Origin of the sequence: Microcystis sp. MC19, assembly GCF_003019735.1 — a bacterium.
Classification (GTDB): Bacteria; Cyanobacteriota; Cyanobacteriia; order Cyanobacteriales; family Microcystaceae; genus Microcystis.
Map to the genome: position 1 here is coordinate 806,107 of NZ_CP020664.1, position 57,671 is coordinate 863,777.

Consider the following 57,671-nt stretch of genomic DNA (forward strand, 5'->3'; position numbering starts at 1 on the left):
GGGCCTTTTTGAGTCTAATGGGAGCATTTTCTAATCTGTTTAATGCCCAAAATGTCCTTGATAAACAGAGTCTTTCTACTCCTGAATCTTTGGGAACACAAATCGCTGCTACTGCCTTAAATTTGTGTGATGATGCCCTCCATCCAGCTAATGTTGCCGCAGAAACTTTTGATAGTGAAGGCACTCCCACCCATCGTGTGGAATTAATAAAAGAGGGGATTTTGAGTAATTTTCTCCATAGCACGATTACCGCTAAACGGATGAATACGGAACCGACTGGCAACGGTAACATTGGGTCAAAAGTAACGGTTAGTCCCCATTTTTATCACGTTTTTGCTAGTGCCAATCAACCCAAAAGCTATTCTTTGGAAACAGCAAAAAATGTGGTTTTAATTGATAGTTTACAGGCACTTCATGCGGGAGTTAATTCTCTACAAGGTTCCTTCTCTTTGCCCTTTGACGGTTGGTTAGTGAACAAAAATGAGCGCGTTAGCATCGATTCCGCTACCGTAGCCGGGGATATTTTAACACTGCTGAAATCGATTGTTTATCTGGAACCGGAAGCAGTTATTACTCCCAGTGGTGTTTGTCCCTACGTTTGGGTAGAGGGTTTATCAATCACGGGAGAAGCTTAACACTATACCGAACCAAAAATAGGGGGTATTAACTAGGGAAATACCCCCAGCAAGATCAGGAGAATTACGGTCAGGAAATTCTAGCAAATATAATCTATCCCCGTCTATCAAGAAATATTACAAAAAACATGAGTAGATTAAGAAAGGTTAATGGGTGTATCCATTGATAGATAGGGGTTTTCGGCTATTGTAGTAGATATGTATGTGGGGAAGTTCAGACATATAGAAAAACTGGCGATTACGATTCACGACGGTTATAAGTACCTAGGCAAAATTAATTACATACTCGCCTCCAAAATTGTCCAGCACTTTTTTAACGTAAGCGAGGAGGCTCTTTCGGTCTTTATAGGCGCTAAATTCAATCCATTCATATTTTAAAAATCTCCATAATATTTCAATTAAATTTAAATGAGGTGAATAAGTGGGCAACCAAAATATTTTCAAATTTTTCTTTTCCCATTCCTCAAGTTTCTCCATAAATGCCTCGCTGGTATGAATGGAAGCTTGGTCAATTATTATGACAGTTTTTTTCTGTATATTTTGGGAATATTTATCCAGAAAATTAATAACTATCTCGCTAGTAACCGTTCCGACCTGTGTCTCATAAAATAATTGATTATCTCGTTTCATTATTCCTAAAATATTTAGTCTTTTACCTTCAATTGGTGGTAACTTTATCGTGGTTTTTTCTTCTTGCCAAGCGTAAGGAATACAAGGCTTTGAATCCCATCCCATTTCATCCAAATATCCTATCTCAATCTCTCCTCTTTTTTCCTGTTTTTTTAGTTCTTCTAAAATAGGTAGTTTGACCTCAAGCTCCCACTCATCAGGGGTTTTGGCGACCCCTCTTCTCACCCTTTTCCACCTCATGTTGATTTTTTTTATGAGTCTTTTTATCGTGTCTTTGCTTACGGTTAATTTCCATTCTTCTACAATTTTTATCTGGATTTTTTTTAAGCTTTTCGGTTCTTCTTTTACCCAGTCAATAACTTGTTGACCTTGTGCTTCTGTCAATTTAGGTTTTCTCCCTCTTCCTCGACGATTATAAAAACCAATTAGTTTTCTATCTTCCCAGGCCGTCAACCAATTATAGATGGTCTTTCTCGTAACTCCAAATATTCCGCTCAATTCTTCTATCGTGGTTCCCTGAAAACTTAAGAGTATACATTTCGCTCGCTCTCTTACTTGATGATGTTTACTAGCTCGATAAATTCTCTCTAGCATTTTCTGGCTCTCGGGGTTTAGGTCTCTAATCAATCTCATGGTATTTTCCTGCTGCTTCGTTTTTTTATTTATTATACTTCTTAATTTTTTATTTGGGTAATTAATTTTGCATGACTACTTAGTAATGTATAATGTAATGTATATAATTAAACTGGCTATGGTCAGCAAAATCCGCAAGCAAATTTATATCGAAGCCGAGCAGAATAATTTACTGAAAGAGAAGGCCCGACAGACGGGACTGAGCGAGGCCGAGATCATCCGACAGGCGATCGACCAACACATAATTTCCGTCAACGTTGACCCTGAGCGAAGCCGAAGGGTCAACTCTCCCACCCCGAACTTGAGCGCTTGGGAGCGAGAAAAGGCCTTTATCGCCGGTCTCGAAAACCGCCCATCACAACCGGGTAAAAGGGATTGGCAAAGGGACGATCTCTATAGCGAGGATTTTAATTCCGGGGCTACCATTGAGGGAATTCATTTCGTCAACCCCCTGAACGATGGCGGCAGACTTTCTTTTGGGTAAGATAGCTGTAGTTTCGCCAAGATTCCCAAAAAGGCGAGGGCGGCGGCTTCTTAACGAAGGCAGGAGGCGGTCGGCCGTTTTTGTAACGGGGATTTATGCCCCGCTCCCAAAACTTTTCGCCTTGTTGCTGTGCCAAATCCTTGACCCATAAACAATCATCCTCAAGATAACAAATCGATGGAAATTGTCGATGATAGCTGAGATTCTATCACTTGATGACCGAGATTAACCGGTCGAGCATTTCCCTCTACCGGCGCGCAATAACGGGGAATTGGGCTAGAAACGAGGCTAATATGACGGTCGCTCACCGCTAATCCATGGGTAGGATCATAGCCTTTCCAGCCGCCCCCCGGCAAATACACCTCTACCCAAGCGTGTAAATGTCTTTCTTCTTGGTCTAAATCTCCTTCTTGATAGCCACTGACAAAACGGGAAGCTAATCCCACACAGCGACACACATCCATAAATAAAACCACAAAATCGCGACAGGAACCCTGGTTATTTTTCCAAGTGTTTCCGGGTAGATAGGGTTCCCCGGTAAGACGAATAATTTGCTGACAATTTCGGTAAATTTTGTCATTAAGATTAAACAGGAAAGATAGCACCTGTCCCTCGGTTTCCTGCATAACTTCCTGGGCTAATGCTGCCACATCGGGGTCATTAGCTAACCCATAAAATTGTCTGTAGGGTTGTAATTGGCTGTGGAGGGAAATGGGATAATCAAAGGGTAAACAGGTCGCCCAAGGTTCCAATAAATACTGGAAAGGATTAACCCCATGGGTTTCCACTTCACTCACCACATCAATCAATAATTCTTCCGTCGGTTGATTAAACCAAATTTGTAAACAAGAATTGCCATCGAGGTCGATAATATTAGTTATCGTTAAAGGTTCTGGGTTAATTTTGAGCGTGAACTCTCGCAAAGTTTGCCCACCATCGGATTTTGGTCGCAAGCGCAGCAGATGGGGTGATAAAATCACGGGTTGATTATACAAATAATTAGTTTGATGCCGAATGTGATAACGCATTAAGTTGTTAATTGGGATTGATATTGAAAGTTATTTACTGCCAGAGGTGAGGCAAGTTCGGGATTGAAAACAAAGAAAGTTTCTGTCATTTTTGTTCCCACATCATTAACTCTTTTTTGAATATGGTCTAGGAATTCATGCAATCCCATTTCAATAACATCCTCGATGGTTAGATAACTCATTTCGGCACAAAGTCGCCCTAAACTTCTTTCTACCGAATTGCCCCAAGTTCCTACAGGAGTACCAGTAACTTGATGCAAACAGTGGTCTAATTCCCGCAGACAAAAGTGAATTGAACGAGGAAATTCTCGATTAAGAATTAAAAATTCGGCCACGTCACTAGGAGTAATCCGTCGTTGACATTTACGATACATTTCGTAGGCACTCACCGACCGCAGTAAAGCAATCCATTGAATTTGGTCTAGAGAAGTTCCTACCCATTGGGCGGAAGGTAAGAGATAATAGTATTTAACATCAAGAATTCTGGCGGTTTTATCGGCGCGTTCCTGTAATCTTCCCATAACGCCAAAATGCCAACCTTCATTATGAGTCATCGTCGCATCCATCACCCCCGCAAAACGGTGACTAGCCAATTTAACTTGGGTAAAAAAGTTCGGTAAAGTAGTTTGAGGATGGTAAGAGGAAGCATCTTTTACCATCAAGAAAAAACCATTAACCTGTTCCCACATTTCCGAAGAAATAATCTCGCGAACTGACCGAGCATTTTCTCGCGCCCAGCGCAAACAAGAGATAATTGAGTTACTATATTCCGTGTCAAATGTCAAGAAATTGATCACATTTTCTGCGGTGGCTGTGCCGTAACGTTCCTTGAATTGTTCTAAATCTCCCGTGGTTAAAACCAAAGGTTCCCACTGCTGCAAAACACTGGTGGGAATATCTAACATTAAATTAAGGTTAACATCCATAAACCGGGCGACATTTTCTGCCCGTTCAATATAGCGATTTAACCAATAAATTGAATCGGCAACTCTACTAAGCATAATTAACCAGGAAAAAGTGAAAAGGAAAAAGAAAAGGGTAGGGTGGGTTAGTAACCCACCAAAATTTTGATTATTGTCCTGATTACTTGGTTAAAACCCAAGTGTCTTTACTGCCACCACCTTGAGAAGAATTAACCACTAAAGAACCCTTTTTCAAAGCTACGCGAGTTAACCCCCCGGGATGCACATAAATTTCATCGCCACGATGGAGAATATAGGGACGTAAATCCACATGACGACCTTCAACTTCCGTGTCAATTAAAGTGGGAACCCGAGAAAGACTTAACACCGGTTGAGCGATATAATTGCGGGGATTAGCAGCAATGCGTGGGGCGAATTCTTCTCGTTCTTTCGAGGTAGCTTGGGAACCAACTAACATTCCATAACCTCCCGATTCATTGGCAGCTTTCACAACTAACTTATCGAGATTATTTAAGACATAATCTAAGTCCTTTTCTCGCCAACAAAGATAGGTAGGAACGTTATTTAAAATCGCTTCTTCTCCCAGATAATAACGAATCATATCGGGGACAAAAGCATAAATAACCTTATCATCGGCGACTCCCGTACCAGGGGCATTAGCTAAAGCGACGCGGCCTTCCTGAAAAACTTTTAATAATCCGGGTACACCTAACATCGAATCGGGACGAAAAACCGCCGGATCTAAAAAGTCATCATCGAGGCGACGATATACCACATCTACCCGTCTTAATCCCTTGGTGGTTTTCATTTGTAGATAACCATCAAAGACGACTAAATCACGCCCTTCCACCAATTCTACCCCCATTTGTTGGGCGATAAAAGAATGTTCAAAGTAGGCAGAATTATAGGTTCCGGGGGTTAAAACCACCACGGTGGGATTAGGTAATTGGGCTGGGGCTAAATTGAGGAGAGTTTCCAACAGATGGGAAGGATAATCATCCACCGGTTTAACATTCATTGTCTGGAAAATATCGGGGAAAGTGCTTTTCATTACCCGACGATTTTCGAGGACATAGGAAATACCAGAAGGAACCCGCAAATTATCCTCTAAAACATACCATTGACCATCTTTATCGCGGACTAAATCGGTTCCCGTGATGTGACACCAGATACCTCCGGCGGGTTTCAGTCCCACACAGGGTTTCAGAAATCCCGTCGCCGAGGCGATTAATTCGGGGGGAATAATGCCATCTTTAATGATTAATTGGTCATTGTAGATATCGGAGAGAAAAAGATTGAGAGCTTTGATGCGTTGTTTCAGTCCTCTTTCTAAATAATCCCAGTCCTCAGCCGAGACAATTCGGGGAATAATATCAAAAGGAAAGATTTTTTCCACCCCTTGATTGTCGCTATAGACATTGAAAGTCACCCCCAATTCAAACAGGGCCGACTGAGCGGTTTCCCGGTGTTGTTGAAGTTCTTGGGGCGGCAGATTCTGCAACCATTTGATTAAAGGGGACGAGTGGGGACGAGGTTGACCATCATCTAAGAATAGTTCGTCGTAGAAGCCTTCGGGATCGTAGGTATTTAATAGCACGCTGACCTCATTTCATACCTTACCTATTCCCAGTGTCGGACAATTGGCCTGATTTTTTGTAGTCTAGGAGACATTTTAAGGGAAATTTTAGGAAGTTACGTTTTACGTTGGGAGCATCTCACTTATGCAATGAGTATTAATACTTATAGCAGTCAAAAACTAGAAAATCTTCAACTTGATCACAAAGAGAAATGAGATTATAATAGTTATAACTTACAATTCAGAATAGCTCTCGATGGGAGGAATAATTCAATGTTATCAGAAAATGAAAAAAGAATTAAAGAGTTATGTCAAGAGTTAGGGCAATGTCTCTATGAGCAATCCCAAATTAAGAAATTTAATAACTTGGGAGAGATAGAGGAGACAGTCAGAGATTTAATGATTCATTATGTTAACCCAGAAATCGGTATTTTTTTGTCAAAACAAGCACAGAAGAAACTGCCGGTCGGACGAGAAAAGTGAAAAGTATTTTGGGGGAATTACCAATTACAGAAAAACAAGCGAAAAAATTAGAAATAAAGTCTCGGACTCAGATGAGTCCAATGTTAGAGAAGAACTGTTTGCTATTAAGTGGCGATGAATCCTACGAAAAATCGGCGCAGAAAATCAAATCATTGACAGGGATTGCTGTTTCTCACAGTACCCAACAACGCCTCGTACATCGATATGCTTTTGAAGAATTACCGTCTAACCCAGAAGTGGAAGTGGAAGAAATGAGCCTAGATGGCGGTAAGGTACGACTAAGAACTGCCAAGGGAAAAGCCTTAATTTGGCGTGATTATAAAGCAGTGAGTTTTCATCAACTGGGGGTAGCGGCTTTTTTTCAAGATAACTCAGCTTTATTAGATTTGGTTAATTCTCAAGTTTTGGCCAAGCCTTTAATTTGTTTAGGAGATGGACATGATGGTATCTGGAATTTATTTCGTGAGATCGGAGAGAAACAGGAAAGAATTGAAATATTGGATTGGTATCATTTAATCGAAAACCTCTATAAAGTTGGCGGGTCATTCCAGCGAATTGAGGAGGTAAAATGTTTTCTATGGAAGGGGGACGTGGACGCCGCTATCTCTTGTTGTGAAGGATGGTCAGAGCCGCAAGTTGAGAATTTTATTACTTATTTAAACAAGCATAAACATCGAATTGTCAATTATGGTTATTTGCAGGCAGAGGGGATTTCCATTGGCTCTGGCTCCGTCGAATCAAAAATTAAACAAATTGCTCATCGTCTTAAAATTACTGGTGCAAGTTGGCAATCTTGTAATGTACCGCAAGTCCTTCGTCATCGCTGTGCTTATCTAAATGGTTGCCTTTTTTAACTTTTTTATTGATCTCATTAAGCATTTCTACTTATTGCAAAGGTGAGATGCTCCCGTTACGTTTTTCGGGGCTGGCGATCGCCAATTGATCCCCACCGGTGGAGAAACCTGACCGGAGCGAGAATTAGCCCTGAAAACTGTGTTACATTTTTTAAAGGTCACACCTTAAATCTTTCATTTTTCTTACTGGTTACGCGATGTTTACCAAACAAGTAACGGATTCTAAAGCCTATCAATGGTTTGAGGAACGCTTAGAAATTCAAGGGATCGCTGATGATATCAGCACCAAATACGTTCCCCCCCACGTCAATATCTTCTACTGTCTGGGTGGTATCACCCTTGTGTGCTTCGTGATCCAGTTTGCCACTGGTTTCGCCATGACCTTCTACTACAAACCCACCGTAGCAGAGGCCCTCTCCTCGGTACAGTACATCATGAACGAAGTTAACTTTGGTTGGTTAATTCGTTCTATCCATCGCTGGTCTGCCAGTATGATGGTCTTAATGATGATCCTGCACGTTTTCCGCGTTTACCTGACCGGTGGCTTCAAAAAACCTCGGGAATTAACCTGGGTCACTGGGGTTGTCCTGGCCGTGATCACCGTTAGCTTCGGTGTCACCGGTTACTCCTTACCCTGGGATCAGGTGGGTTACTGGGCGGTTAAAATTGTTTCCGGTGTACCTGCTGCTATTCCCGTCGTCGGTGATCAACTCGTCACCCTGATGCGCGGTAGCGAAAGCGTCGGTCAAGCAACTTTAACCCGTTTCTACAGCTTACATACTTTTGTACTACCCTGGTCGATCGCGGTCTTCATGTTGCTACATTTCTTGATGATCCGTAAACAAGGCATTTCTGGGCCTCTATAATTCAGAAAAATATCTCTGTCGATCCGAAATCATTTTTAGGAGACATTATCCATGTCCACATTAAAAAAGCCCGATCTCAGCGATCCCGCTCTGCGCGCTAAGTTGGCTAAAGGGATGGGTCACAACTACTACGGTGAACCCGCTTGGCCTAACGATCTGCTCTATGTCTTCCCGGTGGTTATCTTCGGTACGATCGGACTCTGCACCGGTTTAGCGATTATGGATCCCACCATGATCGGTGAACCTGCCGATCCTTTCGCTACTCCCTTAGAAATTCTGCCAGAGTGGTATCTTTATCCCGTTTTCCAAATTCTCCGCATTCTTCCTAACAAACTCTTAGGTATCGCTTGCATGGCTGGCGTTCCCCTAGGCTTGATGTTAGTTCCTTTTATTGAAAGCGTCAATAAATTCCAAAATCCTTTCCGTCGTCCCGTCGCCACCGCTATCTTCCTATTCGGTACTGTGGTCACGATTTGGTTAGGTATTGGTGCTACTTTCCCCATCGATACATCTTTAACTCTCGGTTTGTTCTAAGTTACTGAACTTCACCGGTTTTTTGCCCACGCTTGTGATTCCTGACTTTGGAAGAGCGATCGTGGGCAATTTTAATTGTGATTTCCTCTAACGGGTAATTTGTTGTACCAAAGCGATAACATCGCTGCGGCTGAGTTTTTCCTTCCCTAAAGCTAGGACTTCGAGAGTGCCATGGGCTAAAGCGAGGGGAATCTTACAAAAATCAAGGGCTGGCCCTTTCGGCAGCGATTGAGTGTAATAATCGGCTAATTTCAGATTACGACGGGCATAATTATGAATATCAGTAATTGTCCAACCCTGGGGCAGAAAACTTACCCCCCGGCGCCGATCCTCCCCATGGTTGCGGGCAATATTAACCGCTTGTAAACCCCGGCCAAAACCGATGGCATAACTGCGATTAGTTTCGGTGCCATCGTACCAATTCCAGAGGTCAGACAGCAATAAACCCACGGCACCGGCCACACTAAAGGTATATTGATCTAATTCCACTTCTGTGCGAATATCCCAGTTATTCCCAGCCCAGTAGGCCATGCGATCGGCCATGGCCGCCGTGGCATCCCAGATCCGGGGGGCGATCGAATCCGGTGCTAACATAGCCCATTCGCCAATTCTCAGGGTTACTTCCGGCAAAATCTCCCGATGGACTAAGCCAAAAGCAAAGTTCTCTTCGGTAGAATTTTCGGTACCTGCTTGTAAATTCAGACTAATTTGTCTTAATATCTGAGATTTACTGAAGTTATCTAGGTCGGGATGGTCTTCTACTTCATCGATCGCCCTCATACAGAGATAAGCTGAGGCTACTGCCTCGAGCAGACGATCCGGTAAACGACTTATGGGAATATAAAAAGTTCGACTCGTTTCTTGCAGAATCGTTAAAGCATTATCGCGCAAATTCATTCAGTCCTCTCCTCACGCCAACTTAGGTAACTACGAGTTAAACCAATCAGACAGATCGGTTTAGGTTATGCCGATGTTCCTAAGACCAAGTTGCTGTCCATTGTAGTATGATTCTTCAAAATTTCGAGATTATTCCCGAAAAAATCAAACATTAGGGTATTCTTGACAATTTTTCTTTCTGGGATAGCTGAGGGACAATTACGGCAATTTTTCGAGATTACAGGCTTAAAAAGTGGTTTTTACCCGTTTTTAAACAGGATTTTGCGGCTTCATGGCAGGGATTGAAAGGAGGTCACTTGTAAAACCGGCCCGATCATGGCCATAGTCATCACATCTGAGCGAATTTGACCGATGACTGTCACTTTTGCCTTTGTTTGGGTTAATTCGGCGGGCGGTTCCATTAATTCGTAGGTTTGACCGTTATCGGCAATTAATGCCCAAGTTCCTGTGCCTATTTCGATTCTTTTTACCCGACCCGTTACACTAATACTCATGCTTTAATTTCCCCGATCAATGCGATCGCAATTTCTGCCCCTGTCACCAGCATTCTATCGATATCTTTCCTCGCCATTGATTGCCAATTTTGCCGGACTTTAACCCCATCAATCAGTTTTTTTTATCTAAAAAGCGATCACCATTGCCGCCACCATGGCCAAGAGGGATGCCACAATTGACCACGGCCCGACTGAGCGTTCGACAAAAGCTCACGCCGAAGCCTGCCCCCACGAAAAACTTTTTGCTGCAGACCCCAATTAAGCCTAACTGTTAATAGCGTAATGATAGGCGCTACCATTAGATTTCATAGGTGTCAACCACTGGCAGATAGTTTCTAGTTGTTGACGGATTTGATCGAGATGATCCTGCACGGGTTGCAGGAAGGTTTCATACTGTTGTACCTGAGTTTTTAAACGCAATAATGCCAGATTAGCATCGCGCCATTCTCGCTCCTGTTCTTCAAATTCACGAGTTTTTTGCGCTAAATCCGACCATTGACCCTCAATAATATCGCCGCTTTTTTGTAAATCCTCTTGTAGTTGCTTGATTTCTGCTGCTAAACGTTGACTTTCTTGGAGATTATTTTGATAATTATCGGCCAACAGCATTAATACTGGTTCAAAGCTACATTTTTGGGCATCTTCTGGGGATAAAATACCCTGTCTCCGCTGCAGAATTTTCAGATGTTGAGAGCGAATAGCTTGTCTTTCCTGGAGATTACGTCTTTGTCCGACCAAAGTGGCCGCCAGCATTGCTTTTTTTTCCTGTTCCTCGGCTAATTCTGCTTCTAAATTAGCTCGCTCGGATTCATCTATTGTGGCCATTCTTGCTTCTAATTCTTCCACGGTTTGGCATTGGAGAGTTAATTCTTCCTCTTGGTCGTTGACAAAAATTTCCCAGCGCTTGAGGTCTGTTTGTAAGTTCTTAACTAAGCTCTCCAATTCTTCTAAAGGCATTTTTTCAAGAGCTTCTAGATCGATTTTATCATCAAAATCTAGTTCTTCCCCTTGCAGGAGACGAAGGAGCATTTGTCGAGTAGAATCAGTGGTTTGTAGGGTGAGGTTAAGGCGCTCGAATAATTCCTGTTTGTGACTCAGAACGGTTTCTTGTATTTGTAATTGTATTTTAGCCGTTTCCAACCCACTGCGACTCGTCTGTAATTCCCTAGCTCTTTGTTCGAGATAATCGATCATTTCATCGTTGGCAACCTGACGATTTTCTACAGCTTTTTTCTGCTCCTCTAAACTCTGCCAACAACTATTTAAAATTGTCTGTTGTCCCTGCACGGATTCAAGAGTGGAATAGAGAATTTGTGAGGGAGAATTGCCCGGATCATGATTATTAGCTAAACGCTCCGCTAGAGAGCGAATAAATTGTTGTTGTTCCAGGGAAAGATTGGGGGAGAAGTTGTCATTTATTTGTCCTTCTTCCAGTTGTCGCTGTTGCTCGTTTAATTGTTGTTTTAGAGTTTCCAGTTCCTGTCTTTTGCGCTCTAAATACTCGAATTCTGCTTCTATTTGCTCAATTTGCTCGATTCTTGCCTCCATTTCCATTTTCTGGCGGTTGAGAATCTCGCTTTGATAGGTGAGGGATTGTTTCCACTGCTCGATTTTCTCTTGATCTTTCTTGCTACGCTCCATCAAACGGGAAATCTTTTGCAGTTGCCGCACCATCTCCGCTGCCGCTAATTCCGGGTTTCCTTGCAGTTGACGATTATTGCTCAAATTGACCAAGAGAAGCGCACCTTCAGCCAAGGGCTTAGTTTCGTCGTAGGTTAAGATATCTTCCTCCGGTATGGCGCTCCAAGTCTGATCCTTATGCTGACAGGCCAATAGTTTCAATTCGGTTTTGTAACCACCGATAAAACCTCTAGTCTGTTTTTTTACTTCTGCAAGGTATAGCACGAGTAGTCGTCCTCTATAATAAAAGTTTTTGTCATCAGTTTTAGAAAGAGTTGGCGATCGAGGGTAGGAGCGGCCTGTCTATGGTTTCAGTGTAACCATCCGATCCCAAAAATTTTTTCATTTCTATCATGGGAGTTTTTCTTTTTAATTCATACATTTGTTCTCAATTTTCCCTCTTCCCCACTGGAAAATTTTTGGAGATTTTTCAGAGCGAATTCACTGTGCTACTCTCAAAAAATTTGGCAGTCAATCTCATCAGCTGACCACACATCTAAATTATCGGTTAAGACGGCCTGAGAATGAGAAGCAAAGATAGAAAGCTAGACCTTTTGTACTAAAAATCTCCAGGGCTAGTTGAAATGCAGTCAAGCTTAGCGAAAAATATGTTACATAATTAGCTTATCAGATTTATTATTAGTGACAAGAGGAGGTAAGAGAGCGTTTCTGATCAAGAGGAAGTATGACGGCATTGGGCATCATCCCCAGACCACCAGCTACTGTTCCAGCCTTCCCCGGTTCCAGCCTTCCCCAAAACCCGAGACTTCCTACCTGACAATTAAGATAACTGCTTCTTCTAGACTAAAAGAAATAGGGTCTATTGGGGTAGATTCCGAGAAATTATGGAAGGAAGCTGCAATGAAATCGAGATTTGCAGTATTTTACTGGGGAATGTCCTCTAAAACCCTAAAACCTCACACCCAACCCCCAAACCCGAAAAAAAATCTCTTGGCTGGTCTTTTTTAACTTATTGTCAGCAGAATTCCCTCGCGCTTAGTGCCATGGCATGGGGCTTTTCAAGGGGCGAAGTAATTCGCGCCAGGGTTTCCCTCAGCGAAAATTTTGGGTCTGAAACCCCGTCGGAGAAGGACGGCTCGACTTTTTCAGTCTAACACTTCAGAGAAAAATGTGTTAAGATGTGAGCTATGGAAAAAGCCTATTCCTTTCGATTTTACCCCACCTCTCAACAAGAATCGCTCTGGCGACGCATCTTAGGCTGTGTAAGATTGGTTGACAACAAAGCTCTCCATGAAAGAACTCAAGGATGGTACGAACGACAAGAAAAAATCGGATATTCCCAAACTATTCAATGTTAAGCTGTTGGAAAAAGCCAGAAGATTTAGAGTTTTTAAATGAAGTTAGTTGCGTCCCTTTGTAACAAGGACTAAGACATTTACAAAACGCCTTTGCTAATTTTTTTCGCGGGTGGGGTCAACTATCCTAAATTCAAGCAAAAACATCAAGGAGGAAGTGCACAATTTACTAGGTCTGCTTTCCAATATAAAAATGGACAAATTTATTTAGCTAAATCTCAGAACCACTAGCAATTAGATGGTCACGGCAAATCCCAGAAGGTTGTGAACCAAGTACCGTAACAGTTAGGTTGCATCTATCGGGAAGATGGCATATCTCTAAAGGTAAGGAAGTAACAACCGTCAAAAAGCTAGAGGGAAAGTAGCTCAAGTTCACTCTAAAATCTCAAGAGGCCGTGAGGATTTTCTCCACAAGCGATCTCCTAAGATAGTTAACGAAAACCAAGTTATTGCTGTAGAAAACCTCAAGGTTAAAGCCATGGTACGCCATCATAATTTAGCTAAAGCCATTAGGGATTGTAGTTGGGGAATGTTTTGTCCAATGCTCAAATACAAGGCAGAATGGCAAGGAAAAACCTATAGGGAAGTTGATAGGTTTTTCCCTAGTTTTAAGACTTGTCATGTCTGTCTAAATCAAGTGGGTAGTTTGTCCCTTAATATTAGAACATGGACTTGTGTATATTGTCAGACAACTGATGACCGGGACATCAAAGGGGCGATAAATATCAGAAATGAAGCCTTACGGAGCTTGTCGTTAGGAAAAGCGCGATACTGCCTATAGAGGGGCTGTAAGACCAAAAACTGGGCGTAAGTCCGTCTTGAGGCAATCCCCTGTGAAAGAGGAAGCTTTCAACTCCGTTAAGAGTAGTTAGCCAGTGGAATGGGGAGCTATAGAGATGAAACCCGAAAGAGTCAATCAAGTCCTTGTTTAGGGGGAAAACCCCCAATAAATTTCAGATTACGTTGGAGGCAAAAATGGGAGCAATTTCGGAGCATCGGGTCAACGGGAGCTATTATCGGGCATCTTTTGCCATTGTTGTCCTTGGCAGCCTAGCTAGGTAGGGAGTTATGAGCGAAATATTGCTGGTAGAAGACAGCCAAACGCAACGGGAACTGATCTGTGGTCTGCTCCGTAATAGCGGCATTAAGGTCACGATCGCCACGGATGGGGTAGAAGCCCTCGAATATATCCAGAGAGGCAATCCCGATCTCGTCATTCTCGATATCGTCATGCCCCGCATGAATGGTTACGAGGTCTGTCGTCGTCTCAAGTCGGATGCAAAAACCCAAAATATCCCGGTGGTCATCTGTTCCTCAAAAGGGGAAGTCTTTGATCGCTATTGGGGTATGAAAATCGGAGCCGATGCCTACATTGTCAAACCCTTTGAACCGATTGAGTTCATTTATACGATTAAACAACTGCTGCGCCGATAAAATTGCCCTTTCCGGGGACAATCTAACTATGGCATAGGTCAAGACAGTTAAAAACGCCACCCGAACTATTAATTGCAAGAGAACGAAACTGATGCTTAACAACGCCGATTTTTTTACTGGTAACGCTGAAAATATCGCCCCCGACAATCAGGAATTAGAAACTCCCGTCGGTGAACTGTACTTGCGATTTTATCTACCCTCTCAGGACGAGTTTGCCCTGAGTGCCGTGGGCATTGGCGAGGTGATACAGCAACCACTCGATCGCATTACCCCCATTCCCAATGCTTCACCCTTGCTCCTCGGCACGATCAATCTCCGGGGTCAAGTGATCTGGGTGGCGGATCTAGGGCAATTTTTGGGGGATAGCAGCCCCTTAAACACCGATCGAGCCGAAATTCCCATAATTGCCATCGAAGAAGAGGAAACGATCCTCGGTTTAGGGGTGGAACGTTTGGGAGATATGGAATGGCTCGACCCAGAGCAACTAGGTAGTGCCGCCAGCATTCCCGCTCCGATCGCCCCCTATGTGCAGGGAGAGTGGATTCTAGAGCAAGAATCAAAAAAAACCTTAAGACTACTAGATTATCTGGCCATAATCCGTTCTGCCCGTTGGGCAGCTTAAAACCTGAAAAAAATAGCAGAATAAGATTTATAGCAATTCTTTCTTTAAGCTACTAACTACTTCACCACTTTAACTTTACTAGGGGAGGGGCAAATGCCGTCAGGGACAGAATACGCGAAACTCTATGGAAAGGCTAACACCGCCTATTGCCAGGGCAACCTTGAGGATGCCGCCCTCATCGTCAAAGAGATGAGCAGCAAGTATCCCGAGGATGCCAATGTCATCCTTTTACAGGGCCACATTCATCTAGGACTACAACAATACAGCTTGGCAGAGGAACGTTACGAAACGGTGCTGCGATTGGCTAAAAATTCAACCAGTCGCTCCGATCTGGTGGATTATGCCAGACGAGGTCTCGATCAGATTCGGCAATTGGGTTTTGAAGTCGAGGGGGGAGATTTTACGATCGCTGCTACGGAAAGCATTGCCTACAGCGAGGCAGCTTTCGATCCGGGTCAAGGTTTTAAGCATTCTCGGTCTGGAAAGTCGCAAGGGGCTGACCCCGATTGGCAAAATAAAGGGATGGATTGGAATAGTAGTCTTTTCAATGAGGAGGATCCCGGCGAGCCTACGGTCAGTAAAGTCCATTCCTATGACGATGATTTTGAAGAATCGGAGGAAACCGGCTTTAGTTCCCTTACCCTAACCAGTTTAGGTTCCTCCGATTCCCAAAGGTCTGACGATTCTGTGGGGGGGGAACCCCCTTTCTCCTTTTTAGAAGCGGCGGAGATTGACTCGCTGCCGGAAGAGTGGGACGGTGAGTTAGGGTCAACGGGAGAGGCCACTTTTATGGTTTCCTCTGACCTGGGGGAAAATCCCCTCACCGGTCGAGATCAGGGGTTATCCTATAGCGATACCCCAGAAGAAAGCGCTTTTGCCATCGACCGACAATCGACCCAGGGACAAGGGGCAAAAACTGGCCTTAATCAGGGCAGAGTCACTCAAAACAGATACCAAGAGGAAGACACTGGAGATTTTAGGGGACCTGAACTCAATGATGAGGATTTAGACAGTTTTTCCCCACTGGGTCTGACGGATAGGATGCAAGGACTGGGGGAATCGGAGCTATTTACCCGTTTGGGAGAGGAAGCTTTAAGTGTTGGTTTTGTCCCCGAACCCAGTGGGCTCCTTAATGCCAGTTCTGGTGTAGGAGAGCCTAGTTTTAATCCTTCTCGTCTAAAAATCCCCAATGACAAAAGAGATAGTCATCTTGCCCATGGTTCCGATCGCTTGCTCAAGCCAGTGGTGGAAGTCAATCCGGGCAAATTAGCCTTTTTTGTCAATGCTTCTTTGGGCAAAAAACAACTAATCCTAGCGGCTTTAGCGGGCATTACCCCTGTAATCTTAATTTTTGCCGTTAGTACCACCTCTTGGCTTTCTACGCTCTTGGCTGCCAAACCAGCCCCGAATAGCTGGGCAAAAACCGAAAAAGTTGCCCCCAAACCAGCCCCCGCCAGCCTTTCTCCTTTTAGTCAACCGGTACTAACCATGATGTTACTAACCGGACTGGGAACCCTGGCCGTGACTTGGCTAGGTTTACAGTTGCTCATTAGTCAGATTAAGCGCAGTCTCAACGATTTGCAAAGCCAATTCGATTATCTCTCGGAAGGTAATGTTAACACTCAAGCGACGATCTACTCGGAAGATGAATTCGGTCAACTGGCCAATCGTTTCAATCAGATGGCCCGGGTGGTGGTAACTACCACCACCGAGGCCCAACGTCGCGCTGCCGAAACGGAACGGGAACGGGAAGACCTACAACGGCAGGTGATTCGACTGCTCGATGATGTGGAAGGAGCGGCTCGGGGGGATCTAACCGTGGAGGCGGAGGTAAGCGCCGATGTTTTAGGGGCGGTGGCCGATGCTTTTAATTTGACTATCCAAAACCTGCGGGAAATTGTCCGACAGGTAAAAAAAGCGGCCAAACAGGTGAATCAAGGCAGTACCAATAGTGAATCTTTCGCCCGCAATCAGTCTAGCGATGCCCTGCGGATGGCGGAGGAATTGGCCGTCACCCTTAATTCGGTACAGATGATGACCGACTCAATTCAACGGGTGGCAGAAAACGCCAGAGAAGCCGAAGAAGTCGCCCGCACTTCTTCGATTACCGCCCTGAAGGGGGGCGATTCCGTGGAAAGAACCGTGGCGGGAATTCTGCAAATCCGCGACACCGTATCAGAAACGGCCCGAAAAGTCAAGCGTTTGGCGGAAGCTTCCCAGGAAATCTCGAAAATTGTCGCGGTAGTCTCTCAGATTGCCTCGCGCACTAATTTATTGGCTCTTAATGCCTCGATTCAAGCGGCGCGAGCAGGAGATGCGGGCCGCGGTTTTGCGGTGGTGGCCGATGAGGTGCGTCAGTTGGCCGATAGAGCCGCTAAATCTCTTAAGGAAATTGAACAGATCGTTTTACAGATTCAATCGGAAACGGGTTCGGTAATGATGGCAATGGAGGAGGGGATTCAACAGGTTATCGATGTCACCGAGCGCTCGGAACAGGCCAAGAAGTCCCTAGAAGATATTATCCAAGTTTCTAACCGCATCGATACGCTGGTGCGCTCGATTACCGCGGATACGGTCAAACAACGGGAAAATTCCCTCAATGTCGCCCAAGTTATGCAGTCGGTGGAGTTAACCGCTCAGGAAACTTCCCAAGAATCCCAACGGGTGGCCGGTTCTCTGCAAAAATTGGTTAGTATCTCCCGGGAGCTGCTTTCTTCAGTAGAACGGTTTAAGGTAGACTCGGAAGATGATCGATAATCGGTGAGCGGTAATCGGTGAGTTATCGATTGGCCGCTATCCCTCAAGATTGACCGCTAGGGTGAGTAAAGTTATGCCTAAACTTAGTCTCTGTATGATTGTCAAAAATGAAGCCGAAAATCTCCGGCGCTGTTTGGATAGCGTTAAAGAGGTGGTGGATGAGATGATCGTTATGGATACGGGTTCGACCGATGATACGATTGCTATTGCTCAAAGTTACGGTGCCATAGTTCCTAGCTACGATTGGCAGGGTAATTTTTCCGATGCCAGAAATGCGGCTTTAAAATATGTTACTGGCGATTGGATTTTAGTTCTTGATGCCGATGAAGAATTAAATCCCGCTATCGTGCCGAAAATGCGGCGGGCAATGGAAAAAGAGGAAAATTTAGTTATTAATTTAATCCGCCATGAAATCGGAGCCGTACAATCACCCTATTCTCTAATTTCTAGACTATTTCGCCGACATCCTCAAGTCACTTTTACCCGGCCCTATCACTCAATTATTGATGACAATGTGGCCATTTTATTAAAAAAAGAGCCAGATTGGAAAATAGTTGAACTGCCAGAAATTGCCATCTTTCACTACGGTTACACTGTTGATAAAATAGCCAGCTTAGATAAGTTTGAACGGGCAAGAAAGGCGATGGAGGGCTTTTATCAGCAACATCCCCACGATCCCTATGTGTGTAGTAAATTGGGAGGGTTATATCTGGAGATTGGCAGGGATAAAGAGGGTTTTAAGCTGCTCAAACATGGTTTAAAATGCCATGGCTCTAATCCGCATATTTTATACGAGTTATATTATCATCTCGCTAATTATTATTATTCAGTGGAGGAATTTAAGCAATCAGCCGATAATTTTATTAAGGCGATTAAGCAGCCAATTTTAGATAAATTAAAACTGGGTGCTTATAATAATTTCGGTGGGTTATTATACGAAGCAGAAAACTACGAAGCTGCCTTATCTGTCTTTGAGAAAACCGTAGAAATTGATCCTAGCTATGCCGATGGTTACTATAATTTAGGACTGGTTCTCAAACAACTGCATCGGCTACCAGAATCGATTAAAGCTTATAAAAAAGCTCTCAAGTTAAACCCCGATAATCCCGCTATTTACCAAAATCTAGGGGTGGCTTATATAACTTTCGGTAATTATAATGAGGCGATCAAGATTTGGCAAAAAGGCCTACAATTATTGAAAGATCAGGGTAATTTCTCTCGCGCTGAAATGCTACAAGAAACCCTAAAAGCTTTGGGAGCAAGTGTATTGAGGGATGAACAGTAACTGTTAACCGTTGTCGCGAAAATCAGGGTAAATAGCTCAAATATAAACTTAATAAAGTTTTAATAGACATTTAAGCCCTAATAGATTAATTTTACTTTTTTTCAAGCCGATATGCTGTCTCGCTAATCCTTGTCAAGCTTGAAAACTGGCTATTCTCTTGTGGGTTGGCCGTGAGAGAGGTCAATTTTCAAGGATAATTTGTAACAGAGTGTTGAAAATTCCTTTAATCTTAGTTATGAGCGATCGCCCACCAGAACTAACCCTAGCCGACCAGGCCCCTGCCAACTACGAATGTCGCTCCTGCGGCTACGTTTACGACCCCAGCAAGGGAGATAGTAAAACCAACACTCCCGCTGGAACCCCCTTCGAGGAATTGCCAGAAACGTGGCGCTGTCCCGTGTGTGGTGTGCGTCGTTCCCAATTTATCAACATCGGAGCTAAAGATGCTCCTTCGGGATTCCAAGAAAATCTTAGCTATGGTTTTGGAGTCAACCGTCTGACTCCCGCACAAAAAAATATTTTGATTTTCGGGGCTTTAGCGCTAGGATTTGTTTTCTTTATTAGTTTATATGGTTTAAACTAACTCAAGCACTCATTATCTTTAATCCAACGGCTCTTATGAGTCTGTTACCCATCGGGTACAAACCTTAATCCCTCCCGATTCCTTGACCAATACCTCTGAACCATTGATGAGAAAACTGAAACAATTCGTAATAGTTCTAGCTGTAGCCTTTTTCTGCTTTAGCTGTAGTAATGTGCCATCCCTGAGCAGTAGTCCTTGGCAAATCCTCACCCTCGACACTGACTCCACTTTTGCCGATATCGCCTTTACCGACGACTCGCAGCACGGTTGGTTAGTGGGGACCAAATCTACCCTCTTTGAAACCACCGATGGAGGGGACAGTTGGCAGCAAAAAGTCCTCAACCTTGGCGACGAAAAAGTTAGCTTTAGCGCCGTCAGTTTCCACGACCAAGAGGGTTGGATTGTCGGTAAACCCTCGATTCTTCTCCATAGCGAAGACGGGGGCAGCAGCTGGTCTCGTATCCCCTTAAGTGAAAAATTACCCGGTTCTCCCTACGGAATTATCGCTCTGAACGACAAAACCGCCGAAATGGTCACGGATTTAGGTGCTATCTACCGCACCAAAGACGGAGGCAAAACTTGGCAAGCTTTAGTGGAAGGTGCTGTGGGTGTGGCCCGGACAATTGTTCGTTCCCATGATGGTAAATATGTGGCCGTTTCCGCACGCGGTAACTTTTATTCCACCTGGGAACCGGGGTCAACAGAATGGCAACCCCACAATCGTCTTTCTTCCCGCCGTTTACAAAAAGTCGGTTATGGTGAAAAAGGGGAACTGTGGGCCCTGGCCCGGGGTGGTCAACTACAATTTACTAGCCCCAATGATCTCGATACATGGGAAGATAAGGTATTCCCCGAGTTTTCCACCAGTTGGGGACTTTTGGACCTCAACTACCGCACCCCCGAAGAAATTTGGGTCGCTGGTGGTAGCGGCAATCTCTTGGTCAGTGATGACGGCGGCCAGTCTTGGCAAAAAGATCGCGCGGTGGAAAGTGTCCCCTCCAATCTCTATCGAATTGTTTTTATCAATTCCGACAAGGGTTTTGTCTTGGGACAAGATGGGGTTTTACTGAAATATAATCCCCCTAGCGAACCGGCCTAAAACTTGTCTCAGGGTCAACAAAGTCTCTATTATAGAGATTGAATTTTTCAAGTCCTATCATTCCGAGGAGAACCGTCCATGTCAGGTAGTACCGGCGAACGTCCTTTTGGCGATATCGTTACCAGTATTCGTTACTGGATTATCCATAGCATCACCATCCCCATGCTCTTTATCGCGGGTTGGTTATTCGTGAGTACCGGTTTGGCTTACGATGTTTTTGGCACTCCCCGTCCCGATGAGTATTACACTCAAGAGCGTCAAGAATTACCGATCATTAATGATCGCTTTGAGGCCAAAAATCAAATCGATCAGTTTAATCAGTAGTTTACTTTAATTAAGGATAAAAACAATGGCTAGTGGTAATCCCAATCAACCCATTTCTTACCCCATTTTCACCGTTCGCTGGTTGGCAGTTCATACCTTAGCGGTCCCCACTGTCTTCTTTATCGGTGCAATTGCGGCAATGCAGTTTATTCAACGCTAGGAGAACAATTATGGAAAGAACACCTAATCCGAATCGGCAAGCCGTCGAGTTAAATCGTACTTCTCTTTATCTAGGTTTACTCCTAGTTGCTGTCTTGGGAATTTTATTTTCCAGCTATTTCTTTAACTAATTAGTCCCGATTCATTGTCATCGCAATTAGGAGGTGTTATTCATGTTCGCAGAAGGTCGTATTCCTTTGTGGTTAGTCGCCACCATCGCCGGTCTAGGCGTTATCGCCGTGCTTGGTCTTTTCTTCTACGGAGCTTACGCTGGTTTAGGTTCCTCTATGTAATTCCATTACGGGTAATTTCCCCCAGCAAAAAGCCGTTAGTTATTTCTATAACTAGCGGTTTTTTCAGTATTCGGTGAAAAGTAAAGCTCGATCGAACTTTATACTAATACTAAATCCGTTGAGTAACGCACAGAAAACGGGTTTCTCGGAGAAACCCGTTTTCTACTCATGCACTCATGCAAAAAGGGGAGAATAAATAATCAGTCTTTAATAACCAGATTTAGTATAAATCCGTTTTTAATAGTGTGATTAACAAAAAAAAGGAGTCAAAGACTTGACTCCTTTAGTTATATGGATGATTTAGCTAAAACTAAACTTCTTGTTTACGAGTGCTAAGATCACCCAATTTTTGGAATAAACCGAATTCCACTTGTTCTTCCAGATCTGGATCGACCCCGGCGAATACGTCGCGGTAGATGGTACGAGAACCGTGCCAGATGTGACCGAAGAAGAATAGTAAAGCAAAGACAGCATGACCGAAAGTAAACCAACCTCTCGGAGAAGTGCGGAATACCCCGTCAGACTTCAGGGTTTCGGTGTCAAACTCGAAAGCTTCACCGAGTTGCGCTCTACGGGCAAATTTCTTCACATCAGCAGGATCGCTGAACACCTGACCATCGAGAGAGCCACCGTAGAAAGAAACGGTAACACCACTTTGTTCGATACTCAGTTTCGATTCCGCACGACGGAAAGGAATATCAGCGCGAACGATACCTTCCGAGTCAGTCAGGACAACGGGGAAGGTTTCAAAGAAGTTAGGCATCCGACGCACGCTAAGGACGCGACCTTCGCCATCTTTGAAAACAGGGTGTCCTAACCAAGATTTAGCGATACCGTCACCGCTATCCATGGCACCAGTACGGAATAAACCACCTTTAGCGGGGCTATTACCGACATAATCATAGAAAGCCAGTTTTTCGGGGATTGCTTGGTAAGCTTCGGCGATGGTGGCCCCATTGGCGATGCTGGCCTCCACACGACGCTCAATTTCTTCTTGGAAATAGCCCTTATCCCATTGGTAACGGGTCGGGCCAAAGAGTTCGATCGGGGTGGTAGCATTACCGTACCACATGGTTCCAGCCACGACGAAAGCGGCAAAGAAAACGGCGGCGATACTGCTAGAAAGAACCGTTTCGATATTACCCATTCTCAAGGCTTTATAGAGTCTTTCGGGGGGACGAACGGTTAAATGGAATAAACCGGCGATAATCCCGACGATACCCGCAGCAATGTGGTGAGCTACCACACCCCCGGGGTTAAAGGGGTTAAAACCAGCCGGTCCCCATTCGGGAGCTACGGGCTGCACATGACCAGTTAAACCGTAGGCATCGGAAACCCACATCCCGGGACCCCAAAGGCCTGTTTGATGGAAAGCACCGAAACCAAAGCAAAGTAAACCGGATAAGAACAGGTGAATACCGAACATTTTCGGCAAATCGAGGGCAGATTCGCCCGTGCGGGGATCGACGAATAATTCTAAATCCCAGAAAACCCAGTGCCAAACCGCCGCTAGGAATAGCAGACCAGATAAGACGATATGAGCGGCAGCAACGCCTTCAAAAGACCAGAAACCGGGGTCAACACCAGTTTCGCCGGTGACGCTCCAGCCACCCCAAGAACCAGTGACACCTAAACGGGCCATGAAGGGCAGCACGAACATTCCTTGCCGCCACATCGGGTTTAATACGGGGTCACTGGGGTCGAAAATAGCAAGCTCATAGAGGGCCATGGAGCCAGCCCAACCCGCTACCAGTGCGGTGTGCATCAGGTGAACGGAAATTAAACGGCCCGGGTCGTTGAGAACGACTGTGTGTACTCGATACCAAGGTAGTCCCATTGACTACGCTCCTCCTATTGACAATTTAGTGTCCACTTAGACGCTTTTTATATTCAGGGTCAAAATATAAGCCCAACACTCTCGACTGTTAAGTGCAAGAGTTAGCCGACCTACATTATCCCTTGAAAAGTGTATCTATTCTAAAGAAGTGTAACTATTGTTAGAACAGATTTCAAGTCTTTGCGATCGATCTTCCGCCAGAATATTCCAGATAGGGGTGTGGGGTGTGGGGTGTGGGGTGTGGGGTGTGGGGTGTGGGGTGTAGGGTGTGGGGTGTGGGGTGTGGGGAGAATAAATAAAAATAATCTCCCGTCTCCTGAATCCTAACTCCTGAATCCTAACTCCTGAATCCTGACTCCTGACTCCTGATAACTGATCACTGATAACTGATCACTGATTACTTCCTCAGCAATTCTTCGGCATTTTGCAGGATTTCGAGGACTTGTTCGGCACTAATCAAGCGTTTTAGCACCACTTGCCCGATGGTGGGGACAGTATCGGCAATTTCGGCACTCTTGGGGGCAACTTCCACCATAATCACGGCTTCTTCCACCTTATAAAGCCATAAAACCTGTTCTCCCTCTAAAATACCGATATTTAATCGCTCTATCTGCGGTGGTCGTCGCCAACTACTCGCGTGATCCCACAAACCGCCAAATTCCCACACCCGTCCTATTGTCCAACCTGCCGTTAAGAAAAAATATTTCACTTTGTTACTCAATCTAGAATCAATCTCTAGCTTTCTGGCTTAATTAGTTTTCAGCCGTCAAATTTTATCAGCTTTTTAGCCCTCAGCCATCAGCCGGAATAGGCAATAGGCAATGGGCAATGGGCAATGGGCAATGGGCAATGGGCAATGGGCAATGGGCAATGGGCAATGGGCAATGGGCAATAGGCAAAAGTCAGCTTTGTTCTCCCTGCTCCCCGCTCGTCAATTCATAATTCATAATTCATAATTCATAATTCCCACTCCTGTCTCCTATGACGGCTAATAGCTAGTTAACGTCCCGTTAATTTCACCACCCCAATGCCCCCAAAGTATAGACCCAAGACCGCCCCTGCTAACAGGGATTGGGTGAGAGGATCTGTGGAAGGGGTTAAAATCGCGCCTAAAATCACCGCCCCTAAAACCACGAAACGCCAGCCCGATAACATCGTTTGCGAGGAAATAATGCCTAAAAAGCTCAAAATCAATTGAATAACGGGAATTTGAAAGGCGATGCCGGTACTAAACAGTAAAAGTAAGACAAATTCAAAATAGCGCTCGATCGACCAAGCTTGTTCGACCACTTCCGCCCCATAACTGACAAAAAAGTTTAAAGCGGCGGGAATCAGGGCAATATAGGCAAAAAATAAACCGGCAAAAAATAAAACACTCGATCCTAAGACTACTGGGACAATTAAACGCCGTTCGCGACGGGTTAACCCCGGCAGCACAAAGAGGATAATTTGCAAGAGAATGACCGGACTAGCCACCAGTATGCCGCTATATCCAGCTACTTTTAGGGAGACGAAAAAAAATTCTCCTGGGGCCAACTGCAAAAATTTTACCCCTTGGGCGGGGACTTCCAGCACTTGTACTAGGGGTTTAACGAAGATAAAACATCCCACCGCACCCACAGCCACGGCAATTAAACTATAAAAAATCCGCCGCCGCAACTCCTCCAAGTGGTCAAACAAGGACATTTCCACTTCTCCGGGTAACTCATCGAGATATTCGGGACTGTCTGGGGGCGGGGTTTTTACTTCTGTCGATGACATGGCTTTGGCTCGATCGTTCTCTACTCAAGCCTTTATCCTAGCATTGTTGACCCTTGACCTTGAATCAGTTATCAGTTATCAGTTACCAGTTATCAGATGTGAGTTTTTAGTGGACAGTCTTAATCGGGGGTCAGTATTCAGCTTTTATTTATTCTCCCTGCTCCCCATCTCCCCACTTCCCCACTCCCCTTAAAAAAAATTTGCTATGATATAGGGACTTGTTTAGTATTTGGTAAAAATAACCATAAGTGCCACCGTGTTCACAACTGTTCAACCCGCAAATCGATCGAGCTTACCTGATGACCTATTTACGGCAATTAAAGAGCTTAAACGACAATTAAACGCCGTTATTCTGGCTCACTACTATCAAAATTCTGACATACAGGATATAGCTGATTATATTGGTGATTCTCTAGGTTTATCCCAACAGGCTGCCCAAACGCCAGCAGATGTGATCGTATTTGCGGGGGTTCACTTCATGGCAGAAACAGCTAAAATCTTAAATCCAGATAAGTTGGTATTGCTGCCAGATTTAGATGCGGGATGTTCTTTAGCTGATAGTTGTCATCCTGAAGATTTTGCTCGTTTTAAAGCCCAATATCCCGATCATATCGTGATTTCCTATATTAATTGCAGTGCAGAAATTAAAGCCATGAGTGATATTATCTGCACCAGTTCCAATGCAGTCAAAATAGTTAACAAAATCCCTGCCCATCAACCGATTATCTTCGCTCCTGATCGCAATTTAGGCCGTTACGTTAGCCAGCAAACTGGTAGAGATTTAGTTCTCTGGCAGGGTAGTTGTATTGTCCATGAAACTTTTTCCGAACGCAAGATAATAGAATTAAAAGTCGCCCATCCAGAAGCAAAAATTATCGCCCATCCTGAGTGTGAATCATCGGTTTTACGCCATGCCGATTATATTGGTTCCACGACGGCACTATTAAATTATTCTCTAAAAAGTTCTGAAAAAACCTTTATTGTCGTCACAGAACCGGGGATTATTCACCAGATGCAAAAATCCGCGCCAGAGAAACTATTTATCCCCGCACCAGCTTTAAATAACTGTGCTTGTAATGAGTGTCCCTACATGAGACTGAACACTCTCGAAAAATTGTATCTCTGTATGGGAGATAAAACTCCAGAAATTACTATTTCTGAAGATTTAAGAATTAAGGCACTGTTGCCGATTCAAAGAATGTTAGAAATGTCTTAATCAGTTATCAGTGATCAGTTATCAGTTATCAGATGGCGCAATAATATTATTGTAGGGGCGAATTGCATTCGCCCTCTTTTAATAACTTCTGCTGCTCACCAATATGGGAGAGAAAGTTACCAATATGAGATGCAGCCTGTCAGTTTTCAGTTCATTAGACATATCCAAAAATCATCACTCAATCAGAGCTTGCTTTGATAATTTGTACTAATTAGTAGTTCGGCACTAAAATATATATCTGTCTTTGCTAATTCAATTTAACTGAAAAAATCTGGGGACATTAAAATCATTTTTATTTGGGTAAGTTGCTTGTCTAGACAAAATTTTAGTCTTGAGATAATATTAGGTAGAAGTCCACTGATTACTGAAATGCTGAAGATAAATTTTTTCATTGTGTTTGATGGATTGAAAAAAATCGACAATGGGACGAGGATAATTAACCCCTAAAATCACGGCATAACGCTTTTGTTCCTCTGGGAATAATTTATAGGGTTCGTGAATTTTATCGCCTTTTATTAGGGCTAATTCGGGCAACCAGTGACGTAAATAATCACCTTTGGGATCATAATCTCTCGACTGTTTAGGGATATTAAAATAACGAAATCCTCGCGCATCATTGCCGACACCAGCAGTGTAATTCCAATTACCCCAATTACTACAGACATCGTAATCAATTAATAATGACTCGAACCATTCTGCTCCTAGTCGCCAATCAATACCGAGATTTTTGGTCAGAAAACTAGCGACATTTTGCCGGCCACGATTTGACATAAATCCTGTAGCGCCTAATTCTCTCATATTAGCATCTACAAGGGGATAACCAGTTTTTCCCTCACACCAGAGATTAAATCTTTCCCAATCTTCTAACCAAGATAAATTAAGTTCTTGTAAACCAGATTGATAGAAGATTTTATTGCCGTGTTTACTGCAAATAAATCGGAAAAAATCTCGCCATAATAATTCAAAAATCAGCCAATAGGTAGAGTCATTTTTTACTCTTGTTTGCTCATATTTTTGTACTTCCTCATAGATATAACGGGGGGAAAGACAGCCACAACTTAACCAAGCTGAGAATTTTGAGGAATAATTAGTCCCTAACATTTCATTGCGGGTTTCCTTATAGGTTTTTAAGGAATCACTATCCCAAATATATTCTTTAACCCGTGATTTTCCTGCCATTTCACCCCCTTGAAACGACAAAACACCTCCCTGGTCTAAAATTGGTTCTGTTAAGCCCAAATCGTTTAAAATCGGAAGATTTCCCCAATCTATTTTAGGTAATTTTGTCAACTTTTTAGGGGTGGGATAAGTTGTTCTTATTTCCCAATGACGTTCTACTTGTTTACGAAAATTAGTAAATAATTCTGGCAGTTGATGAATGGTAAAAGGTAAGTCATCAGGATGATATAAAGTGGCTGTCCAAAAAGTTTTTATCTGCACGGGAAACCCAGATAAAGCCTTATTTACAGCTTTTTCTACCGCTAATTCCTCTGCTGTCACCTCTTGATGATAATAAACCCTGGCTATCTGCAATTCTTGAACTAATTGCGGGATAATTTCTTCTGGTTTTCCCCGTCGGATAATTAAATTACCGCCTAAACTTTCCAGAGATTGTCGCAAATCTGCTACGCTTTCTAATAAAAATTTAGCCCGGAACTTGCCAGTTTTTGGAAACCCGTAGGAAGTAAAACCAAATTGACGCTCATCAAAACAATAGAAGGGAATTATCTCGAATTGTTCTTGAACAGCTTGATAAATTGCCTCGTGATCGTGAACACGCAGATCATTGCGATACCAAATTAAAACCCGCATTTAACATCAATTAAAAGTTGATAAGTAGTTGGATAAAAGTAAAGTTAACTGTGGGGGTAAGGAGTCGGTCGTCAGGAGTCGGTCGTCAGTCCCGATGCAACAAGTTAGACCGTCAAGCATGAAAGTAGTACCTACTTCCCACTTCCCACTTCCCACTTTCCAGTCAGGAGTCAGTAAGAATTGCGACAATTTACATTTCTTAAGATAGACAACAGAATTTATGTCCGACTACTTAACTGATCAATAAGTAGTTAGGTGTTAAAAACCATCAGACACCCCCCTTATTAAGCTGTCCTTTAGTCACATCTTTCTTAACATTTCAAACCTTTGTAGCACAAGGCTTTCAAGACTCGGTTAACAATCTGTAATATTCCTTGTTGACACCCTTACTGACAAGGAAAAAACTGAAATCAAGTCAGGATAAGGGTTGGAGTGCTTACTGAAAAAATTGTTAAGAAAGATCCCTATAAAGGATAGCTTATTAAGGGGGGATCGAAGCCAAAATCTATCTTGAATTTAATTATCTTTTGCCGTAGTAATAGCCATAGTAACGATAATTGTGGTCTTTCCGACTAACATTATTAGCCACTAAACCTAACACGGAAATGTGGGATAATCTCAGATCTTCGAGCAGATTTTTCAGCGCAAAGCGATCGGTTTTGCCCAGTTTGGTGACGAGAATCAGTCCGGTGGCCATGGCGGCGAGAATTTTCGCATCGGCAAAAGCGGCGAGCGGTGGTACATCGTAGATAATTAGATCGAAGGCGTGGTCTTGCTGTAATTGGGAGATCATCTCCTGCATTCTCTGGGAAGAAAGCAAGCGGGTCGGATCCGGGGGAATTTGACCGGCGGTAAGAATCGATAAATTCTCGTAGCGGGGTGGGGATTGAATAGCCTCGTTCCAATCGAGACCCTCGGCGATGACATTACTAAGGCCGTGGTCGTTATCGAGATTAAGTCGCAGGTGAATCTGGGGTCGTCGCAGGTCGGCCTCCACCAGTAAGACCCTTTGTCCCATACTAGCGGCCGCTTTAGCGATATTTATTGATATGGTGGTTTTACCATCTCCCGGTGATACAGAACTAATCACGAGGGACTTGAGGGGGGAATCGGAACCGAGGAGGCGAATATTGGTGTTAAGAGTCCGGAAAGCTTCCGAGAAGGGGGAGAAATTATAGTAGGACGGGTTTTCGTTGGCTGATTTTAGGGTAGTATTAGGGATAGTAATTTTGCGATCGCCGACTGTTAACTGGGGTAGGGCGGCGGTGATCACTTTTTCGATCGTACCGAGGTCTTTTTGCCAAGGAATTGCACCTAAAAGGGGTAGTTTGCTATCTTCTTTTAGTTCATCTGCACTGTGATGAACGGGGTCTAATCTTTCGGCAAAAAAGGCCGCCCCTAGGCCTAGTAACAGACCACCGATAACCCCTAAAGCCAGATTTCGCACGGGTTTAGGGGAAACGAAGTTCTCCCCTACTTCTGGGGAGGAAATTAGTTGCCAAGGCACCACTTGTTGTGCCACCTGTAGCTGTAATTTTTGTTGTTGCTCCAGAAAACGGCCGAGACTGGTGGTGGCAATTTCCAATTCTCGCTGCAAATCCGTATAGCGACGGGCCAAAACCGCAAGATTTTTGACCGAGTCTTTCTGTTGTTTCAGGGCTTGGGCAAGGGATTCTACCTTAATTTCTAGGGTTTGGCGACTGTTAGCGGCTTCTACCAATTGTTGGGTTAATTCTACCCGCAAAGCGCTCTGAGATACCAAAGCCGGGGAATCACCCACTGTCTGGGGCAGTTTTTCCCCTAAAGTTCTCTGTGCCTCGTTTTGCAGTAGGGGCAGTAAATTAGCCCGTTTTTCCTCTAGGGTGGCGATTATCGGACTATCTTTCGCAAAAACTGCCGATTGTTTCGCCAGTTCCACCTCTACTTCCTGCAGCTGCTTGAGCAAATCTTGATAACCGGGAGATTCACTGAGATAAGTAGCGATAATTGCTTGATTAGGGGCCAATCCCACCTGTTGCTGTAAAGCTTGATAGCGAGAGTTAATTTCGTTAAGGGCAACTTGGGCTGCCCGATAATCTTGTTCAGTAGTGGTTAACTGTTGTGATAAACGAGTCGCCTCTTTATCGGGATCCAGGAAATTGTATTGCTGCCGGAATTGCTGCATTTGTTTTTGTAGAGAATTAACTCGTTCCCGCAGCACCGGCAATTGAGCGTTAACAAAATCTAACCCTTGATTAATTTCGGTCTTCCGTTCCTGAGAACTATAGTTTAGGTAATGACGGGCTAAATTATCTAAAACCAGCTTAATTTTTTCCGGTTCCTCATCTTGATAGGAAATTTCTAAAACTTTCGTCTCTTTTAATTGAGTAATTTTGAGATCAGATTTGCCAGTTTTACTAATTAAATCACTGTAGGTAAAGTCGGGATACTTAGGGGTTATTTTATTAAGGATGGGGTTAAGGAGTTGAGGACTTGTTAAAACGGCGATTTGGGTATCATAATCGATGTTCTCTCCACCTAACTGAGGTAGGATGTCTTGGGCTGCCAGTCTGGAAGAACTTTTATTTTCCTCAATGGGTTGACCGATGAGCAGCTGGAATTTACCTTGATAGATAGGGGTTTTTAAGAAAGTATAAGCAGCGATCGCAGTAGTCACCCCTACGGTGATGCCAGCGATTAACCACCAGCGATGCTTGATCACGGAAAGGACTTGGCGCAGGTTGAGTTCCTCTTCTTCTTGCGTCGGGGAGGGGATAAAAGCTGGTTGGGCAAAAACTGGCAGATTTGCTTGACTTTGGGTTTTTAAAGCCCCGTTTTGTTGGTTGTTCATCATTAATCAAATAGTCAAGGGATAACTATATTAAAAGATTTTCCGGTGGCAATCTGGCTCGATTTGTCACCGCTCAATCATAACACCGTGCTACAATGATAACCCTAATTTTTCCAGTAATTACCAAATAAGGTGCGTTTAACCTAGTCAGTGCCACTGGCCGCTTGACATACCCCCCCTGAACGGTTACAAATTGTGTGCTATCCTGCCAATGGCAATACTCATTTGCTCTTATAACAAGCTAAACCGCCATAACCACCATCACACGAGAGCCTAAATGACAATCCCATTAGCACCTCGCATCTCTGATACTTTACCCCCCATTACCTGGGAGAAATTGCCAGCGGATTTTGTCCTCCCTGATGAACCAGTGGAAAGCACCCTACAACCCCTCCTCGCGGCGGCTTTGCGAGAATCTTTAGAATTAGCCAGTTTAATTGTGGAAGCGAGTCTTATTGCTTCTAATTTTGGCATTTGCGCCACCGTTGGCGGTAAGACAGTAGTAAAAGCTCCCAATTGGGTTTATGTACCCGCAGTAGCACCTATCCGAGAAGGAGAAATTCGCCGCAGCTACACGCCTCATGGAATTCATCTCAGAAACGGAGGGAGGGAAGTATTCTATCAATCCTCACTATTTCTATGAGCGAATCTTACAAGTACCTGTCTATATTATTTTTCAACCACAAATCGGAGAATTAGAAGTGGGCCAATTCAAGTCTGAATTGCATCACTGTCTGATCTACCTTTATAGAATACCTCATTCGGGGTAAGATAGTCAAGACATTTTCGAGGACGATTGTTAATCAAGTTTACGGCTCTTTCCACCTCCTCTGGCTTAACGATTTTAAAATTCGTTCCCTTGGAGAAAAATTGTCTTAACAGTCCATTGGTATGCTCGTTTAATCCCCTCTCCCACGAATGATAAGGAGTAGCAAAATAAAAATCTGCTCCTAGTTTCTGACTCAACTCTTGATGTCCACAAAATTCTTTGCCGTTGTCACAAGTAAAGGTTTTTCTTTTGTCAGGGTCAATCTCTTGAAAAAGTTTTTCTGTGACTCTATTGATTTCCGATGCGGTTTTGTTTTTGGCTAATCCTGCTACTAAAAATTTCGAGGCTTTATCTACATGAGTAACGAGAACTCCTAGATGATTGCCTCCAATCATTGTGTCACTTTCCTGACAGGGGGACAAGCGAGCTAGAAAACTTGCTAACAAAGGCTTCTGGCTTCTCTCATTAGAAATAGATCTAGCGATTCTAGGCAAAAAGCTAACGAAAGAACTAGGGATAGGAGCGAGCTTACTAGGAATTATTATTAATAAGTGAGAGATGGTGCGGCAAACTTTTTCGAGCTAAAACCATGAAAAGCTTACGATATATGGATTTCAGCCTTCTTGTCCCCCTGTCAGGTCACTTTCCCAATGACCGATTTCAGTTTTCTGGTCAGCAATTACTGGTCGCTCGCTGATATCTACACGCCCTGGAATCCCTCCACGCTTACTTTTTGCTCCGCCTCGACTCTTTCTTTGACAAAGCCCCCGGCGTAAATATTTCTGGTACTCTCCACATCCGTGATAGTTCTGATAGATCATTTGATAGATGGTTTCGTGACTGAGAGATTCTTGACTGGCTCTTTTCAGACGACCTGCTATTTGTTCGGGACTATGATAATCTTTCAATCCTTCTTTGACCAACTCTAAGGCTGACTCGCTGACATTTTTAAAGGGTTGTTTGGCATTTTTTCGCCTTGTCTCGCTTTGAGCTTGTGCTGTGTCAGGTAGATAGCAGCCAAGGGAACTTTGATTCCTTTTTAATTCCCGTGATATTGTGCTTTGATGACATCCGAGCCAGACGGCCATTTGCCGTTGAGATAAATTTCCCTCCTGACTAAGTTGGTAGAGCAAGTTTCTTTGTTCTATGTTAAGATGTTGAGGGCTTCGTTTTGGGTCTGATTTGTTTTTGTTAATGATCAGACAGTACCTGATGAGCCTTTCTTTGTCAACTCTTGAGGTTGATGCGTTTCATTTTTGAATTGGCGGTGTATTGCCTAGTAGCAGGGAAGTATGAGTTACAGAAAGCTGATGAAAATTATTGTTACTGGCGGACAGAAATTGGTTTATTTCTAGGAGTATGGCAGGGAAAAAAGCGGAGATGATAGCTTATTGGTTGCGCTGGTGGGATGAATCGGGTAATTTACTATTGTGGGGGAGTGAACGGATTGAACAGGAGCGGAAAAGAGTCGAACAAGCCGAACGGAAGGTAGAGCGCATGGCGGCACAGCTGAAGGCCATAGGAATTGACTTGGAGGCTGAATGAGAAATCTATACAGCTTTACAATTTAGCTGATTGTGTGCTATGGTAGCAACCGTTATGCTTAGAGAGGAAATATGTTGGGAAATTGCTGGCGATTGCGTCGATAATAAATTGTAAGCAGTTATTAAAAAAGGAGAAAAGCCAGCCATGACCAGAAGCTCAGCCGGACACTCCAGATGGACAGATGAAATGCTAGATGAATTAGCAGACTCGCTTTCCGAAATTAAAGAATCAGTTTCGGAATTGAGAGAATCAGTAGAAGGAGTAAGATTGACGGCACAAGCTTTGCTACAAATCGCAGCACAGCAACAGCGTAATATGGATGAAATGAGACAAAGACAGGAAGAGTCAGACAAGCGTTTTGAGGTTTGGCTGTCAGAAGTTCGCTATTTGATTCGGCAAATTAAACCAGAAAATCAGTCATAAGCTTGAGGAAAATGGCGGCGATTGCGTCTCGACAATTTAACCTAACCTTTTGTGAAACTAATTGACAAAATAATTGATAGACTATCATGGAACAAAAACTATTGTTGGCTAAACTGTTAAAAGGTCTCTCGATTAGGATGTTTCGGCTATCGAAAAGAATCGAATATTTTGGATGTGACCCTATGATATTTCGGTATGTTGATTGTTTTGATACCATAGATGTATTGCTTAAATTCGTGCAACCAAAGTATCTCTGCGATATAGGGGCAAATGCCGGTCACTGGACTTATGTTTTAAGTCAAATGAGTCCCACTTTAGAACACGTGGTTTTTTTTGAACCCCAATCTCAGTATCAGGAGAAATTGCAATCTTTACCCTTACCTGGGGTTACTAAAGTTATGTACCAGTGTGGTTTAGGTGAAAGGGAGGATAAGTTATTAATTAAAGGAGGAACTGCTTCAGCATCTTTTGTTGATTCTGAAGAACAAAATAAATATTTTCCCAATAGTATTTCACAAAACCAGCAAGAGCAGGAGGAAGTAGAAATTAGAATTTTAGATGCAATATATGCCAGTGATGATCTACCAATCCCTGATGTAATTAAACTAGATGTTCAAGGTTTTGAGATTGAGGTTTTAAAGGGTAGTATAAATTTGCCAAAAAAATCTAAATACTTAGTGATTGAATTATCATTTCGTCAGTTTTATCGAGAGCAACCCTATCTATGGGAAATCATCAAACTACTAGAAGAGAATAAATATATTATGGTTGGCAAAGGATTTGAATGGCGATACAATGAAAATACTTCAGAAATACTGCAAATGGATGCTATATTTAAGAACACTGATGTTATGTAATTAGAGCGGGATCAAAAAGGAGCCTATTTAGTTGAGCAATCTACTTGCCAAAGCTGTTAATAATTCTAAGTGGACTGCCATCGGTTCTCTAATGACAGCCATCTTAGGATTTCTGTTTGCCGGGTTAACGATTCGCTGGTTGGGAGAAGCGGAGGCTGGATTTGCCATTGCCATTGCGACTATTGTTGGCATTAACAACACCTTTAGCGGTTTGGGACTGGGTGCGGCTGCAACCCGGTTGATTAGTCGCGCTCATGAAGAAAAGAATTATCAAGAAATTCAGAAAATAGCTGGTGTCTGTTTTACAACTTCTCTCGCTTTTGGATTGTTTGGGTTTTGTATTTTCGCTTTCGGTTCTGCTTGGATTGTTCAGTGGAGTAAATATCAAGGAAATGCTGATATAGGACGTTGGTACTGTATATTATTAGGATTAGCATTTTTGTTACAACAAATCACTGGTTATTTTAATATATTTCTCACTTCTCTTCAAAGATTTGACTGGCAAACAAAGCTCAACACTGCTTTTATGTTAGCCAATGGTATTTTGGGAATCACTTTTTTGAAAGCCTTTCCCAATATTTTAACCTTGGGAATAATTAGTTTAACTCTATCTTTATTAAATTGTTTATGTACGGGGTTTATAGTCACTAAAATCCTGGGATTTTTGACACTTCCTTCCTGGGATCAAGCGATGTTTATCGAGCTTTGGTCTTTTGGTAAATGGGTTTACATGACTCAGATACAAGTTATATTTTTTGATGGTGTTGATAAAATATTTTTAACTTCTGTATTTGGCAGCTCTTCCTTACCTTTTTACACCTTTGCTCAAAGAATTTATAAAACAGTTCACCAAATGTTAGCTGGGCAGTCTTCCTACTTATTTCCCATGCTCTCAGCTCAAGGAGATAAATTAGAAGTGGTAGCAGAACAAATAGAAGACCGCTTGCGCTGGTTTATTGGGTTAATTGCAGGTTTTGTCTATTCAGGACTAATTATTGCAGGTCCAGCCTTATTGACTATTATGGTCAATGCTGGATTTTCTAGCAAAGCTAGTTTTCAGTTGTTTATTTTTTGCTGGGTAGGCTATATTCATGCACAAGCTATAGTCACATTCTTTTTTAATTTAAGTAAAGGAAATGCAAAGCAAAACTGGATTTATGTTATAATTACTGGCCTATTCTATTTTCCCTTTTTCGTTTTTTTATCACTAAATTTTGGGTTTAAATATGCAGTTATCGGACAATTGATGATGATTGTAGGAGTCATTTACTTGTTGCGCCATGCTCATAATAATATGAATTGGTTGACTTTCAGCAAATGGACAATCCAACCCTTAATATCATCTATTATTTTAATGATTGTAGCTACTTTTATTCACCTTGTAAACAATTCAATCAAAGCTACATTGATCACACAATTTACCTCTTTAATAATTTTTTATTTTTCTGGAATCTTATTTGTTTATTATCTAGAAAACAAATGTTTTGGTAGTACGGGTAGAACAAAAACTTTAAGTAGAGCTATTTTGCTTTTTTGTGGTAAGCTGAATATGTCAAAAGAGCGTTAGTCAACCAATGTTAAACTGATTGATATGTTTATCTAAAAAGCTGTTTCTATATTTTCCAAGCAAATATACTCGTATATCTCATTTAAGATTGCTATAGAATATGCCCTGTCGGTAGAATATATTCTGTGGAACCTTTCATCTGCTACATAATCATTTACGAGCCGAGGTTGTCATTGAACAGTAGGTATGATACAATAGGATGGAAGTTTGGGAAGGTATTAGGAACAAGGCGGGTTTCAGACACGTTATCGCACTGCTGTGACTTTAGCCGCCCAGTTTTATAGGGGGAAGGCTAAAACCTTATTTACTCCCTAACCATCTAGACAGTAACCACGATTTCTAGGAAAAAAATTCAAGAATTTTTTTCCTAGAAAGCTTTTGAGTTACTAAAAAGCCCGTATATTCCGATAAACATAAACATAGGAACCTTAGAGGATTTAAGTCATGTTCAAAAATATTATTCAGGAGACTTTTAAATACCTGGGATACAAAATAGTTAAAAATAATGCTCCTGTTCTTTACTTTCACTCAAATGCTTATTTAAGGCATAATGCAAGACGACTTGAACATTTGGCCAGCCTTAACATACCCGTAAGAGGTATGTCAGTACTTGAAGTAGGAGCAGGGATAGGTGATCACTCTCACTACTATCTAGACAGAGAGTGCCAAATTACGATAACAGAAACAAGACAAGATAATCTTGATTATCTTGTCTTGCGTTACCCTGGAGTTAATATCTTGAGATTAGATTTGGATTCTCCTCAGCCAATTGAAAATAGTCCATTTGATGTAGTTCATTGCTATGGATTACTCTACCATTTGAAAAATCCTGATTTGGCCTTGGACTTTCTAAGTCAATCTTGTCAAAAAATTCTTTTTTTAGAAACTTGTGTTTCTTTTGGTGATAATGAACAGATAAATCCTGTCAAAGAAATACAAACTAACCCTACTCAGGCTTTTTCTGGTCTGGGATGTCGTCCGACACGACGATGGATATTTTCTCGTTTACAAAATCATTTTGATTATGTTTACATCCCTAGAACACAACCTAATCATGAGCAATTTCCTCTAGACTGGAGTCATCCAGAAAAACATCAAGGTTTGAGTCGTTCTATATTTATTGCTTCGAGGACTAAACTTGACAATGAAATGTTGACAGATGAACTTATACAACAGCAAGCAAGACATAACTGACATTGCATGAACAACCTAAAATTTTTTTCAAGAAGGGTAACAAGAGCGATCACCCGCAGATTAAGATTAGATCAAAATCTTTTTCGGCAAAATCAACTTAAATTAACTGAAAAAATAAGGAGTTGAACAAATTTAATAACATTGAAATACATCAGGCCGGTTTTGGAGAAAAAGATGAGATTGTAGAATTCAATTCAGGCGCACCAGGAATGGAAGTTTATCACTCATTGGGCGACATTATTCATTCTTCAGCGGATCCCGATAAATTTAAGACAATACCAGTTCAACTTTTTCAAGGCTCTACCTGGTTACAAAAGAATAATGTACAGCATATAGATTTAATGAAACTTGATGCTGAAGGTGGAGAATACCTTATACTCAAGAGAATGCTGGAAATGTTTCAATCCCCAAAAATCTCTCGACTGTTAATAGAAATTACGGATGAAATGTCAAAAGCGGCGTTGCTGAATCAAGGTATGAATAACAACCTTGCACCCATCCAAAAGTTAGTTTGGGTCTAGGTTTTAAAAATCCCACAAAAGAAAATTCATATCTCAAATCAGCAAAGCCAAAAATCGCTAAACCAGTCATAGCTTTTCCCGATTTTACCGATGAATCGCCCCCAGATTTAGATTGGCAGATAGTCAAAGATATTGCTGGGAGATTCATGGCCGCTGATCCTATCGGGTGTCATGGTAACGATTTACAGGGAGCATCTCACCTTTGTAACCTCTAAATCAGGTTTTATGTCAAGCTATTTTAAAAGCCTTGCTAGAAATCAGTTTTAGGGACAAGTATAATTACTCACTTGCATAAATGAGATGCTCCCGATTTACATGAAGATCGATCGACTTATGCTCGGTAATATGGCAAATGCTCAAGCAGTGGGAAACTATGCGGCGGCGGTCAGATTTTCAGAGATTTGGTATTTTATTGCTATAGCAATTTGTTCCTCGGCATTTCCAGCAATTATTCGAGCAAAGCAGCGGAGTAGAGAGGAATATTATGCTAGACTACAACAACTGTACGATCTCATGGCTTGGATAGCATTGGTGATCGCAGTTCCCATGACTTTTGTTTCAGTTCCTTATGTTGACAAATTTGTTCGGCAAGGAATATACTAAAGCTGGTCGAATTCTGGTATGGCACATCTGGTCGAGACCTATTGTCTTTGTAGGGATAGCGTTTAATCAGTGGATGATGGTGGAAAATATGACTCTGTTAACCTTTGCAAGAACCTCATTAGGTGCTATTGCCAATGTTGGATTAAATTTTCTTCTCATCCCTCATTATGGACGTCTTGGAGCAGCAATTGCAACAGTGATCTCTTATGGATTTGCGCTATATGGTCTATATCTGTTTTTCCCATTTTTATACAGGAGTGCATGGATGGTAACTAAAGCATTTTTAATTCATTTTCGCCTCAATCACAACTTAATCTATCTCTCCAACATAAAAAATAGAATACTACTATAAACCATAAAATTGACAAGAAATGAAAGATGTAATTTATTAAACATTAAAAGATTTAGAGCCATGAAAAATCTCTTTTGGAAGCTTCACAGAAAACTAAGAGGTCGTATTCATCGTTATTTCGGAGATGATCTGTTCAAGCAAACAATCATCCAAAATCTATTAGGTTTCAAGATAGATATAGATAATCAAAGAATTTTAGAGACAATTGATGGTCTTGAAATAGAGTATTGTTATTCATCAGTTATAGGTAAACAATTGTTTTTTCAAGGTAGCTTTGAAGAAAATGAAATTATCTTCTTGAGCAAGATACTATTAGAAGATAGCGCTCCTATTGTATTAGACATAGGAGCTAATATTGGTCTTCATTCTATGAAATTAGCAAGGTCTGGTAAAAACACTAAGATCTATGCTTTTGAACCATCTCCAGGAACTGCGAGTATTTTAAGGAAGAATATAATTAAAAATTCTCTGGCAAATAAAGTAATTGTGGTGCCTAAAGCTGTCTCGGATAAGATTTGTAGTATTACTTTCTTTGAATGTGAAGATAATGCTTATAGCTCTCTCAAGGATACTAAGCGAAAAAAAGTGGTTAATCGAGTTCAAGTACCGGTAACAACTATTGATGAATTTGTCAAGGAGAATGAAATTTCAAAAATTTCTTTAATAAAGATTGATGTAGAAGGTTTAGAAACAGAAGTTATCAAGGGTGCTGAGAATGTCTTAAACAATTTTAAACCAGATTTGTTTGTAGAAATTTATGGTGGAGAAAACTCAAATCTAAATCCAGAACAGACAATTGAATCAATCCTGTCTTATGGCTATAAAGCATTCGTTTTTAATTCTATTAAAGCCTCATTAGAACCATTTAAAAAGCATTCAGATGAGTATTATAATTACTACTTTATTCATGTAGATAGAGAATAAGTAGTCGTGCAAAATTAATTTCCTAGTGAAGATAGGCAAGAGGCAAAAAGCAGGAGGCAAGAGGTGGTTAGATATGTGTAATTAATTTTGCTTAGGTACTTACCATGATAGGAACTGTAAAACCTTAGTTGAGCCAATTGAACTAACTGAATAATTAAATAATTTAATCTATGGAAATTCCTTAAGTAATCAAAATCATGAAATGCCCAATTTGTCTTTCTTCAGCTGCTTTAAATAATCTACCGCTATACGATGATAGATACGGCTACCCAGGAAACTTTTTTCTTGCCAAGTGTTCTGTCTGCGGTCACAAACACTTAAAAGGAGAATTTACACCAGAAGTTTTGGCTGAACTTTATACGAAGTTCTACCCACGCTCGAAATACGTTCTTGAACAGTATCAGCCTCATAAAGAGATTAACGCTTTTAAAGCTTGGATGAACGGTTCCTATTCCTCAGCTTTTCGTTGGATACCCCAAAATGTTCGTATTTTAGATATTGGTTGTGGTTTTGGCGAATCTTTGGGATATCATGAGTCCCGTGGCTGTGATGTTTATGGGGTCGAAGCCGACGAAAACATTCGCCGCGTAGCTGAGAAATTTAACTATAAAGTGCACGTTGGGTTATTTGATCCGAATCTTTATAAACCAGATTTTTTTGACTACATAACTATGGATCAAGTTATTGAACATGTTACCAATCCTATAGTAACTCTACGTGGCATTGCTAGGGTTTTAAAGCCAGGGGGAATAGCAATATTGACTACGCCCAACTCTAATGGATGGGGAGCTAGTGTTTTTGGGCATCGGTGGATTAATTGGCACGCCCCCTATCACCTTCAGTTCTTCTCGGTACAATCAATGCAACTGGCATCTGAGCAAGCTGGATTAACGGTGGAACAAGTTAAAACTTTAACCAGTTCTGAATGGTTACTGTATCAGTGGATACACCTAATGTTATTTCCACATATGGACGTACCATCTGCATTTTGGTCTTTTAAGGAGGAACGAAGCTTTAAGCAGAGATTAGCACTTAAGCTTCTAGCCGCTATTCACAAAACTAAAGTCAATCACCTAATTACACGGTTTTGTGATAGCATAGGTCAAGGAGATAATTATGTGTTTTTCCTGAAAAAGAGGCAATAATTATGGATAAAGTTTATATTATTCTCCCAGTTTGCAACCGTCGAAATATCACTCAGAAGTTTGTTGAATGTTTGAAATCACAAACCTACACCAATTATCACCTTATCTTGGTTGATGACGGTTCTATTGATGGGACTGAAGAGATGGTTAGAAGTCAGATTGAGTCTCTGACAGTCATCAAGGGAAATGGAAATTGGTGGTGGGCTGGTGGTTTACAGCAGGGTGTCAGTTGGTTAAAGAATAATAATGTTAAAGCCACCGATATAGTCTTGATGGCTAACGATGATGTTACTTTTGATCGGTCTTTCATAGAAAAGGCAATAAATATCTTACAATATTCACAAAAGACACTTGTTTCCGCACAAGGTTTTCAACCAGATACTGTAAGTGTAGTAAATCAAGGGGTAAAAGCTGACTTGAAATCAATGACTTTTAAAACTACTACCTCAGCAGAAGAAATCAACTGCCTACCAACCAGAAGTTTATTTTTAAGATTTTCTGATTTGCTCACTATTGGTGACTTTTATCCGACAATTTTACCTCACTATTTATCGGATTATGAATTCACCATTAGGGCATATAAAAAAAAAATAAAACTTCTGGTAAATCCTGAATTAAAAATCTACTTACATGAGAGTAATTTTATCAATAAATTACCATCTTTAGAAAATAATAATTTTGGCAAATTTGTTCAAAGCTATTTTTCTAATAAAAATCCTGTTAACCCAATACATTGGACAGTGTTTGTCATTTTGGTATGCCCTAAACCCTGGATTCTCTTAAACATAACAAGGGTTTGGAAAGGATGTGTTTTTGCAATACTAAAGGGTACCTCGAAAAAAAAATAGATTGACGTCGGCATGGCACCACCTGAAACCCTCATAAAACCTTTGTTCATTCTCAATTAGGGTTTGCTGAAAAAGTGTATTGGTGGGGTTAGGAGTCAGTAGCCGGTCGTCAGTAGCCGGTCGTTTCAGGCTTTGTTGCCCTTGTTCTTTGTGCCAGCTTATGTACTACAAGAAGAATAATGCAAGGTTTTTGAATGTCCCAATCCTATTTTCGCAGCATGAACATCGGATTTTAACAGGTCAAAAGCCTTATTATTCAGCAAACCCTAAATAGATTCCAGATACCATCATGTCCATCGCCTAAACAAATTAAAGGTTTAGCCAGAACTTGAGAATTAACCAAATCCAATAAAGCTGAGTTATCTTGAAAAAAAGCCGCTACCCCCAGTTGATGAAAACTCACTGCTTTATAATCACGCCAAATCAAGGCTTTTCCCTTGGCAGTTCTTAGTCGTACCTTACCGCCATCTATGCTCATTTCTTCGACTTCGACTGCTGGGTTAGACGGTAATTCTTCAAAAGGATAGCAATGTACGAGGCGTTGTTGTGTGCTGTGAGGAACAGCAATTCCTGTCAATGATTTGATTTTCTGGGCTGATTTCTCATTCATAGGATTCATCGCCACTTAATAGCAAACAGTTCTTCTCTAACATTGGACTCATCTGAGTCCGGGGCTTTATTTCTAATTTTTTCGCTTGTTTTTCTGTACTCGTCATTGTACAATATTTCTTTTCACTTGCAAAACCAAATTTTGCCAGTCGCTGGTTTTTCCCAAGTATTTATACTCATGGCAGAACTGAGATGCTCCCTGATGATAGCGAGCTTTAAGAAAATTGTCTGATCAATTTTTTGATAATTGACCACTGTTACATTTGGTAAATCGAGGAGTTGATCAAAATTTATCCACATAACCCACCTCCTGTTCTGTGTTACTATTATACCATGCTCACACAGAACCTAGAAGAGCCGGCAATTTTATAAAAGTCTTTCGGAGTGCAGATGATTAATGTTACTGAACATGATGACGAAGTCTTTGGTAGGCCAGACCAGATAGAATTGGATTTGTTAATCAAAAATAGACTGTTGATAATTGGCGAAATCTAATCCTCTATAAGTAAATAATATCTGTACGCTTTTGATAAAAAAGTACATTTTTATCAGCGGCGACACCAACAAGAATCCAACGGCAAGATAGTTAGGGCTTGCTGAATAATGGTAAAACCCTTTTAAAATAAGGCTTTTGACCTGTTAAAGTCCGATGTTCATGCTGCGAAAATAGGATTGGGACTTTCAAAAACCTTGCATTATCCTTCTTGTGGTACATCGCTTGGTACAAAAAACAAGGGCAACAAAGCCTGAAACGACCGGCTACTGACGACCGGCTACTGACTCCTACCCCCAGGAAAAACTTTTTCAGCAAACCCTAGTTATTTAACTGATGCTAGATTTCAAGGCGCAGGAAATAGATAAAAATTTAAGAATAGAAGTTTCTGGTTCTACAAGAGATGTAGAAGTCAGTTCATAAAAGGAAGGTTAAGGAAGATAAATAGTACTAAGAAATTATCGGGTAATTGCTACTTGACAAAACCGACAATATTTGTTAATATCAGTGCTGTGGAATTTATATCATTAATGAAACTGCGAGAAATGTCCAGTATTTTATATGATTCTGATTTTGACTTGTGGATTGAGCAGACAATTCAACAATTAAAAGATCGTCAATTTGAACAACTAGACGTTGAACACTTAATTGAGGAATTACAAGACTTGGGCAAGTCAGAAAAAAGAGCCTTAGAAAGTAACTTAATGGTTTTGTTGGCTCATTTACTCAAGCTCAAGATACAAGGCGATGCGCCTGAGACTATGACAGGCAGTTGGTATGATTCAATCAACGAACACCGGCAGCGAGTTCAAAAAAGCTTACGAGATACTCCATCTCTCAATCCCTATCTGTCCACAGCAGTTTCCTTAGTCTATCCAGACGCTCGCCAGCTGGCAATTAGAGATGGAAAAAAAGCTAAATTTGGCGTTCGCATACCATTAGAAAATGATTATCCAATCACCTGTCCTTTTTCAATTGAGCAGCTCTTGGATGATGATTTCTACTTAAATGAGTCCTAGCCTAGAATTATGATATAAGATATAGTAATCCCCTAAACCCTTGACAACAAGCAGCTGAACAATGGAATTAAGCCCTTTGCCCGTTCACGACTCATTAAGAATTGCTATAGCCAGTCAATTAAAGTAACATTTGCCTGAAAGAGGGCAAAAAATCTAGGAAATCTAAATAGGGTTTGCGGCAAAAAGTTTGTTGGTGGGGTTAGGGGTTAGGAGTCAGGAGTCAGGAGTCAGGAGTCAGGAGTCAGGAGTCGGGAGTTTCAGGCTTTGTTGCCCTCTCTTTTTTGTACCAACTTATGTACTACAACAAGGATAATGCAAGGTTTTTGAAGGTCCCAATCCTATTTTCGCAGCATGAACATCGGATTTTAACAGGTCAAAAGCCTTATTTTAAAAGGTTTTTCCCATTATTCAGCAAACCCTAAATAACTAAACCCAAAATATAGGAAAAAATATGGAAACTCTGACGCTTAGTCAACCGATGCAGTTAACTGCATTACCCACGCAAGATGAACTTCCCTGCGATGATGGAGTACCGATGGAAACTCAAAGGCATAAATGGCAGATGGATCTGTTAATAGACACTATATCCCCTTGGCTAGACCGACGAGAAGATGGTTATGCCAGTGGCAATATGTTCGTCTATTTCAGTACAGTACAACTGAAAAATCAAGACTTCAAAGGACCTGATTTTTTTGCCGTCTTAGGCGTGCCAAAAGGGGAGCGAAAAAGTTGGGTTACTTGGGAGGAGGGAAAAGCCCCCGATGTAGTGATTGAACTAGTCTCAGAAAGTACTGCCCAAATAGACAAAACCGAGAAAAAACAGATTTATCAAGATAAGTTACGAGTGCCTGAATATTTCTGGTACGATCCTTTTAACCCTGAAGATTTTGCCGAATTTGTCTTAGTTGATGGCCTATATGAACCACGGCAACCCAACGAGAAAGGATGGCTAATCAGTGGTCGTTTGGGATTAGCTTTAGTTCGTTGGCAGGGAGAATATAGAGGGGTAACAACCGTCTGGATTCGCTGGGCAACTTTAGATGGAATATTGTTACCAACCCCGCGAGAGTTGGCTGAGGAAGCACAACATAAAGCTGAGGAAGCACAACAGAAAGCTGAGGAAGCACAACAGAAAGCTGAGGAAGCACAACAGAAAGCTGAGGAAGCACAACAGAAAGCTGAAGAAGCCGAAGAAAAAGCCGAGCGATTGGCGGCTAAACTCAGGGAATTGGGGATTAATCCCGAAAGTCTCTAACTTCCTCTGGGCGGATTGTGGTAGTCCCACTAGCCTAGAGTTGACAATTTGGTCAGGGTGGGTTAGGATACCACGAGTTAACAGTAAATTCGTCTATGACTGACTTCCAACTGACCACTCCTGTCGCCCTCCTGATTTTCAATCGACCTGATACGACGGCGAGGGTATTTGAAGCTATCCGTCAGGCAAAACCACCTAAGTTATTAGTTGTTGCCGATGGTCCACGTCCCGATAGACCAGATGATATTGAAAAGTGTAAGGCGGCTCGTGCTATTATCGAGGGTGTGGATTGGGATTGTGAGGTGTTGAAGAACTATTCTGATTTAAATTTAGGTTGTAGGAAGCGGGTATCAAGTGGCTTAGATTGGGTTTTTGAGATGGTTGAAGAGGCGATTATTCTTGAGGATGATTGTGTACCCGACCCGACCTTTTTTCGATTTTGCGAGGAACTGTTAGAATACTATAGACATGACCAGCGAATCACGGTGATATCGGGAAATAATTTTCAGTTGGGCAAAAAACTCACAGACTACAGCTATTACTTGTCCCGTTATAATCATTGCTGGGGTTGGGCGACTTGGCGACGAGCATGGCAGTATTATGATGGTGAAATGAAACATTGGCCACAAGTGAGAGATGGTGATTGGTTGACCGCCATTTTAGAAGAAACTCAGGCTGTCAAATACTGGACTAAGATTTTTCAAACTACTTATGATAATAAAAATGATAGCTGGGCTTATCGATGGACATTTTCCTGTTGGATTCAGAATGGTCTAACTATCCTTCCTAATGTAAATTTAGTTAGTAATATTGGATTTGGTGAAGATGCTACTCATACAATTGGTAGTAAAAGTAGAGTGGCAAATCTTCCTGTTAAAGAAATGAATTTTCCGTTAAAACATCCTCCATTTTTGATTAGAGATGAAGCGGCAGATAGTTATACACAAAAAAACATCTTTCAAAGAAATAGAATCGTTACCGTTACAGAAAAGTTACGAAATAAGTTACAATTATGGAATTAAGTAGGTAGGCACAATTATTTGTAGGATGGGTTAGCGGTAGCGTAACCCATGCGGGCGTTGGGTTTCATGCTTCAACCCAACCTACGTTCATTTTATATTTAATTCCACCCACCTACTTAAATTATAAAATGTTAGCCCTGTTCAAGAAAAAAATTGACAAAAAACAATTAAGTTAGCTGACGTGGTATAATTCCCATGTGAAATAAAAAAATAAAATAGTAGTTATGAGTGGAATATTGAGACCAATTTTTATTCAACCATTGAAGCATATCTATAAGATGGTAACAGTACCAGAATATTTAACCTATAGTCTTCTTTGGTCTCGCCTAAGACCCATTAATCGGTACAATGAGTGTAGGGTGAAACTTCATGATTGGCATTTAACAATTCCCGATAATTTATCTTTTATACATTCGTATAAAGAAATTTTTGTAGATCAAGTTTATGCCTTTAAATGGGAAAACAAATCTCCGAATATATTAGACTTGGGTTCTAACATTGGATTGAGCATATTGTTTTTTAAATCACTTTATCCCGACGCTAATATCACAGGATTTGAAGCTGATCCAAAAATTTTTAGATACCTAGAAAAAAACATAAACGAAAACTCAGTTAGTCAGGTGAAATTGATTAACAAAGCTATTTGGTATGAAAATACATACTTGAATTTTGTTTCAGAAGGTGCTGACGCTGGAAAAATTAGTGACGGTGAAAGTAATGTGCGTGTTGAAGCGATCGATATATTAGAAGTATTGAGTCATCAAAAATTTGACTTTTTGAAAATGGATATAGAAGGGGCAGAAGAATTTGTGATACCCAGATGCCGAGGATTTTTAGATGATCTCAAGTTTATCTTTATCGAATATCACTCAAAATTAGGACAGGAGCAGTGTCTAGATAAAATTTTGCTAATTTTGAAAGAAGCTGGCTTTAGAATACATATTCGCAACATAAATAATAGTCATTTGTCACCATTCCTTGAGATAAAACCACAGTCTGGATTTGATTTACAGCTGAATATTTTTGGCTGGAAGGAGTAAGTTTTATCAATTGATAAATAATACAAAATATTCCATTTGGTACAATCGATGATTAAAAAATCGCTCAAAAAACTGTTCAGAAAACTGGGATTTGAAGTCAAGAGATATAATCTTAATACTTCCCAAGTGGCTCTGATGGAAAGGTTATTGGAATATCAACATATAGACTTTTCGATCTGGGTGCTAACCGTGGAAGACTATTGCAAATTGATCAAATATTCTTGAGAGTGATGAAAGTCTGTTTACTAAGTAATTCTGATAGTCAAGGAGGGGCTTTTATAGCCGCTCATCGTCTGCATAAAGGGTTACATCGGATCAGTGTAGCAGCGACTATGCTAGTTAATGATAAAACGACTGATGACTATACTGTTTTATCGCCAGCAAGTAAATTAATGAAGGGATGGGCGAAACTAATACCTGGGGTTGATCACTTGCCCTTGTCATTATATTCTCAAAGAGAGAGAACACCTTATTCTATCCAATGGCTTCCCGATCGCCTTGTTTCTAGAGTAGCCCAAATTAGTCCAGATATTATTAACTTACACTGGATTAATGCCGGGTTTTTACAAATTGAAACCCTAGCCAGATTTAAGCAACCTCTTGTTTGGACGGCTCACGATATGTGGCCTTTTACGGGTGGTTGTCATTATAGTGGAGAATGTGATCGCTATACCCAATCCTGTGGTCATTGTCCTCAATTAAAAAGTCAGCAAGATGGGGATATTTCTCGTTGGGTTTGGTGGCGAAAAGCTAAAGCTTGGAAAAATCTAAATCTGACTATTGTTACCCCCAGTCAATGGTTAGCTGATTGTGCTAGAAATAGTTCTCTATTTCAGGATTTACGGATAGAAGTAATTGCCAATGGTTTAGACATTCAAAGCTATAAACCAATCGAGAAAAAGATTGCTCGCCATCTCTTAGGATTACCCCAAGATAAACAGCTTATTCTCTTTGGTGCTATGACGGCAACAAGTGATCGCCGGAAAGGGTTTCATCTGCTGCTGCCTGCCATAAAAAAACTCAGCCAATGGGAAATATGGCAGCATAAATTAGAGTTAGTGGTCTTCGGTGCCTCTGAACCAGTTAATCCGCCAGATTTTGGCTTGAAAACTCATTATTTAGGCAGATTAAATGATGATATTTCCCTAGCTTTAGTCTATGCCGCCGCCGATATTTTTGTCGCTCCCTCAATTGAGGATAATCTTCCCAATACAGTCATGGAAGCTCTCGCTTGTGCCACTCCATCTGTTGCCTTTAAAATTGGTGGAATGCCTGATATGATCGAACATCAAGAGAATGGTTATCTGGCTCACCCCTTCGAGGTGGAAGACTTAGCAAGCGGAATTAATTGGGTATTAGAAGATACAGAAAGGTATAACCAATTGTGCATTCGGGCAAGGCAAAAAGTGGAGCAAGAATTTACTCTTGAGATTCAAGCATCTAAGTATTTAAAGCTGTACAATGAAATCTTGGAATCTTCCAAGTAAACTTAAACAGTCTTAGCTATGCTCAAAAAAACGGCTCTTCGTTACTTGGTATGGTTCGATGGGGGGGCATAAATCGACTAAATCCTTATCTGGCAAGAGATTTAATTGATTAGTTAGCTCTAGATCAAAAACAATTGACGAAAATAGCCAAATATCTTTCTCCATGAGGGTTTCATCTCTTATAATCCTGTCCGTTGCATAAGACAAACCGAAGAAACAAATTTGTCAAGTATCATAAGTAAAATACTCTGGTTTTTGGCTATTGTATCAAATCTTAACTCGATTGTCTATCTTTTGGGATTAATGTGTTTGTGCCTCAAGTCTTTCCCTGTATGAATTTTAGCCATTTTTGAGCGTAGGCACTCTCATCGAATTTTATTTTAAGTTAATTATTTGCATAACAATTCCCGAAGAGCCAAATTGACTAAATAAATCCAAGGGGCGTGACACCATTACTAGTCCAACATTTTCCTAGACCCTTTGAGTTACTATAGAGGAGTGGTGCGAAACGTTTAGGCATGAAATAGGGCTGAAATGACTGAAATAACCGCCTAGTAAGGTATTCAGTCCCCTGAAGACCTTATAACTGTTTATATGTCCCAACGTTGAGTATCAACACGATACCAAACTAGGCAAGGGGACTCAAGGTCAATACACTTTGCAACAATTATTCACAATTGTTACAAAGGTGAGAGTAACGGCGATAGCCACCCCCAGATTCAGAAGTCACAACTCTGGGACTGAAGCGGGGAACGGAAAGGCTCCGAGGTGTAACCTAACACCAGAATCGAGACCACTGCCAACCATCCATGATTAGGCGTGAGCCGAATGTCTGACCTGAACCATCGTAACCATTGAGTAGTGAAATAGGTTGATACACTGCGTTCAAAAGAACAAGGGGAAAAGTAAGAAATTCGCTTACTCACTTACACAGACCTTTAAAAGTACCCCGATGGAAAGGACAAATCTAAAGATGGAATGCCCATATAAACGGAACGTGATAAGCCCTTTTAGGCTCTGAGTATTGGTCGAAATACCCAGTAGTGATAAGTGTAAGCGCAAGCCTTCAAGGGTGTGAGATGTAACCAAAAGCCAAAGCCTGACGGTAATAGTCAGGATATGCTAACGGGTTACGGTTTGATTGTAAGGATAGAGTTTAGTAGGAGTCTATATGACGAAACCCTTGAGAAGGTGAAGGATTCGGAAAACCGAAAACCACTAAGACTACGAATGTATGGAAAACTATCAATTGGGCGAAAGTCCAAAGATATGTTTTCAAGCTCCAAAAGAGGATATACCAAGCGGCTAAATCGGGACAAGATGCAAAGGTTAGAAGGTTGCAACGTCTATTGGTGAAATCGTACTATGCTCGTCTATTAGCAGTTCGCAAAGTAACCCAAGATAATCAAGGAAAAAAAACAGCAGGTGTCGATGGAGTGATAGCAATATCCCCTGAACAAAGGCTAAATCTAACCGAAGAAATCAAGGGAACACTTAAAGCAAAACCGCTAAGAAGGGTATGGATTCCTAAACCCGGCAGGGATGAAAAACGCCCATTAGGAATACCAACCATCAAAGACAGAGCTAGACAAGCGTTGATTAAATCGGCACTTGAACCAGAATGGGAGTCAAAAATGGAAGGAACCAGCTATGGTTTCCGACCGGGAAGGTCTGCCCATGATGCAATATCGAGGATATACCTCAGCATTAATAAAAGTAACTACTTTGTATTAGATGCTGATATTGCCAAGTGTTTTGACCGAATTAATGACGATTTCCTACTGTCCAAAATTCAATGTCCAAGTTCCCTGAAAAGAGACATTAAACAATGGCTTAAAACAGGAGTATTGGATAACGGCGTATTTGAAGAAACAGAAACAGGGACACCACAAGGAGGGGTAATAAGTCCACTACTTGCTAACATCGCACTGGATGGAATGACAAGATTAATTGAAACACTATTCCCTAGAAAGGGTAATAAAACTCAAGCTGTTTTAATAAGATACGCAGATGATTTTGTAGTAATTTCACCATCACTCGAAATCATTGAACAGTGCCAAACTGCCATTTCCGAATGGTTAAAACCCATTGGATTAGAACTCAAACCAGAAAAAACCAGAGTGTGTCACACACTCAACCCCATTGAGTACAATGGGAAAACTGAAAAACCCGGTTTTGATTTCCTAGGATTCAATATCAGGCAATACCCAGCAGGAAAATACAAAGCAGGGAAAATATGTAAAGAAATATCCAAAACATTCCTAACACATATTAAACCTAGCCAAAAAGCAGTTAAAGCCCATACAGAAGCGATTAAAGGTGTAATCAAAAAACACAAGACAGCACCTCAGTCAGCCCTGATTAGTCACCTAAACCCAATCATTAGAGGATGGGCTAACTACTACTCAGGAGTAGTATCCACAGATACCTTCAATAAACTAGACTACACAATCTGGTTAATGTTAAGGGCATGGACAGAATCAAGATGCGGTAAAGCGGACTACGAAAAGCTGAGAAACTACTTTAGACCGGGTACAGTTAAACTCAGCAATGGGAAAGAAAGACACGAATCTTGGTTATTTAAGACCAAAGATGGTCTTCATTTATGGAAACATAACTGGACACCAATTGTCAGACATACCCTAGTACGCCCCGAAGCCTCACCTTATGACGGAAATTGGACTTACTGGGCGACCAGACGAGGACAAGCAATCGACACACCGACAAGAGTAGCCAAACTACTTAAGAAGCAACAAGGCAAGTGTAGCCGATGTGGGCAGTATTTCACCCCATCGGATTTAATTGAAGTTGACCACATTCACCCTCTAAGCTTAGGCGGAAAGGATGAATATAAGAACCTTCAATTACTACACCGCCACTGCCACGATGATAAATCGGCATCTGATGGAAGCCTAAATCCATCTGGTTTGACAACTTCAGAAGTCAAACTAGATAATACAAGGTTAACCAAAGGAAGTCAAGCTGTATCCTTAACAAGGGAACAGTCAAACTAGGAGCCGTGTGAGGCGAAAGTCTCATGCACGGTTCTGAATGGGAGGGGAGGTCGGTGACGACCTTCTCGACCCCTAATATTTAGACTTATTCTGTAACCATTGCCACAGATCAAGATACACCGCTTCATCCTTGGCCACCCTTCCAGCGATCGCATTGATCGCTCCTCTTAATTGTGGCACTTCGCGCCAGAAAACTTGATCGCCTTCCATGACTTGAATAGTAGTACAAAAGTAGCTAACGCTCATCTCTATCACCAGCTACAGGTATCTGCTATCTGATTAGGTAAAAACCGAGGGTTTTCTGCAAGAGGAGCAAATAAATTGAGCGATTCCCTTGTCAAGCGCACCTCTTTCTCTGACAATGGATGAAGGACTGATGAGAAACGATCAGTTATAGTGAGACAGCCTTAGCAAGCCAGTAAAAGACTCCTAAATTCACTCTGAGCTGCCACAAATTGCCGTCATACCAACTTCTAGGACAAAAATAGGAATGCGAGTAACTTTTACCGAAAATCAGGGTTTTAGAAAGGAATTGAATAAACGGGTTGATGCTTATTTTACCGAAAACGGCATCCCCACCAGAGATAATTTTGCCATGTACCTGAAGACGATCACGATTTTAACTTGGGTAATTGCCGCTTGGCTGTTTGTGCTTTTTGGTCCGGATATCTGGTGGCTAAAAATTATCGGTTGTATGGTTTTAGGAGCAGGATTAGCAGGGATTGGTTTTAGTATCGGTCATGATGCTAACCATGGCGGCTATTCTAGTAAAAAATGGGTTAATTCTCTCCTTGGCATGACCTACGATTATATCATCGGTGCTTCCAGTTATCTCTGGCGTTTTCGTCATAATTATCTCCATCATACCTATACCAATGTTTTAGGGTACGATGTGGAAATTCACGGCGATGGTATCGTGCGAATGACTCCCCATGCCGAGCATAAATGGTATCATCGTTATCAACATTTATTTATCCCGATTCTCTACGCTGTAATTCCTATCTATTGGTCATTCTCCGATGTGCGCTCCATCTTCCTTAGTCATCGTTTTGGCGGGATTAAAATTCCCAATCCTAAACCGATCGATCTATTCGTTTTATTGAGCGGAAAAGTTGTCTATCTCTTTTGGTTTATTGGCATTCCTCTCTTAGTTGGTTATAGTCCCCTAGAAATAGCGCTCGGTTTTCTCATCGCTTTTATGACCTATGGAGTGCTTGCCTGTCATGTATTTATGTTAGCTCACGTTTTGGAACCCGCCGAATTTATTCAACCTTCGGCAGCTAATCAAATCGAAGACGAATGGGCGATATTTCAAGTGCGAACGACCGTAGATTTTGCTCCTAAAAATGCCTTTTTAAATTGGTATTTGGGGGGATTAAATTATCAAGTAGTTCACCATCTTTTCCCGCAAATTTGCCATATTCACTACCCCAAAATTGCCCCGATCTTAGCGGAAGTTTGCCAAGAATTTGACGTTAATTATGCCGTTTATCCCACCCTGCGAGGTGCTTTGGCTTATAATTATCGTTGGCTCAGACAATTAGGCAATAAACAAAGTAATTTCGATCTCAAATTAGCCAGCTAAATATCAGTTATCAGTTATCAGTTATCAGTTATCAGTTATCAGTTATCAGTTACCAGTTACCAGTTATCAGATGCAAGTTTTAAGTTAATTAGTTAGTTAGTTATCTTTATCTTTATCTTTATCTTTATCTTTATCTTTATACCTGTTTACTGTGTACTGTTTACTGTTTACTGATCACTATTTACTGGTCACTGATTACTGTTTACTGATCACTGAAAAATGAACCTACCCAACTCGATTACGCTATCGCGACTCTTGGGACTGCCATTAATTTTGTACTGGTTGCACCAAGGCACAGAAATCGATCGCTGGTTAAGTTTAATTATCTTTCTGATTGCTGCCAGCACCGATTGGCTCGATGGTTATCTAGCGCGAAAATTCAATCAAATCACCGAATTAGGTAAATTTCTCGATCCTTTGGTCGATAAATTGCTGGTTCTCGCTCCCCTCTTAGCTCTCATTGAAATGGATTTAATTGCTGCCTGGGGAGTATTTTTGATTCTCGCTCGCGAATTAGCGATCGCTGGTTGGCGCATTAATCCGAGTTTAACGGGAAATAGCGACATAAAAGGGGCTAATTGGTGGGGAAAAAGCAAAACAGTCAGCCAAATTATCGCTATCGCTCTCTTAATTGCTCCCTTGCCTTCTGAATATAATTTAATTGCTCAGATCGTTTTCTGGCTATCGGTGACATTAACTTTAATTTCTGGAGTGATTTACGTCATACCCAGCCAAAAATTAACCCAAAATTCTTAAAAACCTGACCATTAGCAACAATTCAGGCAACAAACCAGGCAAACACGGTTGCATTTTTTTCTCTGATATATAATGATCGGGGAGGGACTGTCAAACTCTTCAAGTTCAAACACATCATTCAAAGAAAAAACTATGACCACCACTACTATATCTTTTGCTCTTTCCACCTTTGGTATTAACTTCGCTGTTGGTGGAACGGTTGCCCAGTTCCTGAACACCTATCCTACTGGCACTATTTCCATAGCGACAACAGACCCTGGTACCTATAATCTCACGTCCATTGGTGTTTTCGGTGACGGCGATTCGGTTTGGAGATTATTCAACGGAACGACCAGTGCTGTTAGCGCAACCCTTGTGGGGAACGATTTCCCCTTTACTACGACCCTTACCCTGCCAGCAGATAGCAATACCTTTGTTAGATCTATGGTTGGCGGCACTCATATACTAACCGTCGGCACTAATTCCTACCCGAAAGCCGCAGGTACGCAGACCATCGACACTATAACTGTACCACCAGCCACAGCCACACCTCCCGCAACTACCATCCAACAATTCCCCCTCACCAATCCCTATTTCATCACAGGTAGTGACTTCAACGATACTCTCACCGGTGGTGCAGGAGCCGATACCCTAAGTGGTCTTGGGGGAGACGATATCCTAAGTGGTGGAGGGGGAAACGATAGCCTAATTGGTGGCGCGGGAGCCGATACCTTCAACGTCGCCGCTGGCACCGACACCATTTCCGATCTTGGAAACGGTGTCGACATCCTGATTGTCGCCGCTGGCGCCACGGCGAATGCCACGGCGGTAGCCGCCTGGACTGCCACTGCATCGACCAACAACTCAGGCACTGCATCGGTCACGGCGAGCGGCTTTAACATCAGCGTTGCTTCAGCGACTGGTACATCGGGATGGACCCTCACCAATAGCGGAAATGCCACTGCTGTCACCCTGACTGGCGGCGCTAACGCAGACACTCTCATTGGTGGCGATGGCAATGATAGCCTAGTTGGCGGCAATGGCAACGATAGCCTAGTTGGTGGACAAGGAGCCGATAGCCTAACTGGTGGTGCGGGAGCCGATACCTTCAACGTCGCCGCTGGCACCGACACCATTTCCGATCTTGGAAACGGCACCGACATCCTGCTTGTCGCCGCTGGTGCCACGGCGAATGCCACGGCGGTAGCCGCCTGGACTGCCACTGCATCGACCAACAACTCAGGCACTGCATCGGTCACGGCGAGCGGCTTTAACATCAGCGTTGCTTCAGCGACTGGTACATCGGGATGGACCCTCACCAATAGCGGAAATGGCACTGCTGTCACCCTGACCGGCGGCAGCCAAGCCGATACCCTAATCGGTGGTACTGGCAACGATACCCTAAATGGTAACAATGGCAACGATAGCCTAGTTGGTGGCAATGGCAACGATAGCCTAGCTGGTGGCGGGGGACTCGATACCCTAACTGGTGGTGCGGGAAACGATACCCTAAATGGTGGAGTTGGCAACGATACCTTTGTATTTACCAATCAAGGCGTTGACTCAATCACAGCCTTTTCTCTCAGTGGTTCTAATGGAATCGATCGCTTGGCCATTACCTCTAGTGCTTACACAGGCGCTCCAGCAGCAGGTACGACGGCAGTTATTGATTCGACGCCTTCAAACGGCGAGGCTAACGATGTTATTTTTGTTGGTCTTCTGGCTACTATTCAAACGGTTACCTCTGGTTCTGCTCGTTTTGCCTTAGCCACCAATGACGGTGCAAGGCAGTTTTTGTATGACGCTGATGGTAACTGGTCAGAGTCATCTGATCAGGTTGTCATTGCAACAATTGGTGGCGTTAACTCGCTTACAACCGGTTTAACTGCTGCTAACTTCGCCTTCATTTAATTTCCTTGTTTGAATACACAGATACTGGGTGTGTTAGCCCTAGCTAACACACCCTTATTACTGTGAACCATTTAAATTGTTAGTTGAGATGAGGCAAGAGGCAAGACCCCCCGATGTCGGGGGGGTTGGGGGGATTCCACTAATCTTAAGGATAGACGGTTAAAATGGGTCTGAGCTTCAGAGCCATTGGCATTAGTTTTCTGTGGTGATTAACTGACGGTGATAATCGCCCCATAACTTCGCTGCCTGTTGACTACTGCCGGAAGTGGGAGAATTGTTATCATTCCCTAACCAAATGCCTGTCACCCAGTCGCGACGGGGAAGATAACCGATAAACCAGAGATCCACATAATTATTAGTAGTTCCCGTTTTACCCGCTTCTCCCATGCCAACACTGGCAGCACCTCCCGTACCATTAGTTATCACCCCCCGCAAGAGGCTATTCATCGTTTCGGCGGTTTTAGGGGAGATTACCTGCTGATTTCTCTCGCTATCCTCGCCATAGTCATAAATAACCCGACAGGTACTCAAATCCTCCACATTTTCACAGTCGGAAGCGTCGAGAATGCGTTTAATGGCGTGGGGACGATTCCAGCGCCCACCGTGGTCAAAAACCCCATAAGCGCCGGTCATTTCTAAGACATTTACCTCGCTTTGCCCTAAAATTAGCCCCGGTACAGGATTTAAAGGTGATTTCACCCCCAAACGTTGCGCCACATTGACCACATTACTTAATCCTGCCTCGCGAGCAATGCGAAGGGCGACGCTATTTTCCGATTGCGCTAAACCTTGAAACATATTGACCCCCCCGCTACTGCGTTCACAGGGAGAATAGGCCTGTCCTTGCCAAGAGAGTCCCGCGCAGGTATAGATTTTATAGGGCGATATTCCCTTTTCCAGGGCGGCAGCATAAGCAAATACCTTAAAAGTGGAACCGGGTTGACGTTTAGCTTGGATAGCGCGGTTAAATTGGCTTTTTTGATAATCAACTCCCCCGACTAAAGCGAGAATTTCCCCGGTTTGACTGTTTAAAGTAACTAAAGCCCCTTGGGAGTATCGATAGCGGGGTCCTTGCTTTAGGACATTATTTTTTAAACTTTTTTCTGCGATCGCCTGCAGCCGGCGGTCTAAACTGGTTTCAACAATAAAATTGCCCTCTTTGGCCACTTCCTCTCCTAAAAGGTCCTGTAATTCCTCGAAAACGTAACTATAAAAATATGGTGCAATCGTACTAGATAGGGATTTTTTGGCTTGGGGACTGATTTCAATGCGAGATCTGCGGGCGCTGGCGGCCGCTTCCGGGGAAATCATCCTTAATTGGGCCATGCGATCGATGACACGATTGCGTAATTGTACGGAAGTGTCATAATCTTGAATGGGATTAAATCGATTCGGGGCGGGTAACATAGCCACAAGGGTGGCAGCCTCGGAGATATCTAAATCTCTAGCGGATTTATCAAAATAAAAGCGGGCCGCGTCTTCAAAACCGTAGCCGGCCAAACCGAGATAAACTCGATTGAGATAGGTTTTGAGGATTTCATCCTTACTATACACCGCTTCTAATTGTAGGGCGACCACAGCCTCCCGGAGTTTGCGATCGGCAGTATTTTGGCGACCGACTTCGGGGAATAAACTACGCGCTAACTGTTGAGTCAGGGTACTGGCCCCTTGACGAATGCCCCGACCTTGCCAATTAATCATAACAGCC

At 42.2% G+C, this 57,671-nt stretch carries 52 protein-coding genes and 5 pseudogenes (2 of these 57 only partly in view); 39 read left to right on the plus strand and 18 right to left on the minus strand.

The window, feature by feature from the left end; all coding sequences use genetic code 11:
- A protein-coding gene (locus B5D77_RS04150; protein ID WP_106908333.1) for a TldD/PmbA family protein crosses the window boundary here: on the plus strand, positions 1–635 show its 3' end. Its footprint begins 709 nt before the window's first position; the window shows 635 of its 1,344 coding nt (coding positions 710–1,344); its start codon lies beyond the left edge, outside the window; its stop codon occupies positions 633–635.
- A gap of 264 nt (positions 636–899) precedes the next feature.
- On the opposite strand, the gene B5D77_RS04155 is transcribed toward B5D77_RS04150, so the two are convergent.
- Positions 900–1,898: an IS630-like element ISMae24 family transposase gene (locus B5D77_RS04155; protein WP_106908334.1), complete on the minus strand. Its 999-nt coding sequence runs from the start codon at positions 1,896–1,898 to the stop codon at positions 900–902.
- An 85-nt stretch (positions 1,899–1,983) separates the two neighbouring features.
- On the opposite strand from B5D77_RS04155, the gene B5D77_RS04160 reads away from it, so the two are divergent.
- Positions 1,984–2,382, plus strand: a complete 399-nt coding sequence (locus B5D77_RS04160; RefSeq protein ID WP_106908335.1) for a CopG family transcriptional regulator — start codon at positions 1,984–1,986, stop codon at positions 2,380–2,382.
- Positions 2,383–2,543: 161 nt separating this feature from the next.
- Here B5D77_RS04160 and B5D77_RS04165 read toward each other — a convergent pair whose 3' ends face one another.
- The 3 genes from B5D77_RS04165 to B5D77_RS04175 form a co-directional block, all read right to left on the minus strand.
- Positions 2,544–3,410: a transglutaminase family protein gene (locus B5D77_RS04165; protein ID WP_106908336.1), complete on the minus strand. Its 867-nt coding sequence runs from the start codon at positions 3,408–3,410 to the stop codon at positions 2,544–2,546.
- The gene (locus B5D77_RS04170) at positions 3,410–4,411 is read right to left on the minus strand and encodes an alpha-E domain-containing protein (RefSeq protein WP_106908337.1); all 1,002 of its coding nucleotides are present in this window, start codon (positions 4,409–4,411) and stop codon (positions 3,410–3,412) included. Before B5D77_RS04170 ends, B5D77_RS04165 begins: the two co-directional genes overlap by 1 nt.
- An 82-nt stretch (positions 4,412–4,493) precedes the next feature.
- The gene (locus tag B5D77_RS04175) at positions 4,494–5,930 is read right to left on the minus strand and encodes a circularly permuted type 2 ATP-grasp protein (RefSeq protein WP_106908338.1); all 1,437 of its coding nucleotides are present in this window, start codon (positions 5,928–5,930) and stop codon (positions 4,494–4,496) included.
- A gap of 252 nt (positions 5,931–6,182) precedes the next feature.
- On the opposite strand from B5D77_RS04175, the gene B5D77_RS04180 reads away from it, so the two are divergent.
- The 3 genes from B5D77_RS04180 (at position 6,183) to petD (ending at position 8,646) form a co-directional block, all read left to right on the plus strand.
- A protein-coding gene (locus tag B5D77_RS04180) for an ISKra4 family transposase (RefSeq protein ID WP_106908108.1) occupies positions 6,183–7,246 on the plus strand; the annotation gives its coding sequence in 2 pieces (ribosomal slippage) (positions 6,183–6,339 and positions 6,339–7,246; 1,065 coding nt in all).
- A 197-nt stretch (positions 7,247–7,443) separates the two neighbouring features.
- Entirely contained in the window at positions 7,444–8,112 is a 669-nt protein-coding gene (gene petB / locus B5D77_RS04185; protein WP_002738970.1) for a cytochrome b6, read from the plus strand.
- Between the two features lie 51 nt (positions 8,113–8,163).
- On the plus strand, positions 8,164–8,646 hold the full coding sequence (gene petD / locus B5D77_RS04190; protein ID WP_004267928.1) for a cytochrome b6-f complex subunit IV: 483 nt from the start codon (positions 8,164–8,166) through the stop codon (positions 8,644–8,646).
- Positions 8,647–8,733: 87 nt separating this feature from the next.
- Here the strand turns inward: petD and B5D77_RS04195 are convergent, their stop codons facing one another.
- From B5D77_RS04195 to hmpF, 3 genes are all read right to left on the minus strand, one after another.
- Positions 8,734–9,543 (minus strand): squalene/phytoene synthase family protein, encoded by an 810-nt coding sequence (locus tag B5D77_RS04195; protein WP_008202329.1) that lies wholly within the window; start codon positions 9,541–9,543, stop codon positions 8,734–8,736.
- Between the two features lie 269 nt (positions 9,544–9,812).
- Positions 9,813–10,037, minus strand: a complete 225-nt coding sequence (locus B5D77_RS04200) for a hypothetical protein (RefSeq protein ID WP_008202331.1) — start codon at positions 10,035–10,037, stop codon at positions 9,813–9,815.
- 264 nt (positions 10,038–10,301) lie between these two features.
- On the minus strand, positions 10,302–11,942 hold the full coding sequence (hmpF, locus tag B5D77_RS04205) for a pilus motility taxis protein HmpF (RefSeq protein ID WP_106908339.1): 1,641 nt from the start codon (positions 11,940–11,942) through the stop codon (positions 10,302–10,304).
- Between the two features lie 923 nt (positions 11,943–12,865).
- Between hmpF and B5D77_RS26150 the strand changes: the two are divergent.
- The 11 genes and pseudogenes from B5D77_RS26150 to B5D77_RS04265 all read left to right on the plus strand — a co-directional run bounded on the left by B5D77_RS26150 (position 12,866) and on the right by B5D77_RS04265 (position 21,589).
- Positions 12,866–13,905 (plus strand): annotated as a pseudogene (locus B5D77_RS26150) (RNA-guided endonuclease InsQ/TnpB family protein).
- Between the two features lie 196 nt (positions 13,906–14,101).
- Positions 14,102–14,467 carry a response regulator transcription factor gene (locus tag B5D77_RS04220; RefSeq protein ID WP_008202346.1) on the plus strand — a complete coding sequence of 122 codons (366 nt, stop codon included), beginning with the start codon at positions 14,102–14,104 and terminating at the stop codon, positions 14,465–14,467.
- Between the two features lie 91 nt (positions 14,468–14,558).
- Entirely contained in the window at positions 14,559–15,089 is a 531-nt protein-coding gene (locus B5D77_RS04225; protein ID WP_008202348.1) for a chemotaxis protein CheW, read from the plus strand.
- Between the two features lie 93 nt (positions 15,090–15,182).
- On the plus strand, positions 15,183–17,846 hold the full coding sequence (locus B5D77_RS04230) for a methyl-accepting chemotaxis protein (protein WP_106908340.1): 2,664 nt from the start codon (positions 15,183–15,185) through the stop codon (positions 17,844–17,846).
- 73 nt (positions 17,847–17,919) lie between these two features.
- Entirely contained in the window at positions 17,920–19,131 is a 1,212-nt protein-coding gene (locus tag B5D77_RS04235) for a glycosyltransferase (RefSeq protein WP_008202352.1), read from the plus strand.
- 235 nt (positions 19,132–19,366) lie between these two features.
- Positions 19,367–19,714, plus strand: coding sequence for a rubredoxin (locus B5D77_RS04240; protein WP_002757647.1), 348 nt, complete (start codon positions 19,367–19,369; stop codon positions 19,712–19,714).
- A gap of 106 nt (positions 19,715–19,820) precedes the next feature.
- Complete coding sequence (locus B5D77_RS04245) at positions 19,821–20,813, plus strand: photosynthesis system II assembly factor Ycf48 (RefSeq protein WP_008202356.1); 993 nt, start codon at positions 19,821–19,823, stop codon at positions 20,811–20,813.
- A gap of 78 nt (positions 20,814–20,891) precedes the next feature.
- Positions 20,892–21,137 (plus strand): cytochrome b559 subunit alpha, encoded by a 246-nt coding sequence (psbE, locus tag B5D77_RS04250; RefSeq protein WP_008202359.1) that lies wholly within the window; start codon positions 20,892–20,894, stop codon positions 21,135–21,137.
- A gap of 25 nt (positions 21,138–21,162) precedes the next feature.
- Entirely contained in the window at positions 21,163–21,297 is a 135-nt protein-coding gene (psbF, locus tag B5D77_RS04255) for a cytochrome b559 subunit beta (RefSeq protein WP_002736175.1), read from the plus strand.
- A gap of 10 nt (positions 21,298–21,307) precedes the next feature.
- Entirely contained in the window at positions 21,308–21,427 is a 120-nt protein-coding gene (locus tag B5D77_RS04260; RefSeq protein WP_002735805.1) for a photosystem II reaction center protein L, read from the plus strand.
- Between the two features lie 42 nt (positions 21,428–21,469).
- Positions 21,470–21,589, plus strand: coding sequence for a photosystem II reaction center protein J (locus B5D77_RS04265; protein WP_002736108.1), 120 nt, complete (start codon positions 21,470–21,472; stop codon positions 21,587–21,589).
- A gap of 310 nt (positions 21,590–21,899) precedes the next feature.
- Here the strand turns inward: B5D77_RS04265 and psbB are convergent, their stop codons facing one another.
- The 3 genes from psbB to tatC all read right to left on the minus strand — a co-directional run bounded on the left by psbB (position 21,900) and on the right by tatC (position 25,187).
- On the minus strand, positions 21,900–23,426 hold the full coding sequence (psbB, locus tag B5D77_RS04270; RefSeq protein WP_002735904.1) for a photosystem II chlorophyll-binding protein CP47: 1,527 nt from the start codon (positions 23,424–23,426) through the stop codon (positions 21,900–21,902).
- Positions 23,427–23,823: 397 nt separating this feature from the next.
- Entirely contained in the window at positions 23,824–24,135 is a 312-nt protein-coding gene (locus tag B5D77_RS04275) for a hypothetical protein (RefSeq protein WP_002749272.1), read from the minus strand.
- 290 nt (positions 24,136–24,425) lie between these two features.
- Complete coding sequence (tatC, locus tag B5D77_RS04280; RefSeq protein WP_008202364.1) at positions 24,426–25,187, minus strand: twin-arginine translocase subunit TatC; 762 nt, start codon at positions 25,185–25,187, stop codon at positions 24,426–24,428.
- A 256-nt stretch (positions 25,188–25,443) separates the two neighbouring features.
- On the opposite strand from tatC, the gene nadA reads away from it, so the two are divergent.
- Entirely contained in the window at positions 25,444–26,403 is a 960-nt protein-coding gene (gene nadA, locus B5D77_RS04285; RefSeq protein WP_008202366.1) for a quinolinate synthase NadA, read from the plus strand.
- Between the two features lie 342 nt (positions 26,404–26,745).
- Here nadA and B5D77_RS04290 read toward each other — a convergent pair whose 3' ends face one another.
- Together B5D77_RS04290 and B5D77_RS04295 are read right to left on the minus strand one after the other, a co-directional pair.
- Positions 26,746–28,215, minus strand: a complete 1,470-nt coding sequence (locus tag B5D77_RS04290; RefSeq protein ID WP_106908341.1) for a DASH family cryptochrome — start codon at positions 28,213–28,215, stop codon at positions 26,746–26,748.
- A 520-nt stretch (positions 28,216–28,735) separates the two neighbouring features.
- Positions 28,736–31,048: a polysaccharide biosynthesis tyrosine autokinase gene (locus tag B5D77_RS04295; RefSeq protein WP_106908342.1), complete on the minus strand. Its 2,313-nt coding sequence runs from the start codon at positions 31,046–31,048 to the stop codon at positions 28,736–28,738.
- A gap of 274 nt (positions 31,049–31,322) precedes the next feature.
- Between B5D77_RS04295 and B5D77_RS04300 the strand changes: the two are divergent.
- Positions 31,323–31,749 (plus strand): annotated as a pseudogene (locus tag B5D77_RS04300) (hypothetical protein); the annotation flags it as partial.
- A 7-nt stretch (positions 31,750–31,756) separates the two neighbouring features.
- On the opposite strand, the pseudogene B5D77_RS04305 reads toward B5D77_RS04300, so the two are convergent.
- Positions 31,757–32,221: pseudogene (locus B5D77_RS04305) on the minus strand (IS30 family transposase); the annotation flags it as partial.
- 207 nt (positions 32,222–32,428) lie between these two features.
- The gene (locus B5D77_RS04310; RefSeq protein ID WP_256386931.1) at positions 32,429–33,010 is read right to left on the minus strand and encodes an IS30 family transposase; all 582 of its coding nucleotides are present in this window, start codon (positions 33,008–33,010) and stop codon (positions 32,429–32,431) included.
- Positions 33,011–33,072: 62 nt separating this feature from the next.
- On the opposite strand from B5D77_RS04310, the pseudogene B5D77_RS27935 reads away from it, so the two are divergent.
- The 12 genes and pseudogenes from B5D77_RS27935 to B5D77_RS04365 all read left to right on the plus strand — a co-directional run.
- Positions 33,073–33,359, plus strand: a pseudogene (locus B5D77_RS27935) (hypothetical protein); the annotation flags it as partial.
- A 144-nt stretch (positions 33,360–33,503) separates the two neighbouring features.
- Positions 33,504–33,782, plus strand: a complete 279-nt coding sequence (locus tag B5D77_RS04320) for a hypothetical protein (protein WP_106908343.1) — start codon at positions 33,504–33,506, stop codon at positions 33,780–33,782.
- Positions 33,783–33,868: 86 nt separating this feature from the next.
- On the plus strand, positions 33,869–34,639 hold the full coding sequence (locus tag B5D77_RS04325) for an FkbM family methyltransferase (RefSeq protein WP_254053033.1): 771 nt from the start codon (positions 33,869–33,871) through the stop codon (positions 34,637–34,639).
- Positions 34,640–34,670: 31 nt separating this feature from the next.
- Positions 34,671–36,206 carry an oligosaccharide flippase family protein gene (locus B5D77_RS04330; RefSeq protein WP_106908344.1) on the plus strand — a complete coding sequence of 512 codons (1,536 nt, stop codon included), beginning with the start codon at positions 34,671–34,673 and terminating at the stop codon, positions 36,204–36,206.
- Positions 36,207–36,650: 444 nt separating this feature from the next.
- Entirely contained in the window at positions 36,651–37,400 is a 750-nt protein-coding gene (locus tag B5D77_RS04335) for a bifunctional 2-polyprenyl-6-hydroxyphenol methylase/3-demethylubiquinol 3-O-methyltransferase UbiG (protein ID WP_106908345.1), read from the plus strand.
- Between the two features lie 122 nt (positions 37,401–37,522).
- A complete protein-coding gene (locus tag B5D77_RS04340) occupies positions 37,523–37,921 on the plus strand; it encodes an FkbM family methyltransferase (RefSeq protein ID WP_008202395.1) in 399 nt (132 codons plus the stop codon).
- Complete coding sequence (locus tag B5D77_RS26155; RefSeq protein WP_039900087.1) at positions 37,912–38,136, plus strand: hypothetical protein; 225 nt, start codon at positions 37,912–37,914, stop codon at positions 38,134–38,136. The genes B5D77_RS04340 and B5D77_RS26155 overlap by 10 nt, the downstream gene beginning before the upstream one ends.
- 85 nt (positions 38,137–38,221) lie before the next feature.
- Complete coding sequence (locus B5D77_RS26465; protein ID WP_216362932.1) at positions 38,222–38,524, plus strand: oligosaccharide flippase family protein; 303 nt, start codon at positions 38,222–38,224, stop codon at positions 38,522–38,524.
- The gene (locus B5D77_RS27940) at positions 38,490–38,876 is read left to right on the plus strand and encodes a polysaccharide biosynthesis C-terminal domain-containing protein (protein WP_371413508.1); all 387 of its coding nucleotides are present in this window, start codon (positions 38,490–38,492) and stop codon (positions 38,874–38,876) included. The genes B5D77_RS26465 and B5D77_RS27940 overlap by 35 nt, the downstream gene beginning before the upstream one ends.
- A gap of 60 nt (positions 38,877–38,936) precedes the next feature.
- Complete coding sequence (locus B5D77_RS04355) at positions 38,937–39,800, plus strand: FkbM family methyltransferase (RefSeq protein ID WP_106908346.1); 864 nt, start codon at positions 38,937–38,939, stop codon at positions 39,798–39,800.
- Between the two features lie 197 nt (positions 39,801–39,997).
- Entirely contained in the window at positions 39,998–40,945 is a 948-nt protein-coding gene (locus tag B5D77_RS04360; RefSeq protein WP_008202390.1) for a bifunctional 2-polyprenyl-6-hydroxyphenol methylase/3-demethylubiquinol 3-O-methyltransferase UbiG, read from the plus strand.
- Between the two features lie 2 nt (positions 40,946–40,947).
- The gene (locus B5D77_RS04365) at positions 40,948–41,793 is read left to right on the plus strand and encodes a glycosyltransferase family 2 protein (protein ID WP_106908347.1); all 846 of its coding nucleotides are present in this window, start codon (positions 40,948–40,950) and stop codon (positions 41,791–41,793) included.
- 265 nt (positions 41,794–42,058) lie between these two features.
- Here B5D77_RS04365 and B5D77_RS04370 read toward each other — a convergent pair.
- Positions 42,059–42,500 (minus strand): annotated as a pseudogene (locus B5D77_RS04370) (ISKra4 family transposase); the annotation flags it as partial.
- Positions 42,501–43,440: 940 nt separating this feature from the next.
- Here B5D77_RS04370 and B5D77_RS04375 point away from each other — a divergent pair.
- The 5 genes from B5D77_RS04375 to B5D77_RS04400 all read left to right on the plus strand — a co-directional run bounded on the left by B5D77_RS04375 (position 43,441) and on the right by B5D77_RS04400 (position 48,718).
- Positions 43,441–43,914 (plus strand): DUF29 domain-containing protein, encoded by a 474-nt coding sequence (locus tag B5D77_RS04375; protein ID WP_216644407.1) that lies wholly within the window; start codon positions 43,441–43,443, stop codon positions 43,912–43,914.
- 451 nt (positions 43,915–44,365) lie between these two features.
- Positions 44,366–45,169 carry a Uma2 family endonuclease gene (locus B5D77_RS04380; protein WP_106908349.1) on the plus strand — a complete coding sequence of 268 codons (804 nt, stop codon included), beginning with the start codon at positions 44,366–44,368 and terminating at the stop codon, positions 45,167–45,169.
- Between the two features lie 95 nt (positions 45,170–45,264).
- Entirely contained in the window at positions 45,265–46,191 is a 927-nt protein-coding gene (locus B5D77_RS04385) for a glycosyltransferase family 2 protein (protein ID WP_106908350.1), read from the plus strand.
- 359 nt (positions 46,192–46,550) lie between these two features.
- Positions 46,551–47,231 carry an FkbM family methyltransferase gene (locus B5D77_RS04390; protein WP_157221750.1) on the plus strand — a complete coding sequence of 227 codons (681 nt, stop codon included), beginning with the start codon at positions 46,551–46,553 and terminating at the stop codon, positions 47,229–47,231.
- 230 nt (positions 47,232–47,461) lie between these two features.
- Entirely contained in the window at positions 47,462–48,718 is a 1,257-nt protein-coding gene (locus B5D77_RS04400; protein WP_106909952.1) for a glycosyltransferase family 4 protein, read from the plus strand.
- Between the two features lie 12 nt (positions 48,719–48,730).
- Here the strand turns inward: B5D77_RS04400 and B5D77_RS04405 are convergent, their stop codons facing one another.
- The gene (locus B5D77_RS04405) at positions 48,731–48,883 is read right to left on the minus strand and encodes a hypothetical protein (protein ID WP_232306189.1); all 153 of its coding nucleotides are present in this window, start codon (positions 48,881–48,883) and stop codon (positions 48,731–48,733) included.
- Between the two features lie 1,079 nt (positions 48,884–49,962).
- On the opposite strand from B5D77_RS04405, the gene ltrA reads away from it, so the two are divergent.
- Positions 49,963–51,732 (plus strand): group II intron reverse transcriptase/maturase, encoded by a 1,770-nt coding sequence (ltrA, locus tag B5D77_RS04410; RefSeq protein WP_254053080.1) that lies wholly within the window; start codon positions 49,963–49,965, stop codon positions 51,730–51,732.
- Positions 51,733–51,804: 72 nt separating this feature from the next.
- Here ltrA and B5D77_RS04415 read toward each other — a convergent pair whose 3' ends face one another.
- Positions 51,805–51,978, minus strand: coding sequence for a hypothetical protein (locus B5D77_RS04415; protein ID WP_254053034.1), 174 nt, complete (start codon positions 51,976–51,978; stop codon positions 51,805–51,807).
- A 244-nt stretch (positions 51,979–52,222) separates the two neighbouring features.
- Between B5D77_RS04415 and B5D77_RS04420 the strand changes: the two genes are divergently transcribed.
- From B5D77_RS04420 to B5D77_RS27835, 3 genes are all read left to right on the plus strand, one after another.
- Complete coding sequence (locus B5D77_RS04420; RefSeq protein ID WP_106908351.1) at positions 52,223–53,317, plus strand: acyl-CoA desaturase; 1,095 nt, start codon at positions 52,223–52,225, stop codon at positions 53,315–53,317.
- Positions 53,318–53,536: 219 nt separating this feature from the next.
- Positions 53,537–54,073 carry a CDP-diacylglycerol--glycerol-3-phosphate 3-phosphatidyltransferase gene (gene pgsA, locus B5D77_RS04425; protein WP_008204624.1) on the plus strand — a complete coding sequence of 179 codons (537 nt, stop codon included), beginning with the start codon at positions 53,537–53,539 and terminating at the stop codon, positions 54,071–54,073.
- Between the two features lie 423 nt (positions 54,074–54,496).
- Positions 54,497–55,963, plus strand: coding sequence for a calcium-binding protein (locus B5D77_RS27835; protein ID WP_305791994.1), 1,467 nt, complete (start codon positions 54,497–54,499; stop codon positions 55,961–55,963).
- A gap of 192 nt (positions 55,964–56,155) precedes the next feature.
- On the opposite strand, the gene B5D77_RS04435 is transcribed toward B5D77_RS27835, so the two are convergent.
- Positions 56,156–57,671, minus strand: partial view of a PBP1A family penicillin-binding protein gene (locus tag B5D77_RS04435; RefSeq protein ID WP_106908353.1) — the 3' portion only. The gene runs 737 nt beyond the window's last position; only the last 1,516 of its 2,253 coding nucleotides appear in the window; its start codon lies off the right edge, out of view; it ends in the stop codon at positions 56,156–56,158.

What these genes read in the sequence shown, in the direction of transcription:
- B5D77_RS04375 (WP_216644407.1), top strand. Translation starts at nt 43,441, where the DNA reads ATGTCCAGTATTTTATATGATTCTGATTTTGACTTGTGGATTGAGCAG.
- B5D77_RS04230 (WP_106908340.1), top strand. Translation starts at nt 15,183, where the DNA reads ATGCCGTCAGGGACAGAATACGCGAAACTCTATGGAAAGGCTAACACC.
- B5D77_RS04195 (WP_008202329.1), bottom strand. Translation starts at nt 9,543, where the DNA reads ATGAATTTGCGCGATAATGCTTTAACGATTCTGCAAGAAACGAGTCGA.
- B5D77_RS04360 (WP_008202390.1), top strand. Translation starts at nt 39,998, where the DNA reads ATGAAATGCCCAATTTGTCTTTCTTCAGCTGCTTTAAATAATCTACCG.
- B5D77_RS04295 (WP_106908342.1), bottom strand. Translation starts at nt 31,048, where the DNA reads ATGATGAACAACCAACAAAACGGGGCTTTAAAAACCCAAAGTCAAGCA.
- B5D77_RS04325 (WP_254053033.1), top strand. Translation starts at nt 33,869, where the DNA reads ATGGAACAAAAACTATTGTTGGCTAAACTGTTAAAAGGTCTCTCGATT.
- psbF (WP_002736175.1), top strand. Translation starts at nt 21,163, where the DNA reads ATGGCTAGTGGTAATCCCAATCAACCCATTTCTTACCCCATTTTCACC.
- pgsA (WP_008204624.1), top strand. Translation starts at nt 53,537, where the DNA reads ATGAACCTACCCAACTCGATTACGCTATCGCGACTCTTGGGACTGCCA.
- B5D77_RS04220 (WP_008202346.1), top strand. Translation starts at nt 14,102, where the DNA reads ATGAGCGAAATATTGCTGGTAGAAGACAGCCAAACGCAACGGGAACTG.
- B5D77_RS27835 (WP_305791994.1), top strand. Translation starts at nt 54,497, where the DNA reads ATGGTTGGCGGCACTCATATACTAACCGTCGGCACTAATTCCTACCCG.
- psbB (WP_002735904.1), bottom strand. Translation starts at nt 23,426, where the DNA reads ATGGGACTACCTTGGTATCGAGTACACACAGTCGTTCTCAACGACCCG.
- tatC (WP_008202364.1), bottom strand. Translation starts at nt 25,187, where the DNA reads ATGTCATCGACAGAAGTAAAAACCCCGCCCCCAGACAGTCCCGAATAT.
- B5D77_RS04335 (WP_106908345.1), top strand. Translation starts at nt 36,651, where the DNA reads ATGTTCAAAAATATTATTCAGGAGACTTTTAAATACCTGGGATACAAA.
- B5D77_RS27940 (WP_371413508.1), top strand. Translation starts at nt 38,490, where the DNA reads ATGTTGACAAATTTGTTCGGCAAGGAATATACTAAAGCTGGTCGAATT.
- B5D77_RS04165 (WP_106908336.1), bottom strand. Translation starts at nt 3,410, where the DNA reads ATGCGTTATCACATTCGGCATCAAACTAATTATTTGTATAATCAACCC.
- psbE (WP_008202359.1), top strand. Translation starts at nt 20,892, where the DNA reads ATGTCAGGTAGTACCGGCGAACGTCCTTTTGGCGATATCGTTACCAGT.
- B5D77_RS04290 (WP_106908341.1), bottom strand. Translation starts at nt 28,215, where the DNA reads ATGCGGGTTTTAATTTGGTATCGCAATGATCTGCGTGTTCACGATCAC.
- B5D77_RS04400 (WP_106909952.1), top strand. Translation starts at nt 47,462, where the DNA reads ATGAAAGTCTGTTTACTAAGTAATTCTGATAGTCAAGGAGGGGCTTTT.
- B5D77_RS04380 (WP_106908349.1), top strand. Translation starts at nt 44,366, where the DNA reads ATGGAAACTCTGACGCTTAGTCAACCGATGCAGTTAACTGCATTACCC.
- petB (WP_002738970.1), top strand. Translation starts at nt 7,444, where the DNA reads ATGTTTACCAAACAAGTAACGGATTCTAAAGCCTATCAATGGTTTGAG.
- B5D77_RS04155 (WP_106908334.1), bottom strand. Translation starts at nt 1,898, where the DNA reads ATGAGATTGATTAGAGACCTAAACCCCGAGAGCCAGAAAATGCTAGAG.
- B5D77_RS04225 (WP_008202348.1), top strand. Translation starts at nt 14,559, where the DNA reads ATGCTTAACAACGCCGATTTTTTTACTGGTAACGCTGAAAATATCGCC.
- B5D77_RS04160 (WP_106908335.1), top strand. Translation starts at nt 1,984, where the DNA reads ATGTATAATGTAATGTATATAATTAAACTGGCTATGGTCAGCAAAATC.
- B5D77_RS04355 (WP_106908346.1), top strand. Translation starts at nt 38,937, where the DNA reads ATGAAAAATCTCTTTTGGAAGCTTCACAGAAAACTAAGAGGTCGTATT.
- B5D77_RS04365 (WP_106908347.1), top strand. Translation starts at nt 40,948, where the DNA reads ATGGATAAAGTTTATATTATTCTCCCAGTTTGCAACCGTCGAAATATC.
- B5D77_RS04265 (WP_002736108.1), top strand. Translation starts at nt 21,470, where the DNA reads ATGTTCGCAGAAGGTCGTATTCCTTTGTGGTTAGTCGCCACCATCGCC.
- B5D77_RS04245 (WP_008202356.1), top strand. Translation starts at nt 19,821, where the DNA reads ATGAGAAAACTGAAACAATTCGTAATAGTTCTAGCTGTAGCCTTTTTC.
- B5D77_RS04260 (WP_002735805.1), top strand. Translation starts at nt 21,308, where the DNA reads ATGGAAAGAACACCTAATCCGAATCGGCAAGCCGTCGAGTTAAATCGT.
- B5D77_RS04235 (WP_008202352.1), top strand. Translation starts at nt 17,920, where the DNA reads ATGCCTAAACTTAGTCTCTGTATGATTGTCAAAAATGAAGCCGAAAAT.
- B5D77_RS04385 (WP_106908350.1), top strand. Translation starts at nt 45,265, where the DNA reads ATGACTGACTTCCAACTGACCACTCCTGTCGCCCTCCTGATTTTCAAT.
- petD (WP_004267928.1), top strand. Translation starts at nt 8,164, where the DNA reads ATGTCCACATTAAAAAAGCCCGATCTCAGCGATCCCGCTCTGCGCGCT.
- B5D77_RS04415 (WP_254053034.1), bottom strand. Translation starts at nt 51,978, where the DNA reads ATGAGCGTTAGCTACTTTTGTACTACTATTCAAGTCATGGAAGGCGAT.
- B5D77_RS26465 (WP_216362932.1), top strand. Translation starts at nt 38,222, where the DNA reads ATGCTCCCGATTTACATGAAGATCGATCGACTTATGCTCGGTAATATG.
- B5D77_RS04240 (WP_002757647.1), top strand. Translation starts at nt 19,367, where the DNA reads ATGAGCGATCGCCCACCAGAACTAACCCTAGCCGACCAGGCCCCTGCC.
- B5D77_RS04405 (WP_232306189.1), bottom strand. Translation starts at nt 48,883, where the DNA reads ATGGAGAAAGATATTTGGCTATTTTCGTCAATTGTTTTTGATCTAGAG.
- B5D77_RS04320 (WP_106908343.1), top strand. Translation starts at nt 33,504, where the DNA reads ATGACCAGAAGCTCAGCCGGACACTCCAGATGGACAGATGAAATGCTA.
- B5D77_RS04170 (WP_106908337.1), bottom strand. Translation starts at nt 4,411, where the DNA reads ATGCTTAGTAGAGTTGCCGATTCAATTTATTGGTTAAATCGCTATATT.
- B5D77_RS04200 (WP_008202331.1), bottom strand. Translation starts at nt 10,037, where the DNA reads ATGAGTATTAGTGTAACGGGTCGGGTAAAAAGAATCGAAATAGGCACA.
- B5D77_RS04420 (WP_106908351.1), top strand. Translation starts at nt 52,223, where the DNA reads ATGCGAGTAACTTTTACCGAAAATCAGGGTTTTAGAAAGGAATTGAAT.